This is a genomic window from Kribbella sp. NPDC020701, assembly GCF_055562215.1.
Genome location: NZ_JBVHFT010000005.1, coordinates 1 through 55,579, shown reverse-complemented (window position 1 = coordinate 55,579; position 55,579 = coordinate 1). Strand labels below are relative to the sequence as shown.

The 55,579-nt window shown below is 68.5% G+C and carries 57 protein-coding genes and 1 pseudogene (1 of these 58 cut by a window edge); 27 read left to right on the top strand and 31 right to left on the bottom strand.

Annotated elements, in window-relative coordinates; genetic code table 11:
- On the bottom strand, positions 1-229 hold the start of the coding sequence (locus ACZ3HV_RS13290) for an isoprenyl transferase (RefSeq protein WP_465683973.1). It extends 551 nt beyond the left edge of the window; the window shows 229 of its 780 coding nt (coding positions 1-229); its start codon is at positions 227-229; its stop codon lies beyond the left edge, outside the window.
- Between the two features lie 259 nt (positions 230-488).
- On the opposite strand from ACZ3HV_RS13290, the gene trhA reads away from it, so the two are divergent.
- Positions 489-1,184, top strand: coding sequence for a PAQR family membrane homeostasis protein TrhA (gene trhA / locus ACZ3HV_RS13285; RefSeq protein WP_465683971.1), 696 nt, complete (start codon positions 489-491; stop codon positions 1,182-1,184).
- Here the strand turns inward: trhA and ACZ3HV_RS13280 are convergent.
- Positions 1,181-1,630 carry a MarR family winged helix-turn-helix transcriptional regulator gene (locus ACZ3HV_RS13280; protein ID WP_465683969.1) on the bottom strand — a complete coding sequence of 150 codons (450 nt, stop codon included), beginning with the start codon at positions 1,628-1,630 and terminating at the stop codon, positions 1,181-1,183. The two genes, trhA and ACZ3HV_RS13280, sit on opposite strands and share 4 nt — an antisense overlap.
- A 117-nt stretch (positions 1,631-1,747) precedes the next feature.
- Here ACZ3HV_RS13280 and ACZ3HV_RS13275 point away from each other — a divergent pair, with 117 nt between their 5' ends.
- The gene (locus ACZ3HV_RS13275) at positions 1,748-2,920 is read left to right on the top strand and encodes a phosphotransferase (RefSeq protein ID WP_465683967.1); all 1,173 of its coding nucleotides are present in this window, start codon (positions 1,748-1,750) and stop codon (positions 2,918-2,920) included.
- 191 nt (positions 2,921-3,111) lie between these two features.
- The gene (locus tag ACZ3HV_RS13270) at positions 3,112-3,492 is read left to right on the top strand and encodes a hypothetical protein (protein WP_465683965.1); all 381 of its coding nucleotides are present in this window, start codon (positions 3,112-3,114) and stop codon (positions 3,490-3,492) included.
- Here the strand turns inward: ACZ3HV_RS13270 and ACZ3HV_RS13265 are convergent.
- From ACZ3HV_RS13265 to ACZ3HV_RS13255, 3 genes are all read right to left on the bottom strand, one after another.
- Complete coding sequence (locus ACZ3HV_RS13265) at positions 3,489-4,910, bottom strand: M28 family metallopeptidase (protein ID WP_465683963.1); 1,422 nt, start codon at positions 4,908-4,910, stop codon at positions 3,489-3,491. The two genes, ACZ3HV_RS13270 and ACZ3HV_RS13265, sit on opposite strands and share 4 nt — an antisense overlap.
- A 95-nt stretch (positions 4,911-5,005) precedes the next feature.
- Positions 5,006-7,081 carry a M4 family metallopeptidase gene (locus ACZ3HV_RS13260; protein WP_465683961.1) on the bottom strand — a complete coding sequence of 692 codons (2,076 nt, stop codon included), beginning with the start codon at positions 7,079-7,081 and terminating at the stop codon, positions 5,006-5,008.
- A gap of 225 nt (positions 7,082-7,306) precedes the next feature.
- A complete protein-coding gene (locus ACZ3HV_RS13255; protein ID WP_465683959.1) occupies positions 7,307-9,286 on the bottom strand; it encodes a thioredoxin domain-containing protein in 1,980 nt (659 codons plus the stop codon).
- 63 nt (positions 9,287-9,349) lie between these two features.
- On the opposite strand from ACZ3HV_RS13255, the gene ACZ3HV_RS13250 reads away from it, so the two are divergent.
- The gene (locus ACZ3HV_RS13250; RefSeq protein WP_465683957.1) at positions 9,350-9,886 is read left to right on the top strand and encodes a nitroreductase family protein; all 537 of its coding nucleotides are present in this window, start codon (positions 9,350-9,352) and stop codon (positions 9,884-9,886) included.
- Here the strand turns inward: ACZ3HV_RS13250 and ACZ3HV_RS13245 are convergent.
- The 3 genes from ACZ3HV_RS13245 to mca all read right to left on the bottom strand — a co-directional run bounded on the left by ACZ3HV_RS13245 (position 9,872) and on the right by mca (position 12,224).
- The gene (locus ACZ3HV_RS13245) at positions 9,872-10,897 is read right to left on the bottom strand and encodes a copper resistance D family protein (protein ID WP_465683955.1); all 1,026 of its coding nucleotides are present in this window, start codon (positions 10,895-10,897) and stop codon (positions 9,872-9,874) included. The two genes, ACZ3HV_RS13250 and ACZ3HV_RS13245, sit on opposite strands and share 15 nt — an antisense overlap.
- 126 nt (positions 10,898-11,023) lie before the next feature.
- Positions 11,024-11,329: a hypothetical protein gene (locus ACZ3HV_RS13240; RefSeq protein WP_465683953.1), complete on the bottom strand. Its 306-nt coding sequence runs from the start codon at positions 11,327-11,329 to the stop codon at positions 11,024-11,026.
- Between the two features lie 31 nt (positions 11,330-11,360).
- Positions 11,361-12,224, bottom strand: a complete 864-nt coding sequence (gene mca, locus ACZ3HV_RS13235; protein WP_465683951.1) for a mycothiol conjugate amidase Mca — start codon at positions 12,222-12,224, stop codon at positions 11,361-11,363.
- Positions 12,225-12,281: 57 nt separating this feature from the next.
- Here mca and ACZ3HV_RS13230 point away from each other — a divergent pair, with 57 nt between their 5' ends.
- The gene (locus ACZ3HV_RS13230) at positions 12,282-12,710 is read left to right on the top strand and encodes a DUF4307 domain-containing protein (RefSeq protein ID WP_465683949.1); all 429 of its coding nucleotides are present in this window, start codon (positions 12,282-12,284) and stop codon (positions 12,708-12,710) included.
- 302 nt (positions 12,711-13,012) lie between these two features.
- Complete coding sequence (gene greA, locus ACZ3HV_RS13225; protein WP_465683947.1) at positions 13,013-13,525, top strand: transcription elongation factor GreA; 513 nt, start codon at positions 13,013-13,015, stop codon at positions 13,523-13,525.
- A 56-nt stretch (positions 13,526-13,581) separates the two neighbouring features.
- Here greA and ACZ3HV_RS13220 read toward each other — a convergent pair whose 3' ends face one another.
- The 4 genes from ACZ3HV_RS13220 to ACZ3HV_RS13205 are packed head-to-tail and all read right to left on the bottom strand — an operon-like array spanning position 13,582 to position 16,474.
- Positions 13,582-14,016, bottom strand: coding sequence for a VOC family protein (locus ACZ3HV_RS13220; protein ID WP_465683945.1), 435 nt, complete (start codon positions 14,014-14,016; stop codon positions 13,582-13,584).
- Between the two features lie 17 nt (positions 14,017-14,033).
- Positions 14,034-14,630: a TetR/AcrR family transcriptional regulator gene (locus tag ACZ3HV_RS13215; protein ID WP_465683943.1), complete on the bottom strand. Its 597-nt coding sequence runs from the start codon at positions 14,628-14,630 to the stop codon at positions 14,034-14,036.
- 33 nt (positions 14,631-14,663) lie between these two features.
- The gene (locus ACZ3HV_RS13210; RefSeq protein WP_465683941.1) at positions 14,664-15,500 is read right to left on the bottom strand and encodes an ABC transporter permease; all 837 of its coding nucleotides are present in this window, start codon (positions 15,498-15,500) and stop codon (positions 14,664-14,666) included.
- Positions 15,497-16,474 carry an ATP-binding cassette domain-containing protein gene (locus ACZ3HV_RS13205; RefSeq protein ID WP_465683939.1) on the bottom strand — a complete coding sequence of 326 codons (978 nt, stop codon included), beginning with the start codon at positions 16,472-16,474 and terminating at the stop codon, positions 15,497-15,499. The genes ACZ3HV_RS13210 and ACZ3HV_RS13205 overlap by 4 nt, the downstream gene beginning before the upstream one ends.
- Positions 16,475-16,622: 148 nt before the next feature.
- Between ACZ3HV_RS13205 and ACZ3HV_RS13200 the strand changes: the two genes are divergently transcribed.
- Positions 16,623-17,861 carry an MFS transporter gene (locus ACZ3HV_RS13200; protein WP_465683937.1) on the top strand — a complete coding sequence of 413 codons (1,239 nt, stop codon included), beginning with the start codon at positions 16,623-16,625 and terminating at the stop codon, positions 17,859-17,861.
- On the opposite strand, the gene ACZ3HV_RS13195 is transcribed toward ACZ3HV_RS13200, so the two are convergent.
- Entirely contained in the window at positions 17,843-18,931 is a 1,089-nt protein-coding gene (locus ACZ3HV_RS13195) for a hypothetical protein (protein WP_465683936.1), read from the bottom strand. The two genes, ACZ3HV_RS13200 and ACZ3HV_RS13195, sit on opposite strands and share 19 nt — an antisense overlap.
- 152 nt (positions 18,932-19,083) lie before the next feature.
- A complete protein-coding gene (locus ACZ3HV_RS13190) occupies positions 19,084-20,547 on the bottom strand; it encodes an MFS transporter (protein ID WP_465683934.1) in 1,464 nt (487 codons plus the stop codon).
- Positions 20,548-20,671: 124 nt separating this feature from the next.
- Here ACZ3HV_RS13190 and ACZ3HV_RS13185 point away from each other — a divergent pair, with 124 nt between their 5' ends.
- Positions 20,672-21,115, top strand: coding sequence for a MarR family winged helix-turn-helix transcriptional regulator (locus tag ACZ3HV_RS13185; RefSeq protein WP_465683932.1), 444 nt, complete (start codon positions 20,672-20,674; stop codon positions 21,113-21,115).
- On the opposite strand, the gene ilvA is transcribed toward ACZ3HV_RS13185, so the two are convergent.
- The gene (gene ilvA / locus ACZ3HV_RS13180; RefSeq protein ID WP_465683930.1) at positions 21,116-22,324 is read right to left on the bottom strand and encodes a threonine ammonia-lyase; all 1,209 of its coding nucleotides are present in this window, start codon (positions 22,322-22,324) and stop codon (positions 21,116-21,118) included.
- Between the two features lie 48 nt (positions 22,325-22,372).
- On the opposite strand from ilvA, the gene ACZ3HV_RS13175 reads away from it, so the two are divergent.
- Positions 22,373-23,608: an aminoglycoside phosphotransferase family protein gene (locus ACZ3HV_RS13175; protein WP_465683928.1), complete on the top strand. Its 1,236-nt coding sequence runs from the start codon at positions 22,373-22,375 to the stop codon at positions 23,606-23,608.
- Between the two features lies 1 nt (position 23,609).
- On the opposite strand, the gene ACZ3HV_RS13170 is transcribed toward ACZ3HV_RS13175, so the two are convergent.
- The 5 genes from ACZ3HV_RS13170 to ACZ3HV_RS13150 all read right to left on the bottom strand — a co-directional run bounded on the left by ACZ3HV_RS13170 (position 23,610) and on the right by ACZ3HV_RS13150 (position 28,041).
- On the bottom strand, positions 23,610-24,380 hold the full coding sequence (locus tag ACZ3HV_RS13170; protein WP_465683926.1) for a hypothetical protein: 771 nt from the start codon (positions 24,378-24,380) through the stop codon (positions 23,610-23,612).
- Between the two features lie 65 nt (positions 24,381-24,445).
- Positions 24,446-25,249 carry an ABC transporter permease gene (locus tag ACZ3HV_RS13165; protein WP_360362643.1) on the bottom strand — a complete coding sequence of 268 codons (804 nt, stop codon included), beginning with the start codon at positions 25,247-25,249 and terminating at the stop codon, positions 24,446-24,448.
- A 243-nt stretch (positions 25,250-25,492) separates the two neighbouring features.
- Positions 25,493-26,275, bottom strand: a complete 783-nt coding sequence (locus tag ACZ3HV_RS13160) for an ABC transporter permease (protein WP_465683924.1) — start codon at positions 26,273-26,275, stop codon at positions 25,493-25,495.
- A complete protein-coding gene (locus tag ACZ3HV_RS13155) occupies positions 26,275-27,222 on the bottom strand; it encodes an ABC transporter ATP-binding protein (RefSeq protein ID WP_465683922.1) in 948 nt (315 codons plus the stop codon). The genes ACZ3HV_RS13160 and ACZ3HV_RS13155 overlap by 1 nt, the downstream gene beginning before the upstream one ends.
- A gap of 90 nt (positions 27,223-27,312) precedes the next feature.
- Positions 27,313-28,041, bottom strand: coding sequence for an SDR family oxidoreductase (locus tag ACZ3HV_RS13150; protein ID WP_465683920.1), 729 nt, complete (start codon positions 28,039-28,041; stop codon positions 27,313-27,315).
- A 155-nt stretch (positions 28,042-28,196) separates the two neighbouring features.
- On the opposite strand from ACZ3HV_RS13150, the gene ACZ3HV_RS13145 reads away from it, so the two are divergent.
- From ACZ3HV_RS13145 to ACZ3HV_RS13110, 8 genes and pseudogenes are all read left to right on the top strand, one after another.
- Entirely contained in the window at positions 28,197-28,802 is a 606-nt protein-coding gene (locus tag ACZ3HV_RS13145) for a MarR family winged helix-turn-helix transcriptional regulator (RefSeq protein ID WP_465683918.1), read from the top strand.
- Positions 28,799-30,409 (top strand): MDR family MFS transporter, encoded by a 1,611-nt coding sequence (locus tag ACZ3HV_RS13140; RefSeq protein WP_465683916.1) that lies wholly within the window; start codon positions 28,799-28,801, stop codon positions 30,407-30,409. Before ACZ3HV_RS13145 ends, ACZ3HV_RS13140 begins: the two co-directional genes overlap by 4 nt.
- 93 nt (positions 30,410-30,502) lie before the next feature.
- Positions 30,503-31,096 (top strand): hypothetical protein, encoded by a 594-nt coding sequence (locus tag ACZ3HV_RS13135; protein WP_465683914.1) that lies wholly within the window; start codon positions 30,503-30,505, stop codon positions 31,094-31,096.
- On the top strand, positions 31,093-31,395 hold the full coding sequence (locus tag ACZ3HV_RS13130) for a hypothetical protein (RefSeq protein ID WP_465683912.1): 303 nt from the start codon (positions 31,093-31,095) through the stop codon (positions 31,393-31,395). Before ACZ3HV_RS13135 ends, ACZ3HV_RS13130 begins: the two co-directional genes overlap by 4 nt.
- Positions 31,396-31,425: 30 nt before the next feature.
- Positions 31,426-32,103: a nucleotidyl transferase AbiEii/AbiGii toxin family protein gene (locus tag ACZ3HV_RS13125; protein ID WP_465683910.1), complete on the top strand. Its 678-nt coding sequence runs from the start codon at positions 31,426-31,428 to the stop codon at positions 32,101-32,103.
- A complete protein-coding gene (locus ACZ3HV_RS13120; protein WP_465683909.1) occupies positions 32,100-32,456 on the top strand; it encodes a hypothetical protein in 357 nt (118 codons plus the stop codon). The genes ACZ3HV_RS13125 and ACZ3HV_RS13120 overlap by 4 nt, the downstream gene beginning before the upstream one ends.
- A pseudogene (locus ACZ3HV_RS13115) lies at positions 32,456-32,677 on the top strand (nucleotidyl transferase AbiEii/AbiGii toxin family protein); the annotation flags it as partial. The gene ACZ3HV_RS13120 and the pseudogene ACZ3HV_RS13115, both read left to right, overlap by 1 nt.
- A gap of 92 nt (positions 32,678-32,769) precedes the next feature.
- Positions 32,770-33,240, top strand: a complete 471-nt coding sequence (locus tag ACZ3HV_RS13110) for a hypothetical protein (protein ID WP_465684772.1) — start codon at positions 32,770-32,772, stop codon at positions 33,238-33,240.
- Here ACZ3HV_RS13110 and ACZ3HV_RS13105 read toward each other — a convergent pair.
- From ACZ3HV_RS13105 to ACZ3HV_RS13095, 3 genes are read right to left on the bottom strand one after another with little or no spacing between them, the layout of a single operon-like run.
- Entirely contained in the window at positions 33,237-34,478 is a 1,242-nt protein-coding gene (locus ACZ3HV_RS13105) for an AI-2E family transporter (RefSeq protein WP_465683907.1), read from the bottom strand. The genes ACZ3HV_RS13110 and ACZ3HV_RS13105 overlap by 4 nt on opposite strands.
- Before the next feature lie 30 nt (positions 34,479-34,508).
- Positions 34,509-35,879, bottom strand: coding sequence for a glutamate mutase L (locus ACZ3HV_RS13100; RefSeq protein WP_465683905.1), 1,371 nt, complete (start codon positions 35,877-35,879; stop codon positions 34,509-34,511).
- A gap of 3 nt (positions 35,880-35,882) precedes the next feature.
- Positions 35,883-37,037 (bottom strand): cystathionine gamma-synthase, encoded by a 1,155-nt coding sequence (locus ACZ3HV_RS13095; RefSeq protein ID WP_465683903.1) that lies wholly within the window; start codon positions 37,035-37,037, stop codon positions 35,883-35,885.
- Positions 37,038-37,215: 178 nt separating this feature from the next.
- On the opposite strand from ACZ3HV_RS13095, the gene ACZ3HV_RS13090 reads away from it, so the two are divergent.
- The 4 genes from ACZ3HV_RS13090 (at position 37,216) to ACZ3HV_RS13075 (ending at position 41,048) form a co-directional block, all read left to right on the top strand.
- A complete protein-coding gene (locus tag ACZ3HV_RS13090) occupies positions 37,216-37,797 on the top strand; it encodes a hypothetical protein (RefSeq protein ID WP_465683901.1) in 582 nt (193 codons plus the stop codon).
- 8 nt (positions 37,798-37,805) lie between these two features.
- Positions 37,806-39,212 carry a hypothetical protein gene (locus ACZ3HV_RS13085; RefSeq protein WP_465683899.1) on the top strand — a complete coding sequence of 469 codons (1,407 nt, stop codon included), beginning with the start codon at positions 37,806-37,808 and terminating at the stop codon, positions 39,210-39,212.
- Between the two features lie 110 nt (positions 39,213-39,322).
- Entirely contained in the window at positions 39,323-39,904 is a 582-nt protein-coding gene (locus tag ACZ3HV_RS13080) for a hypothetical protein (RefSeq protein ID WP_360362598.1), read from the top strand.
- A gap of 10 nt (positions 39,905-39,914) precedes the next feature.
- Entirely contained in the window at positions 39,915-41,048 is a 1,134-nt protein-coding gene (locus ACZ3HV_RS13075) for a hypothetical protein (RefSeq protein ID WP_465683897.1), read from the top strand.
- Between the two features lie 66 nt (positions 41,049-41,114).
- Here the strand turns inward: ACZ3HV_RS13075 and ACZ3HV_RS13070 are convergent, their stop codons facing one another.
- Positions 41,115-41,411, bottom strand: a complete 297-nt coding sequence (locus ACZ3HV_RS13070; protein WP_465683895.1) for a DUF1905 domain-containing protein — start codon at positions 41,409-41,411, stop codon at positions 41,115-41,117.
- Positions 41,408-41,998, bottom strand: a complete 591-nt coding sequence (locus tag ACZ3HV_RS13065) for a TetR/AcrR family transcriptional regulator (RefSeq protein WP_465683893.1) — start codon at positions 41,996-41,998, stop codon at positions 41,408-41,410. Before ACZ3HV_RS13065 ends, ACZ3HV_RS13070 begins: the two co-directional genes overlap by 4 nt.
- A 98-nt stretch (positions 41,999-42,096) precedes the next feature.
- Between ACZ3HV_RS13065 and ACZ3HV_RS13060 the strand changes: the two genes are divergently transcribed.
- Positions 42,097-44,256 (top strand): MMPL family transporter, encoded by a 2,160-nt coding sequence (locus tag ACZ3HV_RS13060; protein WP_465683891.1) that lies wholly within the window; start codon positions 42,097-42,099, stop codon positions 44,254-44,256.
- On the opposite strand, the gene yczE is transcribed toward ACZ3HV_RS13060, so the two are convergent.
- Complete coding sequence (gene yczE, locus ACZ3HV_RS13055) at positions 44,235-44,915, bottom strand: membrane protein YczE (protein ID WP_465683889.1); 681 nt, start codon at positions 44,913-44,915, stop codon at positions 44,235-44,237. The two genes, ACZ3HV_RS13060 and yczE, sit on opposite strands and share 22 nt — an antisense overlap.
- 62 nt (positions 44,916-44,977) lie before the next feature.
- Here yczE and yczR point away from each other — a divergent pair, with 62 nt between their 5' ends.
- From yczR to ACZ3HV_RS13035, 4 genes are all read left to right on the top strand, one after another.
- A complete protein-coding gene (gene yczR / locus ACZ3HV_RS13050) occupies positions 44,978-46,420 on the top strand; it encodes a MocR-like transcription factor YczR (RefSeq protein WP_465683887.1) in 1,443 nt (480 codons plus the stop codon).
- A gap of 83 nt (positions 46,421-46,503) precedes the next feature.
- Positions 46,504-47,154, top strand: a complete 651-nt coding sequence (gene msrA / locus ACZ3HV_RS13045; RefSeq protein ID WP_465683885.1) for a peptide-methionine (S)-S-oxide reductase MsrA — start codon at positions 46,504-46,506, stop codon at positions 47,152-47,154.
- 323 nt (positions 47,155-47,477) lie between these two features.
- Positions 47,478-48,233, top strand: coding sequence for a hypothetical protein (locus ACZ3HV_RS13040; protein ID WP_465683883.1), 756 nt, complete (start codon positions 47,478-47,480; stop codon positions 48,231-48,233).
- A gap of 289 nt (positions 48,234-48,522) precedes the next feature.
- The gene (locus ACZ3HV_RS13035) at positions 48,523-48,771 is read left to right on the top strand and encodes a hypothetical protein (RefSeq protein WP_465683881.1); all 249 of its coding nucleotides are present in this window, start codon (positions 48,523-48,525) and stop codon (positions 48,769-48,771) included.
- An 89-nt stretch (positions 48,772-48,860) separates the two neighbouring features.
- Here ACZ3HV_RS13035 and ACZ3HV_RS13030 read toward each other — a convergent pair whose 3' ends face one another.
- From ACZ3HV_RS13030 to ACZ3HV_RS13020, 3 genes are all read right to left on the bottom strand, one after another.
- Positions 48,861-49,799, bottom strand: a complete 939-nt coding sequence (locus ACZ3HV_RS13030; protein WP_465683879.1) for a lysylphosphatidylglycerol synthase transmembrane domain-containing protein — start codon at positions 49,797-49,799, stop codon at positions 48,861-48,863.
- A 98-nt stretch (positions 49,800-49,897) separates the two neighbouring features.
- On the bottom strand, positions 49,898-50,929 hold the full coding sequence (locus ACZ3HV_RS13025; RefSeq protein ID WP_465683877.1) for a glycosyltransferase family 4 protein: 1,032 nt from the start codon (positions 50,927-50,929) through the stop codon (positions 49,898-49,900).
- On the bottom strand, positions 50,926-51,243 hold the full coding sequence (locus ACZ3HV_RS13020) for a 6-pyruvoyl trahydropterin synthase family protein (protein WP_465683875.1): 318 nt from the start codon (positions 51,241-51,243) through the stop codon (positions 50,926-50,928). Before ACZ3HV_RS13020 ends, ACZ3HV_RS13025 begins: the two co-directional genes overlap by 4 nt.
- A gap of 81 nt (positions 51,244-51,324) precedes the next feature.
- Here ACZ3HV_RS13020 and ACZ3HV_RS13015 point away from each other — a divergent pair, with 81 nt between their 5' ends.
- A complete protein-coding gene (locus ACZ3HV_RS13015; protein WP_465683873.1) occupies positions 51,325-53,625 on the top strand; it encodes a CDP-alcohol phosphatidyltransferase family protein in 2,301 nt (766 codons plus the stop codon).
- A gap of 279 nt (positions 53,626-53,904) precedes the next feature.
- Here ACZ3HV_RS13015 and ACZ3HV_RS13010 read toward each other — a convergent pair whose 3' ends face one another.
- Together ACZ3HV_RS13010 and ACZ3HV_RS13005 are read right to left on the bottom strand one after the other, a co-directional pair.
- The gene (locus tag ACZ3HV_RS13010; protein ID WP_465683871.1) at positions 53,905-54,534 is read right to left on the bottom strand and encodes a hypothetical protein; all 630 of its coding nucleotides are present in this window, start codon (positions 54,532-54,534) and stop codon (positions 53,905-53,907) included.
- Positions 54,535-54,933: 399 nt separating this feature from the next.
- Positions 54,934-55,251 carry a nucleoside triphosphate pyrophosphohydrolase gene (locus ACZ3HV_RS13005; RefSeq protein ID WP_396396438.1) on the bottom strand — a complete coding sequence of 106 codons (318 nt, stop codon included), beginning with the start codon at positions 55,249-55,251 and terminating at the stop codon, positions 54,934-54,936.
- Positions 55,252-55,579 lie beyond the last annotated feature (328 nt).

The window sequence follows — 55,579 nt, the reverse complement described above, 5'->3', positions numbered from 1 at the left end:
CCTTGACGCCGACGTCGTCGCACCAGTCGAGGAACTCGACGATCTTGTTCGCCCCGGCCTCGTGACCGCGCGACACCGGGTCGCCGACCGCCCGGGCCCAGCGCCGGTTGCCGTCGATGATGACGCCGATGTGCCGCGGGATCCGGTCGGGTGCCAGGGATCGCCGCAGCCGGCGCTCGTACAGGCCGTACACCGCGTCGCGCAGCTTCTGCTTGCCAGGTGTCCGCATGGGCAGGTGGTCTCCTCGAATGCTCTCGGTCACGAGGCTAGCCCAGATTCAACCCGGAATGAGAGGGCACAGAACAGGTCGGAGGAACCTGTCAGGAAGTTCGAACTTTCGCCGGAGTTCGTGCGTCGGACACGCGGGCGGCGGTGTGCCGATCGGTGATCTCGCCTACATTTCCTTCTTATGGACCATTGAACCTACGCTTGCGTAGGTTACGGTTGCGTAGGTACTGAACCGCCCGGCACTCCTCGAAAGGACGGCGATGACCGCTACCAGCGCCCAGCCCCAGGAACTCGGTCACCGGCTGTCCGGCCGGCTCGGGCCGCTCAAGCCGAAGCTCCGCGGCTGGCTGCACGCCGGCACTTTCCCGTTCGCCACCGCCGCCGGCATCGTGCTGATCTGCCTGGCGCCGCACGCGAACGCCCGCTGGGCGGCAGCGGTCTACACCGCCGGTTCGATGCTGCTGTTCGGCATCTCCGCGCTGTACCACCGGTTCTACTGGGGCCCGACCGGCGAGGCGATCCTGCGCCGGCTCGACCACAGCAACATCTTCCTGCTGATCGCGGGCACCTACACCCCGCTCGGGATGGTGCTGCTGCACGGCCAGGACCGGGTGCTGATGCTCAGCCTGGTCTGGGGCGGGGCGCTGGCCGGCATCCTGTTCCGGATCTTCTGGGTGCACGCGCCGCGCTGGCTCTACACCCCGATCTACCTGGCGCTCGGCTGGGTGGCGATCTTCTGGATGGGCGACATCTACCACCAGGGCGGCGTCGCGGTGGTCACGCTGATCGCGATCGGCGGCGGGCTGTATTCGATCGGCGCGGTCGTCTACGGCACCAAGCGGCCGAACCCGTCACCCCGCTGGTTCGGCTTCCACGAGATCTTCCACGCGTTCACGGTGGCCGCGTTCATCTGCCACTACATCGCCGTCAGCATCGCGACGTACCGGGCCGGCTAACCGCCGATCACCCGCAGGATCTCTCTGAGTGCTTCGAAGCGCTCTGGGCCCAGTTGTTCGGCCCAGAGCGCTTCGACGCGTTCGATCGCGGCCCGGCTGTACGCGACCGCGTCCTCCCCACGCTCGGTACGCCGTACCAGCCGGACCCGGCGGTCGCCGCGCAGCCGGTCGGACTCGGTGTACCCGAGCTTCTGCAGGTAGTCCACGTGCTGGCCGAGGCTCTGTTTCGTCATCGTCGCAACCTCGGCCAGATCGGTGATCCGTGCCCCTTCGGGCGGAATCAGCTCGAGCAACCGGTAGTGCGAGACCCGCAGGCCCGGGAAGTCCTCGTCCGACCCGTCCAGGATCTCCTCCCGGAGCCGCCGCAGCGCCTGCCCGAGCAACCCGGCGATGTGCTCGGGCCACGGGCCGGCCAGTGTGCCCGAAAGGTCGTTGACGGAAGTCATAAGGCAACTTTACTATCCAGATAGTAAGGCTGCTTTACTTCTTTCCGTGCCAGCTCTGAAGACTGGCAGAAGATCCGGGCGCACGATGGGCAGCCAGACGCATTTTGGGGGGAACGCATGATCACCGCACTCGAACCGCTGGGCCGAGATGCCCTGACCCACGACGATTTCACCGAACTGGTCCGGACCATCACCGGCGACCCGGCCGCCACCCCTGGCGACGTACGGGTCGAGCCGGTCGACTACCCGATCGGTACGCCGAGCACCGAGGCACTGCTCCGGCTCTTCGGTACGGTGACCACCGCGACCGGCGACACGGTCGACTGGTCGTGTTTCGTGAAGAAGCTGCAGTCGGTGCGGCACTGGCCGTTCCTCGACATGGTGCCCGAGCAGTTCCGGGCCGCATTCATCCAGAACCTGCCGTGGCAGCTCGAGATCGCGGTCCACCGCAGTGGGATCGCCGAGCTGCTCCCCGACGGCATGCGACTGGCCAAGGCGTACCGGATCGACGTGTACGAGGACGATCGAGGCACCCTGTGGATGGAGAACGTCGTCCAGGAGCCCGGTCCGTGGCCGATGGAGCGGTTCGAACGGGCGGCGTACCTGCTCGGCCGGCTCTCCGCCCGGCGTCAGCCCCATCTGGTCGAGCCCTTGCTCCCCCGCGGCGACATCACCACCCCAGGCATCGGCCTGCGGTACTACACCGGCGGCCGCGTGCAGCAGGGCGCTATCCCAGCCATAGCCGACCCGGAGACCTGGCGGCATCCGCTGCTCGCGGCGGCGGTCTGCAATGTCGGAGACCACCGGCTGCGGGACGATCTGCTCGACCTGGCCGAGCGGTTGCCCGCCGTACTGGACGCGCTGGACACGCTGCCGCAGTGCTACCAGCACGGGGATGCGAGTCCGCAGAATCTCCTGGTCCCGCGGGACAAGCCTGACGAGTTCGTGGTGATCGACTGGGGGTTCGACTGCCCGCAGGCGGTCGGGTTCGACCTGGGGCAGTTGCTTGTCGGGCTCGCGCACGCCGGTGAGCTGGCGCCCGAGGCGCTGCGGAGCGTGCACCACGTGATCGTGAAGGCGTTCGTGAAGGGTCTCGCCGAGGAGGGGATGGAGGTGACCGAGGAGCAGGTGCTCTACGGCTACCTCGGCTCACTGTGTGCCCGTGCGACCTTCACCGCGCTGCCGCTCGAGCAGATCACCAAGATGACGGATGGCGCCACGCTGGCGCTGTTCGAGGATCGCGTCCTGCTCACGCGTGCTCTGATCGATCTGGTGTCGCCGGTGGTCTGACGATCACATCTCAGTACTGTCACAACTGCAACGAATGGGGTGCTTACGGGTATCCATGATGCGTGAGGAACCTGAGCAGATACGCAGTGGTCGCAGCGGTCGCCGGACTCGTGCTGAGCGGGTGCGGTAACGAGTCCGGCGGTGGGACCGGCAACCCCCCGCCGTCCTCACCCCCGAGCACTGTGCCGACGGTGACCCAGTCGACTCCGGTCGGCGCCGGGTTGCCCCTGACGGTCAGCCGGACCGGCGGGTTCGCCGGCTTCGACGACCAGGTGCTGATCACTCCCGACGGCGTCGCCACGGTGAGCTCGCGCGGCAAGGAGACGATCCGCTGCAAGCTCGACCCGAGCCTGCTGGCGACCATTACCACGGCCGCTCAGCAGGTCGACTGGGCGAGCCTGGTCGCCACCAAGGCGACCGTCAAACACCCCGACGACATGATCCTCGCGGTCTCGGCGAACGGGAAGACGGCCCGGCTGGAGGATCCCAAGGTCAAGGTACTGGCGGCCCCGGTGAGCAAGCTGCTCACCGAAGCCGCCATCCCACCAGGCAAGCTCTGCAAGCAGATCTAGCTCGTGGTCACCGCGACATCGTCGATGACGAAGCTGGTCTGCAGGGACGAGTCCTCCTGGCCGAGGAACCGCACGGTGACGGTTTTCCCCTTGTAGGCCAGGACGTTCAGCGTCTTCTGCACGTACGACGTGGTCTTGTTCAGGTTCGAGTACGTCGCCAGCGTCGTGGTGGTCGAGCCGTCGACGACTTGCACCTTCACCGTGTCGTACACCGTCGACGAGGTGGTCTCGGCAGTGTCGATCCGGATCCACAGCGACAGCGAAGCCGCCGTTGCCGTGGCCGGGATCGCCACCGACTGCCCGAGGCTCTCGGTGCTGCTCCGGCCGTTGCCCTGCAACCACGCCTTGTACGAACCACCGTGGGCCGGCCGGGACGTGCTGTTCGTGATCACGCCGGTGGTTCCGGTCCAGTTCACCGTACCGGATTCGAAGCCCGGGTTCTGCAGGAGGTTGTCACCGGATGGCGGGGGGCCGCCGGTGTAGTCCTTCTGGGCGTAGTTCCACATCATGTGGCCGATGGCATCGATCTGGCGGTCCAGCGAGGTCAGGTCCAGGTTGCTGATGGTGTCGCAGGACCGGTGGTAACAAGGGTCGAACGCCTGACCCGCCGTACCTCCCCACTTCGTTGCCTGGGCGGAGGATTTCGTCTCCTCCGCACCGGAGAACGTCCCGGCGGTCGGGATGCCGAGCGACCGGAACGCCGCGTGGTCGGAGCGGCCCTGGACGTCGATGAACTCGGTCTGGACGCTCTTGCTCGTGAAGTAGGAGGCCAGATCGTCGCGCGCACCGTCGCCGGCCGGGTTGTCGTCGTACACGAAGTAGCCGGGGTTCGGTGACGCGATCATGTCGAAGTTCAGGTACAGCTCGATCTTGTCCCGCTCGGCCGCGGGCAGGTTGTTGACGTAGTACTTCGAGCCGAGCAGACCGAGCTCCTCGGCACCCCAGAACCCGAACCTCAATCGGTTCCTGGGGGTCTGGCCGCCGGCAGCGTAAGCGAGGGCGGTTTCTAGTACGCCGGCGCTGCCTGAGCCGTTGTCGTTGATCCCCGGACCGGCGCTGACGCTGTCCAGGTGTGAGCCGGTCATCACCACGTGGTTCGCGTCGCCGTGCGGCCACTCCGCGATCACGTTGTACGACGTACCCGCCGAGGTGCTGAACGACTGCAAGGTGGTGGTGTACCCCGCTGCGTCGAGCTTGGCCTTCACGTAGTCGGCCGACGCCTTGTAGCCGGTCCGGCCGGTGTAGCGGTTGCCACCATTGGCCGTCGCGATGGACTGCAACTGGTCGAGGTGGGCCTTGGTGTTGGTGACGGAGATGTCCGGGGACTCGACCGGGGCGGCGGTAGCACTGTTGCTGGGGGCAAGCAACACGCCGGCGACCAGAACGGCGCCGAGTCCGGAGACGAGGGAGTTGTGCATGGGCGGATCTCCTTTGGCCTCAAGCAAAGAAGAGAATCCGGGGCGTGCGGGCCTGATGGGCGGAGTGCCCCGCACGCCCCGGACGAGTTACCGCATCAGCTCGCGGTGAGCGACGTGTCGTCGATGACGAAGCTGGTCTGCAGGGAGGAGTCCTCCTGGCCGACGAACTTCACCGTGACGGTCTTGCCCTTGTACGCCGTGACGTTCAGGGTCTTCTGGACGTACGACGTGCTCTTGTTCAGGTTGGAGTACGTCGCGAGCGTGGTCGTCGTCGACCCGTCGACGATCTGGACCTTCGCCGTGTCGTAGACCGTGGAAGTCGTGGTCTCGGCAGTGTCGATCCGGATCCAGAACGAGAGCGAGGCCGAGGTCGCCGAGGCCGGGATCGCGACCGACTGGCCGACGTTCTCGGTGGTGGCGCGACCGTTGCCCTGCAGCCACAGCTTCCAGCTACCGGTCCGCGCCGGGCGGCCGGTGTTGTTGGTGATCGGGCCCGAGGTGCCGGTCCAGTTCACCGCGCCGGACTCGAAGCCCGGGTTCAGCAGCAGGTTGTCGCCGGTCGGCGGCTCCGGGTCGCCACCGCCACTGCAGGCGGCCGCACCGGCCGGGACCGAGATGCCGCTGAACGCCGCCTCGATGCCCTTGCACTGCGTGGAGTCGGCGCCGTACAGCTCCTTCGCGGAGTTGATCGCACCCTCACGGGCGTCCTTGTAGGTGCTGCCCGAGCCCAGCTTGGTGCTCAGCGTGCGGTACCAGACCTTGGCGGCCACGTCGCGGCCGACACCGGTGATGGTGGCGCCGTTGCAGGCTGTGCTGCTGTGCGTCACGCCGCCGATGACCTTGCTGCCGGTGCCCTCGGAGGCCAGGTAGAACCAGTGGTTCAGCGGGCCGGAGGAGTAGTGCGGGTCGAGCCCACCGGTGCTGGTCGACCAGCAGTCCACGCTGGCCCCGTCCTTCGACGGCTTGTCCATGTAGCGCAGCGGGGTGCCGTTGCCGTTGATGTTGATCTTCTCGCCGATCAGGTAGTCACCCGGGTCGGACGAGTTGTTGGCGGAGAACTCCACCGCGGTACCGAAGATGTCGGAGGTGGCCTCGTTCAGGCCGCCCGCGTCACCGGAGTAGTTCAGGTTGGCGGTCGCCTCGGTGACACCGTGGCTCATCTCGTGGCCGGCGACATCGATCGCGGTCAGCGGACGGGCGTTGCCCGAGCCGTCGCCGTACGTCATCTGGGTACCGTCCCAGAACGCGTTCACGTACGCGTTGCCGTAGTGCACCCGCGACCGCGCGCCCTGGCCGTTGTTGAAGATGCCGTTCCGGCCGTGGACGTTCTTGTAGTAGTCCCAGGTCAGCTGGGCGCCGTAGTGCGCGTCCACACCGGCGGTCTGGCGGTTCGACGTGGCGCCGTTGCCCCAGGTGTCGTCGGGGTCGGTGAACGTGGTGCCGTTGCCGGAGGTCGCACCGTTGAGGTCGGTGGTGAAGTTCCCACCGCGGCTCGGGTCGGTCAGGCTGTAGCTGCCCGATGTACCGATGCTGACGGTGCCGGAGTACATCGAGTTGCCGGTACCGGTCTTGACCTCGTCGTCCTGGTCCAGCAGGGCGCCGGTCTTGGCGTCGATGAACGAGTGCAGCACGGACGGGGTCTGGTCCGCCTTCACACCGGTTGTGACGACCTCGTAGGCCAGCACGGGCTTGCTCGGCGTCACGAAGACGACCAGCGTGCCCTTGTTGCCGGTGGCCTTGAACTTGGCCGACTTCGCGGCCTTGGTGAGCGCGGCCGACTGGGACAGAGTCGGCTTGGTCGCGACCCCCACGGACTTGGCGCCGCGGTTGTAGGTGACCTGCCCGACCGCCTGGCCGGTGCGCTTGACGATCAGGTCGCCACCCACGACCTTCAGGCCGTTGTAGGTGCGGTCGTAGCGGACGTACTCGGTGCCGTCCGCATCCTTGACCACGTCGCGGACCTTGAGTTCTTCACCACCGGACAATCCGAGCGCGGCGGCCGTCTGCGCGGTCAGCGCCTGTTCGGCCTGGACGGCGGCCGGCTGGTTGAAGCCGGATGCCGGAAGCGGAGCCGCTCGGTTCGCGGCACCCGCGGGTGAGCCGGTGAACGCCCCGGCAAGACCCGCTGCCGCGACGATGGCCACCGCCCCTGCTGATGTCAGTCGTTTCAAGACAACATCTCCTCACGGTGTGGTCGCTGTTTGGGCGCAGCGACCGAATTCAGTTGGGGACGCCGGATGCACTGACGCAGCAGTGCCACTGCCTCATTTGTGACACTACGTATCAGGACGTGCGAGTTCTGTTACATCCGACTGAGGGAGGACTCTGGTCGCGAACGCGGCCGGAGTCAAGGGATTTGGCCGAAACGACAGGGAAAACCCGCACCGCCGACGATGTCAGCCGGCCGGATTCAGTTCCCGTCGAAGGTCTTCCGGCAACACGATCGGCAGCCGGCAGGTGAACTTCTGACATACGTACGCCGCCGGCTGCTGCCGGACGAGGTCGCGGCCCTCCATCAGCGGTACGGCGAGACCGGGGGCTCCGGCAACGATCGCCGTACCCCAGGGTGCGGCGGTCAGCGCGGTCCTTCGCAACTGCGGGGATTCGCCGACGATGGCGATCTCGAGCGGGCCGGCGGCGATCGTCTCGGCGACGGCCAGAGCGCGGCCGGCGAACCTCGGCGCGCGGGCGGCGATGGTGGCCGAGGCCTGCAGCGCCTGCTCGGCGGCGGTCTCGTAGCGGACCGATCCGGTCAGGCTCGCCAGCGTCGTGAACGCCTCGGCGGCCAGGCTCACACCGGCCGGGCTGGCGTTGTCGGTCGGGTCCTGCGGGCGCCAGACCAGTTCCTCCGCGTCGGCGGCCGTGTCGAAGTAGGAGCCATCAGCAACAAACTGCTCCAGTGTCCGGTTGAGCAGCGCCTCAGCCGTCTCGAACCACTCGATGTTGCCGGTGGCACCCAAAAGCGTCAGACAGCCCTGGGCGTACGCCGTGTAGTCCTCGAGGACACCGTGAGCCGTGCCACGGACGCCATCGCGGGACGTGCGGTGGAGGCGACCGGTCTCGTGGTCGAGATGTACGTCCCGGACCAATCCGGCCGCGTTCGCGGCGGCTTCGACGTACTCGGGCTTGGCGAAGACGATGCCGGCCCGGGTCAGGGCGGTGATGGCGAGACCGTTCCAGGCGGCAACCACTTTGTCGTCGCGACCGGGGTAGGTGCGGTCGCTGCGGGCATCCGCGAGGATTGCCCGGATGCGCTGCCAGCGGTCGGCGTCGTCGGGATCCTTGCGGAGCTGGAGGACCGAGGATCCTTGTTCGAAGGTGCCGGTGACGTCACAGAGGTCGATGACCCAGGTCGCGTCCTCGGTGTCGAGGACTTCGTGGAGTTGCTGCGGCGTCCAGACGTAGTACTTGCCCTCCTCCCCCTCGGTGTCGGCGTCGAGGGCGGAGGCGAAACCGCCTTCCTTCGTTCGCAGTTCCGTCAGGAGGAACTCGGCGGTCTCCTGGGCGATGCGCTGGGCGAGCGGGTCGGCGCTGACCGTCCACCACTGCGTGTAGACGTCGAGCAGGAGGGCGTTGTCGTAGAGCATCTTCTCGAAGTGCGGCACGACCCATCGGTCGTCGACCGAGTACCGCGCGAAACCGCCGGCGAGCTGGTCGTACATGCCACCGCGGGCCATTCGCTCGCAGGTCTTCGCGACCATCGCGAGCGCATCGTCGGACCCGGTCCGCCGGTGGTGGCGGAGCAGGAAGTCGAGCACCATCGACGGCGGGAACTTCGGCGCCTGCCCGAAGCCGGCGTCCACCGGATCGAAGTCGGCCTTGAGGAGTTGAGCCGCTTTCGCGGTGTCGATCTCGACCTGGGCCGATGCCTGCCGGGCACCCAGCTGCTCGACCACCCGGCGCCCGATCGCGTCGATCTGGTCGCGCTTGGTCTGCCACGCGTCGACGAGTGACTCGAGCACCTGCCGGAACGATGCCATCCCGCCACGCGGGTCCTTCGGGAAGTACGTCCCGCAGAAGAACGGCTCCGCGTCCGGCGTCAGGAACACCGACATCGGCCAGCCGCCCTGCCCGACCATCGCCACCGTCGCGGACATGTAGATCGCGTCGACGTCCGGCCGCTCCTCCCGATCCACCTTGATACTCACGAAGTGCTCGTTCAGATAAGCGGCGGTCTCCGCGTCTTCGAATGACTCATGTGCCATCACGTGACACCAGTGACAGGCCGAGTACCCGACCGACAGGAACACCGGCACGTCGCGCTCGCGTGCCTCCGCGAAGGCCCGTTCGGACCACTCCCGCCAGGCCACCGGGTTCTCCGCGTGCTGCCGCAGGTACGGGCTGGTGCTTCGGCCGAGCTCGTTGACGGACGCCATTCCCCCACCGTATGCGGTCCGCCGGGAAGGAATGGACCTGGCCGGACGACGCTTGAACCAGGCATGCCCGTACATCCGCTACTCGCCACCCGCTTCAGCCCGCTGCGCTTCGATCCCCAGCGGACGCTCACGGACGACGACGTGGATCTCCTGCTGGAGGCCGCGCGCTGGGCGCCGTCGGCCGGCAACTCCCAGCCCTGGGCGTACTTCACCGCGCGCCGCGACGAGCCGGACCACAAGCGGCTCGTCCAGCACCTGGCAGCCAGCTCCGGCCGGTGGGCACCCAGCGCCGCACTCCTCGTCGTGACGATGGCGCATCGCTACATCGAGGACACCGACTGGGCCTACTCGGACTTCGCCGACTACGACCTGGGCCAGTCGGTCGCCCACCTGACCCTGCAGGCACACGCGATGGGCTTAGCCTGCCGCCAGTTCCGAGCCTTCGACCTCGACGCCCTCACCACCGACCTGGCCCCCGGCCCCGGCTGGCACATCATCTCCATGATCGCCGTGGGCCAAGCCGCCGAAGAACGCCCCGCCGACCGAGAGCGCCGTACGACGACCGACCTCCGAACGGCGCCGTGGTCAGGCGGTCTGTGACAGGGCTACCGAGAGGCCTAGGGCCAGGGCCATGATGAAGAGTTCGGTGCCGACTATCTGCCAGAAGGGGCGGCCGCCGTCGAGGAGGTCGCCGATGGCTCGGCGGCGGTGGAGCCAGGCGAGTATGAGGAGGACGAAGAAGACGGCGACCTTGGCGATCAGGAGAGCGCCGTAGGAGTCCGAAGTGAGGACGTCCGGGATCGTGCCCCAGCCGCCGCCGGCCGCGGCCAGTCGGCCGGCCGCGCTGAGCAGGCCGCTCAGGAGGACGGCGATCGACGAGATCAGCGCGACCTGGTGGTAGCGCTCGAGCACGATCGGCAACCCGGTACGACTGGCCCGGCCGTAGCGGACCAGGCCCGCGAGGCCGCCGATCCAGGTGGTCGCGGCGATGACGTGCACCACCAGGGCCGCGCCGGCGATGACGACGTACGACTCGTTGCGTGGGTACGCCGTGACCGCGGTCGGGACGAGTGCCGCGATGGCGACCAGGACGCCGAGACCGGCGGCGGACGAGGTCTGCACCCGGCGGATCCCGACGGCGAGCGCGAGTACCAGGATGCCGGTGATCAGCAAGGACTTCACCTCGGGGACGCCGAGGGCGTCGTCGAGGCGGAAGCGGAGCAACTCCACCGGGGTGTCGAGCAGGATCGCCGCGGTCACGATCGCACCGGCGAAGGCGCAGACCGCCCAGATGACGGCCGAGTTACTGGCATCCCGGACGGCCCGGCGGCCTTGGACGCCGAGCGGACCGCCTTCGATCCGGAGCAGCACGACCGCGGCGAGCAGGGCGCCCGCGCAGCCGACCGTCGCAAGTGTGGCGATCAGCCGGAAGAACGGCAGTAGCCATGAGACGAACAGGCTCGGGCCGCCGATCCCCCCGATGTCGCGCGGCTCGCTGTCGGCCGCGAACAGGGCAAAGACCAGCGCAATCGTGGCGATGAGGATCGCACCCATACCACCCGCGACCAGGCGTCCGGGCATGCGATGCCGGGCGGAGCGGGTTGCGGTCACAGAGCGGACCCGCTCTCGGCACCATTCAGCACCCGGCTCACTATAGGGTCAGCCGGAGGTGGGCAGCCCAGCCCGACACCATCTCGTGATCAGCGTGTCGCCAAGCTGCCAGGAATCAGGCCTGCATTACTGCTGAGAGTGTTCCTTGGAATCACTCTGCGTCGGCGTCGGGGTCGCCTTCGTATCCGTCGGCCCGGCATCGCCAGCCGGGGCCGCTGAGCTGTCCGTGCTCGCTGGGCCGCCGGACGGTGCTGGGCCGTCCGCACTGTCGTTCTCGCCGTCGAAGTCGATCTTCTTCAACTGCTTGCCCATGTTGCGCCACAGCAGCACCGTGGCGGCACCGAGAGCGAGCACGATCAGCAGCGCGACCCAGCCGGGGCGCACCGAGTTCGGGTCGATCTCGGCCGTCAGAAGGGAGGTCGTCGCTGTCACGCCACCAGTCTCTCACTGTCTTCGCCCGCCGTCAGCGGAGCCCCGCGAACAGATCATTCTCAGGCAGCTCCGACTCGATCAGACTCCGAGCGAGCTCGTAGTCCTCGGTCGGCCAGGCCGCCTGGTGCACTTCCAGCGGTACGGCGAACCACGCGCCGTCGGGGTCGATCTGGGTCGCGTGGGCGAGCAGCGCCTTGTCCCGGACCGCGAAGTACTCGGCGCACTCGACCCGGGTGGTGATCCGGCGCTCGTTCTCCGGGTCCGGCTTCCAGTCCTGCAGGCGTTCGGCGTACGGCGACTCCAGGCCGCGGGCGATCATCCCGTCGTGCAGCGCCTTCATCCGCTCGTAGTGGAAGGTGTGGTGGTAGTAGAGCTTGAGCGGCTGCCACGGCTCGCCGAGCTCGGGGTAGGCGTCCTTGTCGCCGGCCGCCTCGAACGCGGCCACGGTGATCGTGTGGCACATGACGTGGTCCGGGTGCGGGTAGCCGCCGTTCTCGTCGTACGTCGTGACGACCTGCGGACGGAACTCGCGGATGAGCTTCACCAGCGGGGCGGCGGCGTCCTCGGCCTTGAGCGCACCGAAGCAGCCCTCCGGCAGCGGTGGCAGCGGGTCACCCTCGGGGAACCCCGAGTCGACCCAGCCGAGCCACTCCTGCCGGATCCCGAGGATCTCCCGGGCCGAGTCCATCTCCCGCCGGCGGATCTCGGTGATGTTCGCCAGCACTTCCGGGCGATCCATCTTCGGATTCAGGATCGACCCGCGCTCCCCACCGGTACACGTGGCGACCATGACCTCGACACCTTCGGCCACGTACCGAGCCGTCGAAGCGGCTCCCTTACTCGACTCGTCATCCGGATGGGCGTGCACATGCAACAACCGAAGATCTCCGCTCACAAGACACAATGGTCCTCCAACCCCACCCCAATCCCACACCGACCCCCTGGACCCACCTTGACCGAGCCATCTCCCACCACCCCGACGACAGACCTCGACGCCCGGTACGGGCGGGACAGGAGGTCTCGGCGGCCGTTGATCATCGGCGTCGTGGGTGTGGTGGCGCTGGCCGGGCTGGCGTGGCTGGCCTGGGCGGCGATCATCGGGTCGAATCCGCAGGTGACGTCGCGCCTGCTGGGGTTCGAGGTGACGTCGGCGACGAGCGCGAAGGCGACCATCCAGGTCGATCGCACCAAGTCCGTCGAGGCGAGCTGCCGCCTGCAGGCCAAGGCCGCCGACTTCTCCATCGTCGGCGAGCTCACCCTCACCGTCCCGGCCGACTCCCCCCGCCACCAGACCCTCCCCACCACTCTCACAACGCAACGCTCCGCGACGTCCGTCGTGCTCATCGGCTGCACCACCGCCGACTCGCATCACCCGCACTGAATTACTGCCCCGATCGGTACGAAAATCCGGCTGACAACGGAATCCCGGGGTCGCTCGCGGGCAAGTACCGTACCCGGAAACCTGCTGGTCGGAGGCATATTGGACGGTGCGATGGCAACTGATTGCCGATGAAGGGTGCGAGATGTGGGAAAAAGCACCGGATAAGCGGTATCCCAGCGTTTGAGCGTTCAAAGAACTGTGGGGTTCTCCGCCGTAACTTGCTACGCTCAGTGGATTGGTCGCCGTCGACGACGGCGGCCAAGAGCTTTTCTGCCCCATCCCACCGACACAAGGAGCAGCCCGTGACGCAGCGGATCGAAGAGGACAGCGTTGTCTGGCTGACGCAGGACGGTTACGACCAGCTGAAGTCCGAGCTCGAGCACCTCAAGGGCCCCGCCCGTGCCGAGATCACCCAGCGGATCAGCGAGGCCAGGGACGAGGGCGACCTCAAGGAGAACGGTGGCTACCACGCCGCCAAGGACGAGCAGGGCAAGATCGAGGCGCGGATCCGGCAGCTGGAGGACATGCTGCGGCGCGCGCGGGTCGGCGAGACCCCGAAGAAGGGCGGCAAGGTCGAGCCCGGGATGAAGGTGTCGATCAAGTTCGCCGGTGACGACGACGTCGAGACGTTCCTGCTCGGCTCCCGCGAACTGCTCGCCCTCGACGCGTCGGTCGACATCGACGTGTACTCGCCGCAGTCCCCGCTCGGCTCGGCGATCCTCGGCAAGAAGAAGGGCGACAAGGCCACCTACGAGGCCCCCAACGGCAAGGACGTGACCGTCGAGATCGTCGGCGCGGAACCCTTCACCGGCTGACCCACCACCCAGCTTCGGCGCCCCGGTGGACAACCACCGGGGCGCTTGCTTTTCGCCTACTGCGTAACCGGCGCGAAGAGCTCCAGCTGGATGTTGTCCTGGTCGCGGAAGACGAGGACCGAGGCATAGGGCTCGTCGGCGATCGGGGACTGCGTGAGCGGCTTGTCGGCGGTGTCGGCACGAACAACGCCGTGCGCCTCCAGGTGGTCCTGCCACTGCTCGAGATCGGCGCGGCTGCCGACCGTGAAGCCGGCGTGGTCGAGGCCGGTGGTGGTCTCCTTGCAGAGGCCGCCGTCGTTGGCGTCGTGGCGGTGCAGGGCGATCATCAGCTGATGGTCGGCGTCGGCGAGGATACGGCCGACACCACCTTGATGCGGCACGTCCATGACGGGGTGGAGGCCGAACACTTCGCCGTACCACTGGACGCTCGACTCGAGGTCGGTCACGGTCAGGGCCAGGTGATGGAGTTGTGGCTGAGCGACAGTGGTCATGAGTGGTTCCCCCTTGGTTACGTGGCTCCCCCGCTACCGAACTGAGCGAGGAACATCCGGGTGACGTCCTCGACGAGCCCGCTCCACCGGTCGCCGCCCGGGTCGTTGGAGATCTGCTGGCCGACCAGGCCGACGGTGATGGCGGTCCAGATGTCGAGGTGCCGCGGATCGTGCACGCCGTTGCGTGCGAGGAGCTCGCGGGTGACCTCCAGGGCACCGATCGCGAGCTCATAGGACTCGGCCGACGGCGTGAAGCCGGGCACCGAGTGCTGGAAGAGCAGCTGATACCGGGGTACGTCGGACACGCAGAACGCGACGAACGCCTGCGCCTCGGTCAGCAGATCCTCTTGTGGGTCGTCGGTCGCCGGCAGCGAGGCCTTCAGGTCGACGAATGCCTGAGACGCCTGGGCGAACATCGCGTCCAGGATCGCGTTCTTGGACTCGAAGTACGCGTACAGGGTCGGCGTCGTGATGCCCGCCCGGCGCGCGAGCTCGCGCAAGGACAGGGCCCCCAGCCCGTCCTCGCCCACCAGCTCCCACGCGGCCGCCAGCACGTTGGCCCGGGCGCTCTCCCGCCGCGCCTCACGCCAGTTCGCCGCCGGTTTCTTTAACACAGTTCGGATTATTTGCACGCCGTATAAGTATTGTCAATGCCCAGTGGCGCTCCGGTACTTGCGGACGGCCAGCGGCGCGAAGACGGCGATGATCACGGAGCACCAGATCAGGGAGAGCCAGACCGGGTGCCGGGCGGGGAAGCTGTCGGGGTTGGGGAAGGGGGACGGGTTGCCGAAGAGGTGACGGCAAGCGGCGACGATGGAGGAGATCGGGTTCCACACGGCGATCGGTTGCAAACCGCTGGGCAACTGCGGCACCGGAACGAAGGCGTTCGAGAGGAAGGTCAGCGGGAACAGCCAGATGAGACCGGCCGACGCCGCCACCTCGGGACCTCCGACGGAGAGGCCGATCAGTGCGCCGACCCACAGCATCGCGAACGCGAACAACAGCAGGATCCCGAACGCCGCCAGCGCCTGGCCGAAGCCGTGGTGCCAGCGCCACCCGACGATCAACCCGCAGATCACCATGACCACCATCACGAAAGCGTTGAACACCAGGTCACCGACGACCCGGCCGGCGATCACCCCGGACCTTGCCATCGGCAACGACCGGAACCGGTCGATGAGTCCCTTCGACATGTCGTCGGCCAGCCCGACGCTCGACGACGCGACCGCGAACGCCATCGTCTGGGCGAAGATCCCGGCCATCAGGAACTCCCGGTACGCCCGCGGCCCCGGAAAGCCCGGGATCGGGATCGCGTTGCCGAAGACGTAGGCGAACAGCAGCACGAACATGATCGGCTGGATGGTCGCGTAGATCACCATGTCCGGCGTCCGCGGGATCCGCTTCAGACTCCGCCAAGCCAGCACTCCCGCATCGGTCAGTGCCCGGCCCAACGGGTTCACCCGAGCCGGCAGCTCGATACTCACAACGACTCCTTCTGCTCGGCCTCATGCCCGGTCAGGGTGAGGAACACGTCATCCAGCGTCGGTCGCCGCAGTCCGACATCGGCGATCTTGATCCCGGCGGTGTCCAAGGTCCGGATCACGTCGACCAGCGCACCCGAGCCGCCCGGCGCCGGCACGGTGATCCGGCGACTGTGCTCCTCGAGGGTGGTGGTGTCCGGGTCGGCGATGCCGAGCGCGTCCGTGAGCAGCTCCAGCGCCCGGTGCGTCTCGTCCGAGTCGTGGACGATGACCTCGATCCGCTCGCCACCGACCTTCGCCTTGAGCTCGTCCGCCGTACCGCGGGCGATCACCGTGCCGTGGTCGACCACGACGATGCTGTCGGCGAGCTCGTCGGCCTCCTCCAGGTACTGCGTCGTCAGCAGGATGGTCACGCCTTCACTGACCCGGTCGCGGATGATCTTCCACAGGTCGAGGCGCGAGCGCGGATCGAGACCCGTCGTCGGCTCGTCGAGGAACAGCACCCGCGGGTGGGCGATCAGCGAACCGGCCAGGTCGAGACGCCGGCGCATGCCGCCCGAGTAGGTCTTCAGGATCCGGTCGGCGGCGTCGGTCAGATCGAACGTCGCCAGCAGCTCTTCGGCCCGTTGTTTCGCCTGCTGACTGCTCAGCCGGTACAGCCGGCCGAACATCCACAGGTTCTCCCGGCCGGTGAGCAGCTCGTCGACCGCGGCGTACTGACCGGACAGGCCGACCAGCGAGCGGACCGCGTCGGCATCCTTCACCACGTCGTGGCCGAGCACCCGGGCCGAGCCCGCGTCCGGTTTCATCAGAGTGGTCAGCACCCGGACTGCCGTGGTCTTCCCGGCGCCGTTCGGCCCGAGCAGGCCGAGCACACTCCCCTCCGGGATCTCCAGATCGATCCCATCGAGTGCTTTGACCGTGTTCTTCCTGGTCTTGAACGTCTTCACGAGGCCGGTCGCCTCGACAGCAGCCATTCCGCACGTCCCCTTCTGGTTGTGACGCAGGCCACTATCCTGCCCGAGGGGTCCGACAATTTCATCCGGGAATTAAATTGAGTCGAGTCGACTCAACTTTGTTGACAGTTGAGTCGACATGACTCAATCCAGCGCCTACGGTCCCGGCATGAGCATCCTCCGCCACCCGGATTTCCGCCGTCTGTGGATCGCAGACCTGCTCAGCCAGCTCGGCTCGCGCTTGAGCATGATCGCGATCCCCCTGCTCGCCGTACTCACGCTGGACGCGTCGACCCTGCAGGTGTCGCTACTCCGGACATGCGAGACGGCGGCCTGGCTGCTGCTCGGTCTGTTCGCCGGCGCGTGGGTCGACCGGGTCCGATGTCTCCCAGTGCTCGTGTACGCCGACGTGGGCCGGGCAGTCCTCTTCGCATCCATCCCAGTGGCCGCGTGGTTCGGCGTACTGAGTCTCACGCAGCTGTACGTCGTACTGGCGCTGACCGGGATCGTCACCGTGCTGTTCGACGTGGCGCACAGCTCGTATCCGCCCCGGCTGCTCGAGCCGGACCAGCTGTTGCCTGGTAACGCGAAGCTGGCCGCCAACCACTCCATCGGCGCGGTGATCGGCGCCGGTGCGGGCGGCGTACTCGTCCAGTTCCTGGGTGCGGCTGTGACCATCGGACTGGACGCTCTGAGCTTCCTATGGTCCGCAGTGTGGCTTCGCTCGATCCGTACGCCGGAAGCCCAGCCAGTGAAGCCAGAGCGGCCAAACCTGCGCCGGGAGATCGCGGACGGCATGCGCTACGTGTTCATGCATCCGCTGCTGCGGCCGATCGCACTGAACACTGCGACGACCATGCTGTTCCAGGCGGCCGCCGGCGCGATCATGATCGTCTACCTGGTCCGCGAGGTGCACCTGCAGCCGGGCACCATCGGCGTACTGAGCATGATCGGTCTTGGCGGAGCCATAGTCGCGTCAGTGGTCACAGAGAAGATCAGCAACAGGTACGGCGACGCCCGCACGCTACTGCTGTCAGCTACGGGTATCGGCGTCGCCTTCACCCTGCAGGCGCTGACCGCACCGGGCTGGCTGGTGAGCTGGTACGTCGTCTCGATGTTGCTCGCCGGATTCTGCATCATCGTCAGCTACATCGTGCAGGTGAGCCTGAGGCAGTGTGTCTGCCCACCGGAGCTGCAGGGACGCGTCAGCGCCACCATGAGCTTCGTGAGCTGGGGAGCCGCTCCCCTCGGCAGCCTGCTCGGCGGTGCGCTCGGTACGGCGTTCGGACTGCACGCGACCTTGTGGGTCGCCGGTCTGGCGACCCTCGCAGGCACAGCCTTCCTCTATTTCTCACCGTTCCGCACCCTGCGCAGCGTCCAGGCCCTACGTCAGTCGGAGGCGATCTGAGCCGTGCCGACCAGGACCTCGACGTCGAGGGCGGCGCGACCGCGGCCGATCTCCACGTCCTTGGACTGGCCGGAAACCGCGCCGGTCCAGGTGACCCGGCCGAGCTGGGCCTCGGTGTGCACGCGAACGTCGGAGCCGCGGCGCAGAGTCACGTTGGCCGTGCCGGACTCGACCCGCACGCGGGAGCGACCCTTGGTGATCTGGGCGTCCAGGTTGGCCGACCCCGCCTGGACGAGCAGGTCGATCGGACCGTCCACGTCCGTGACCTTCGCCGTACCGGCGGTGACGCGGACCCGGCTCAGCCCGGGCAGCCGCTCGGCCAAGACACTGCCGCCGGTCACCTCGACCTCGACCTGGAGGCTCGGGTTGACCCGGATGGACAGCTCCTTGGCGAGGCCGTTCACGTGCGACTTCAGGTTGGTCGGGTTGCGCAGCATGCTGAACCCGTCGATCGAGACACCCATATCGCCTTCACTGCTGATCGCGAGGGTGTCGCCGTCGCGCTTGATCACATGCGGACCGTCCACGGCGACCCCGTTGACCGCCGGCTCGCCGATCAGGCGCACCCGCCGTCCGATCGCCCGCACCGTCACCCGCTGCACTCCCGCCGGCATCGGCACGTTGCTGTGCTCCTCCTCGACCTCTTCGACTTCCTCCGGGGCCTCCTCCAAGGTCTGCTCCGAGGTCTGCTCGGCCTCAGCGGGCGCCTCGTCGACCACACTGTCCTGAACGCCGTTCGCGGCGGGTTCGGCAGCGTGCCGGGCCTCGGGCTGATCAGTTGCGTCCGGGGAGTCGACCGCGTCGGCCCACACGGAGGTGGACGGGACTTCGTCGCCCGTCGGCCACGGCCACGGCGGCTTGCCCTCGGACGGCTTGCCGTCGGCAACAGGCTCTTGAGCGACCGGTCCGTCGGCGGCATCCGTCGTACCGGGGGTCGTCTCCTGCGCCGTGCCGGAGGCGGCCGGCCGGATGGCTGCGATCAGGGTCGTGGCTTCTTCCGGGGAAAGGTGGCCCTTGGCGACCCGGTCGAGGATGTCTTTGACCCGCTGGTCGTAGCTCTGGTTGCTCATGCCCCCAGTCCAGCACCCGGCCGGGTCGAAACCAATCCGGGATCGCCCCGAAACCTCACCGAACGCAGCAGCGCGGGCCCCGGGGAGTAGCCCGGGACCCGCAACTGCGTCTCTATCAACCGCACAGCTCCGGGAAGAGCTGGTTGTTGTTGTCAGGCGGCCGGGGTCATCTCCTCCTCGGCCAGTTCGTTCTGTACGGCGGCCAGCTCAGCGGTCTCCGCGTCCTCGGCGGCCCGGCGAGCCTTCAGACCACGCAGACCGGTGAGTGCGATCACCAGGCCGAGCGCCGCGATCCCGGTCACCACACCCAGCCCCGGCTTGTACGCCGACAGCATCCCGGCCGGCGTGGTCACACCAGCCGACTGGCTGCTGATCACCGCGGTCACGATCGCGAGGACCACCGCGCCACCGACCTGGTTGGAGGTGTTGAACAGTCCGGACGCGAGCCCCTGCTCGTGGTCCGGGACCCCCGACACCGCCTGGATGTTCAGCGCCGGGAACCCGATCGCGAAGCCGAGCCCGAGCAGCATGATCGTCGGGAAGACGGTCGAGAAGTACGCCGCCTCCGGGCCGATCCGCAGCGACAGGGCGTATCCGGCGACGAACAGCGCCATCGAGGTGATGATCATCGTCTCGGTCCCGAACCGGTCGGCCAGCTTGCCCGCGTTCGGCGACAGGGTGGCGACCAGCAGGCCGGCCGGCAGGAACGCCAGCGCGGTCTCGAACGACGACCAGCCGAGCAGGTTCTGCATGTACAGGGTGCCGATCAGCTGGAAGGCGACGTACGCACCGAACACGGTCAGGATGGCCAGGTTCGCCCGCCGCAGCGAGGCGTTGCGCAGGATGCCGAGCCGGACCAGCGGGTGCTTGGACCGCAACTCGATCGCGACGAAGGCGCCCAGCAGGACGATCGCGAGGGCGAACATCCCGAAGGTCTGCACCGACACCCAGCCGGCGTGCTCGGCGCCGACGACGGCGTAGACCAGGGACAGCATGCCGCCGGTGACGGTGATCGCACCGGGTACGTCGTACCCGCCGGCGACCTCGTCCCGCGGGCTGTTCGGGATCAGCTTGATCGCGAACAGGAGCACGATCAGAGCGACCGGGCCGGGCATTAGGAAGGTCCAGCGCCAGCCGACCTCGGTCAGCGCGCCGCCCAGGATCAGGCCCATCGAGAAGCCGCTGGCGGCGCAGGTGGTGAAGATGCTGAGGGCGCGGTTGCGATCCGGGCCCTCGTGGAAGGTCGTGGTGATGATGGAGAGCGCGGCGGGCGCGGTGAACGCGGCGGCGACGCCCTTGACGAACCGCGCGGCGATGAGCAGTTCGGGATTGGTGGCCAGCGAGCTCAGCATCGAGACCGCGGCGAACACGGCCAGCGCGATCAGGAAGACGCGGCGGCGGCCGAGCAGGTCGGCGGTCCGGCCGCCGAGCAGCAGCAGGCCGCCGTACCCGAGCACGTAGCCGGTCACGACCCACTGGAGGGACGAGAGCGAGACGTTCAGGTCGGAGCCGATGGACGGCAGGGACATGCCGACCATGGAGACGTCCAGGCCGTCGAGGAAGATCACGCCGCAGACCACCAGGAGAGCGCCCCAGAGGCGCGCGTCCCAGGTCATGCGAGCCGGTGATGTGGTTTGCGTTGTCTGTGTCACAAGGGGAGACTATTCCATGCACATGCATCTAATGTCTAGGCATTAAATGTGCTTGCATTGATTGCGCATGCATGATAACGTCGCACCCATGGCCGCTACGAAGGTCAGCGTTGGGACTGGTGAGACCAGCGCCGATGTCAGTGCTGATGTCAGGGAATGGCGCGAGCTACTCGCCCGCCATGCCGACCTGACCTGCGCCCTCGACCGGGCCCTGCAGACCGGTCACTCGCTCGGCATGAGTGAGTACGAAGTGCTCGAGCGTCTCGCCGAGCTCCCCGAGCAGTCCGCGAAGGTCGCGACGATCGCCAAGTCCGTGCACCTGAGCCAGAGCGCCCTGTCCCGCGTGATCGGCCGCCTCGAGGTGGCCGGCCTGGTCGAGCGCCACATGTGCCCGGAAGACCGTCGCGCTGTCAACGTCCGGCTGACCGAGGACGGCCTGCAGCGCCAGACCGAGGCCAAGCCCACCCAGCGCCAGGTCCTTGCCGAGCGGCTGCACGCCCCGCTGGTGAAGAGCTGCGCACCGCTCGACTGATCAGTTGAGCGTGTAGGTGTAGTCGTTGCTCGTCAGCGTGCTCAGCACCCGCCCACGGTGATCCTCGCCGCGCAGTTCGAGCTGCAAGGCGACCTCGACCTCGTCCAGGTGCAGCGTCTCCGAGATGCGTTCGTGCAGCACCTCGATGATGTTGACGTCCAGGTCCGCGAGCTGGGTGAGCAGCCTGGCCAACCCGCCCGGCGTGTCCGGGATCCGCACCCGCAAGGACAGGTAGCGGCCGGCTGCCGCCATGCCGTGCCGGATGACCCGCATCAGTAGCAGCGGGTCGATGTTGCCACCGGACAGCACCGCCACGACCGGCGGCTTGAACCGCGTCGGCTCGTCGAGTACGGCGGCCACCGCAGCCGCACCGGCTGGCTCGACCACGAGCTTCGCGCGCTCGAGTACCAGCAAGAGGGCCTTGGACAACGAATCCTCGCCGACCGTGCGCATCTCCCCGACGTACCGCTGGACCGTCTCGAACGGCACCTTGCCCGGCAGCCCGACCGCGATCCCGTCCGCCATCGTCGCCATGTGGTCGAGCTGCACCGGCTCGCCGGCTTCCAGCGAGGCCGGGTACGCCGCCGCACCCGCGGCCTGTACGCCGATAACCTCGATCGGCACCCCGTCACGCTGCATCGCGGACGCGATCCCCGCGACGAGTCCACCTCCACCGGTCGGTACGACGACCGTCCGCACCTGCGGGCACTGCTCGACGATCTCGAGCCCGGTGGTCGCCTGACCGGCCACGATGTCGGGATGGTCGAACGGGTGGATCAGCACCGCACCGGTCTCGGCCTCGAACTCCCGGGCCGCCCGTAGACACTCGTCGATCGAGGTTCCGACGAAACGGATCTCGGCGCCGTACGCGCGGGTCGCCTTCTCCTTCGGGATCGGGGCGCCGTGCGGCATGAACACGGTCGACTTGATCCCGAGCAGCTGCGCCGCCAGCGCGACGCCTTGGGCGTGGTTGCCGGCACTGGCCGCGACCACGCCGCGCCTGCGTTCGGCCTTGGTCAGCCGGGCCATCCGCACGTACGCACCACGCAGCTTGAACGACCCGGTCCGCTGCAGGTTCTCGCATTTCAGGAACACGTCTCCGCCGACGAGTTCACTCAGCCACCGCGAGTACTCCAGCGGCGTCGGCGCGACCACGTCATGCAACAGGTCCGCCGCCCGCGCGATGTCCTTGGCATCGATCACGCTCATCACCCTACGCAGGAAAAGCCGTTGCACCGGCCACATACGCTGCAGCTCATGGAGATCACAGCCGTCGTGGTGCGGGCCTCCGACCAGGCTGTCCTGATGCTGCCGTCGGGTCTGCCGCAGGTGGAGTTCACCGAGAAGGTCTGGTTCCCGGACGTCGAGCCGGTGCTGAACGCCCTGGCCGGTATCGAGGCCGCTGTGCTGACCTGCCTCAGCGAAGAGCCGATGATCTACCTGATGGTCTCGACCGGCGCAGTACCGGAAGACGCTCGCTGGGTGCACGACGTCGACGACCCGGCGGTCGTCGCCGCACGGCAACACCTCGCCCTGCCGGCGGACTCCCCCGTCACCCCGGCGTGGACGATGCCGGACTGGTACGACGAAGCCCTGCCTTGGATCGCCGAGCACGTTGCGGGCTCGTGGACACAGGTGCGCTCGTGGGGGTTGTCGAACGTACTGCGCATCAACGGGGACGTCTACTTCAAGGCGCTTGCACACTCCAGCACGATCCGGCCGGCTGGACCGGACGCACTGCCACTGTTGTTCGCCCATGAGCCTTTGCTGCTGCAGAAGCTGTCGGAGGATCGACCCGGGTCGGTGCCGGGGCCCCTGGCGATCGACGAGAAGCGGGCCTGGATGCTTCTCCCCGACCTGGGACCGCCGTTGGCCGGCGAGGCCGACATCGCGGTGTGGATCGACGCACTGCGGGGGCACGCCAGATTGCAGCGCAGCTATGTGTATCAGTCGGATCGACTGTTCGAGTTCAGCTGTGTCGACCGTCGGCTCGCGGTTCTGGAGGCCGAGCTCGACCGCCTCCTCGGGCCGAACCCGGCGACCGACCGGCTCGAACCCGCCGAGCGGGCGCTGCTGCCGCGCCGGGCCGAACAGTTGCGCGAGGCAATCACCGAGCTGGCGGCGATCGGCGTACCGGAGACGCTGCTGCACGGTGACCTGCACCCGCGGAACGTCGCGGTCCGGGACGGCCGGGCGCTGTCGTTCGACTGGACCGACGGGTCGGTGTCCCACCCGTTCCTGGATCTGGTGACCTTCACCGAGGAGCGCTCACCGATCTCGCAGGACAAGCGGTTGACCGACGCCTACCTGGCCGAGTGGGAGGAGTACGCGTCGCCGGCCGACCTGCGCCGGGCTCTCGAGTTGGCCAACGAACTAGGTGCACTCCATCAGACGATGACCTCGCTGCACCTGCCGGACCACCTGTCCGGGCCGAGCCGCGAGTCCATGTTCCGCGGCGCCGTGTGGTGGCTGCGGCAGCTGCTGAAGCAGTAGTTCACCGGTGCAGGATGGCCGACTGGTTCCGCATCCCGCGGCGGACCGGCGGGTCGAGAAAGCGATCCCAGTCCGGGCGGCGTTCGCCACGCAGGAGGGCGTAGTGGGCGAGCGCATCGGCCAGGGCCGCCTCGCGCAGGTACCCGCGCGCCAGCGGCTGCTTGCCACGGCCGTTCGGTCGAGGGCGACGCTCGTACGCCGCGTTGGCGGTGAAGATCCCGAGTCCGTAGAAGACGGTCAGCAGGTCGGTCAACGGCTCGTGGTCGGGGCGGCGCGCCAACGAGATGCGGCCGCTGCCGAGCAGCAGTTCGTGCCCGACCTCGTGGGCGTAGATCGCGATCAAGGCCACCGGGTCGGCGGCGAGCGTGGGCGCGAGGTGGATCTGGTTGCCGTCAGCACCACGGATCCACCGGCCCGATGGCTCCTTCACGACCGACGCCGTCAGGGCCGACTTGCGATACGCCGGCCTGCGGATACCTTCGCCCGCCAACTCGAAGCTGAGTCCGCACTGCCCCGGCTCGAGACCCATCCGCTCGGCGACGCGCTCGCACAACTGCTCCGCCGCCGCGATGCTGCCGTCGTACCCGGCCGGGATCAGGTCGGCCGGCAGCACGATCGGCCGGAGCAGGACGTCCCGCCCGAACTCGGCGATCAGCCAGTCCATCGACGACCGGATCCAGCGCCGCCGCCCACCTGGCAGCCGCTCCCGGGGTGCTTTCAACTCGGCCCGCACCTGCTGACTGCGCCGCAACGCCCCGATCGGATTCCTCACCCGCCGGATCATGCCTTTCCGACGCCCCCGTAAACCCTCCGGTTCCACCAGATCGCACTCAGTGACTACTTCAACAGCAACTTGCCGAGGCGGCGGGAGGCGACGTACATGCCGATGGTGCCCATGGCGGCGAGGTAGATGGCGTTGATCAGGAGTGACCAGCTGACGGTGCCGGTGGTGAAGGCACGCTCGAGGACGACGCCTTGGTAGAGCGGGGTGATCTCCACCAGCCAGCGGATCGCGGCCGGGTAGGTCTCGACCGGGTAGAAGGTGGCCGAGAACAGGAACATCGGGATGATCGCCAGCTGCACGAACTCGAAGTCCTGCCAGCTGCGCATGAACGTGGTCAGCGCCATCCCCGCACCCGCGAACGCGAACCCGATCAGCACCGCGGCCGGCAGCGCGAGCAGAGCCCACCAGGACGACACCAGACCCATGATCAGCATCACCACGACGAACATCGCCGCGTAGCAGGCACCTCGCAGCAGCGCCCAGGTCACCTCGCCGGTGGCGATGTCCCACGGTCGCAGTGGCGTGGCCAGCATCGAGTCGTAGAGCTTGGCGTACTTCATCCGGAAGAAGATGTTGTACGTCGAGTCGAAGATCGCACCGTTCATCGCCGAACTCGCCAGCATCGCCGGCGCGACGAACGCGGCGTACGCGATCGTGGTGCCGTCGGACAGCGTGAAGTCGCCGACCAGATGTGCGACCCCGATGCCGATCGAGAGCAGGTAGAAGACCGGCTCCACAAAGCCGGACAGGAACACGACCCACGACCGCCGGTACAGCAGGAAGTTCCGCTCGACGATATGCCGCCCGCCGCCAAGACGAACCGGAACCGGAACAACCCGGGCTGCGATCGTGGTCATGGGGCCTCCCGGCCTGGACTGAGGAGCGGAGGGAGCGGAGCGACTGGAGCGACGAGGGAAGGCCGGGAGTCAAAGCCCCAGGACCCTGCCGGCGCCGAAGGCCCGGCCAAAAGCACGGTCATGGGGCCTCCCGGCCTGGACTGAGGAGCGGAGGGAGCGAAGCGACTGGAGCGACGAGGGAAGGCCGGGAGTAAAAGCCCCATGACCCCGCCGGCGCCGAAGGCCCGGCCATCAATACAGCCATTAGCGGATCAACCTCTTAGAGAAGCCGCGGACGGCTAGCCAGGTGCCGCCCACGAACCAGGCCAGCAGGTAGACGATGTTGACGAGAGCCAGCCATGGGTTGACCGTGCCCAGGCTCAGCGCGCGGGCCAGCTCCACCCCGTGCCACAGCGGGCTGACGTAGGCCAGCCACTCGATCCAGTTGGGCAACTGCGAGACCGGGAAGAACGCGCCGGAGAACAGGAACGCCGGGACCACGCCGAACCGGAAGATCATCGCGAAGCCCGCGTCGTTCTCCAGCGTGCTCGCGTACGCCGCGACCGGACCGGCAACCGCCATCCCGACGAGCAGCGCGACCGGCAGTCCGAGCACCCCGAGCGGCGACTTCAGCCCGCCGAACAGCGTGATCACCACCATGAACACCGCACACGAGCTGAACACCCGGAAGGCGATGAACCCCAACTGCCCGTAGACGACATCGGCCGCCCGCAGCGGCGTCGCGATCATCGAGTGGTAGAACTTCTGCCACTTCAGCCCGCTCATCACCGGGTACGTCGCCTCGCCGACAGCGATCTGCAACGCGGTGGAAGCCAGCAGGCCCGGCGCGATGTACTGCAGGTAGCTCACGCCACCGAGTGCACCGGTCCCGTTGCTGTCCACGAACGAGCCGAGCCCGATGCCCATCGAGGCCAGGTAGAGCAGGGGCAACACGAAGCTGGTGACCAGTGTGCCCTTCCAGGTCCGTTTGTAGACGGTCAGCCAGTAGTCGAACTGGCGACGCCCGTTCTCCAGTGCGAGCGCCATCAGTCCACCAGCGTCCGCCCGGTCAGCCGGAGGAACACGTCCTCCAGTGTCGAGCGCCGGACCAGCACCGCGGCCGGCTCCAGACCGCGCTCGTGGACGGCGGCGACCGCGCGCTCGCCGTCGTCGGTGTAGAGCAGCAGGCGATCCGGCAGCACCTCGATGCGCTGGGCCAGGTCGGCCACCTTGTCCTCCAGCGCATCGTGGTCGGACAGCATCACGTCCGGACCGAACCGCAGCTCGGTCACCTCGCGTGTCGAGTAGTCCCGGATCAGGTCGGCCGGTGAACCCTCGGCCGCGATCAGGCCGCCGTCCATCACGACGAGCCGATCGCACAACTGCTCGGCCTCGTCCATGTAGTGCGTGGTGATGATGAGTGTCACGCCGGCCTGTTTGAGCCGGAACAGCTTGTCCCACAACAGGTGCCGGGCCTGCGGGTCGAGGCCGGTCGTCGGCTCGTCGAGCAGCAGCAGGTCCGGCTTGCTGACCAGCGACCGGGCGATCGTCAGCCGCCGCTTCATCCCGCCGGAGAGCTCGTCGACCTTGACGTTCGCCTTCTCGGTGAGCGCGACGAACTCGAGCAGCTCGTCCGAGCGGCTCCGGGCCTCGGCCCGGCTGAGACCGAAGTACCGCCCGTAGATCGTCAGGTTCTCCCGGACGGTCAGCTCGGTGTCGAGGGTGTCGTCCTGGGGGCAGACGCCGAGCCGGGCGCGGATCGACGGGCCGTCGGTGGCCGGGTCCAGGCCGAGGATCCGCAGGGTCCCGCCGCTGGTCGGTGAGACCGCGCCGATCATCCGCATCGTCGACGACTTGCCCGCGCCGTTCGGCCCGAGGAAGCCGAACGCCTCGCCCTTCCACACGTCCAGGTCGATCCCGCGCACCGCCTCGAAGTCGCCGTACGACTTCCGCAGCCCGCGGACGTGCACCAAGGACTCCCGCTGCTCATCCACGGGCCCGACCCTAGACGGACCTCCCGACACTTTTCTTGTCGTTTTGGGCGGTTCCATCCCGTGACGGTAGAACCTCAACAGCGCTGGAGGTCAACCCCGGCCGACGTACGGCATTCCGGCCGCCATCACGGTCAGCGTCGGCACCGCGACCGAGGTCGGCAACTGCGCGATCCGGACCACGAAGTCCGCGACGATCCGCGGATCGAACGTCGGCTCGACGGCGATCGACCCGTCGGGTTGCAGCACCCCTTGCCCCATCCGCTCGGTCATCGGGGTGGCGGCGTTGCCGATGTCGATCTGGCACGCGGTGATCCCGTGCTCCCGGCCCTCCAGTTCGAGACCCTTGGTGAGACCGCTGATCGCGTGCTTGCTCGCGGTGTAGGCGATCCCCTGCGGCCGCGGTACGTGCGCCGAGATCGACCCGTTGTTGATGATCCGGCCACCCTTCGGATCCTGCCGCAGCATCAGCGCGAACGCGGCCTGCGCGCACAGGAACGAGCCGGTCAGGTTGGTGTCGACGACCCGCCGCCAGTCCTCCTCGGAGACCTTCTCCACCGGTGCGGCCGGCGCCCCGGTCCCCGCGTTGTTCACCAGTACGTCGATCCGCTCGAGCCCATCGAAGAACGCCCGTACGGCGTCCCCGTCGGCCACGTCCAGCACCGCGAGCCGCACCCGCTCGCCACCGTCGGCCACGGTCTCGCGCAACTTCTCCTCCGTCCGGCCGGTCACGGTCACCTCGAACCCGGCCGCCGCCAGGGCCAGCGCCATCTCCCGCCCCAGCCCGGATCCGCCACCGGTCACTACCGCTGTCCGCGTCACAAAACGCAACCCTTCGCCGTCTGATGTTCGTGCACCGATTCTCCCCCACTGCGGTCAGTGATCGGCCGGCGACCGAGAGTAAATGGGTGGCGACTCACTCAGGAACCTTGGAAACTCATTTGCGTGTATCACGCAAGCATGTATATGCTTGCAGCATGCAAGTAAACGACCCGTACACCCCGCAGACGCCCATCGAGGGCGTCATGCACGCGTTTACCCGGGTCGGCCGCCGGCTGAAGGCCAAGCAGCCCGGCGACACGATCGATCACAGCGCGCACGTGGCGCTGTTCGTGCTGCGGTGCAGTGGCGCACTGCGGTTGTCCGACCTGGCCGCGCGGATGGAGCTGGACGCCTCGACCGCGAGCCGGCACATCCGGGCGCTGGAGCAGCTGGGCCTGGTCCGCCGCTCCCCCGATCCCGACGACGGCCGCGCCTTCCGGGTCGAGCTGACCGAGCAGGGCATCGAGCAGTGGGAGGAAAGCGCCCGCCGCCGGATGGAGCTGCTCAGCGCGGCGATGGAGGGCTGGTCCGAGGACGACGTACAGACCTTCGAGCGACTGATGACCCGGTTCGCCGACGGCGTCACCGCCCTCACCGACACCCCCTCCGGTAGCGCCTGGGCCGACAAGGGCTGGGCAGCGGTCGCTCCGCGACTGCGTCCCGCCTCGCCGGCAGAGCGCCGTACCGACGAAGACTTTGCGGCCGGCAGCGATCCCGCCCCCCGCGAGAACACCGACAACAACCTGGAGAGCACCAGATGAGCACCACTGAGCCCGCCACCGCCGGCGGCGCTGCGCCTGATAGCGGTCCGAGCTACCTGTCCCACAAGCAGATCCTGGTCATCCTCGGCGGCCTGATGGCCGGCATGTTCCTGGCCGCGCTGGACCAGAGCATCGTCGGTACGGCGCTGCCGCGGATCGTCAGCGAGTTCAACAGCCTGGACAAGCTGTCCTGGGTGGTCACGGCGTACCTGCTGACCTCGACCGCCTCCACCCCGCTGTGGGGCAAGATCTCCGACCTGTACGGCCGCCGCCCGCTGTTCATCGCGGCGATCGTCACCTTCCTCGCCGGTTCCGTGCTGTCCGCGATGTCGCAGAACATCGAGCAGCTGATCGGCTTCCGCGCCGTCCAGGGTCTGGGCGCCGGCGGTCTGATGTCGCTGGCGTTCGCCACCATCGGCGACGTGATCCCGCCGCGCGAGCGCGGTAAGTACATGGGGTACTTCGGTGCCGTCTTCGGCCTGTCCTCGGTGGCCGGCCCGCTGCTCGGCGGTCTGCTCACCGACGGTCCCGGCTGGCGCTGGATCTTCTGGATCAACCTGCCGATCGGACTCGTTGCCCTGGGCATCGTCGCCGCCGTGCTCAAGCTCCCGCACGTGAGGCGTTCGCACAAGATCGACTACCTGGGCGCCTCGACGGTCGCCGCCGCGGTCACCACGCTGCTGCTCGCGATCTCCTGGAGCGGCCCGAGCAACGGCTGGGGCAACGGCACCACGGTCGCCCTGCTGGCCGCTTCCGTCGTACTGGCCGTCGCCTTCGTCCTGATCGAGCTGCGGGTGGCCGAACCGATCATCCCGATGGACCTGTTCAAGGGCCGGATCTTCTCCGGGTACGCCGGGTACGCGTTCCTGCTCGGGTTCGCGATGTTCGGCGCATTGATCTTCCTGCCGCTGTACCTGCAGGCCGTCAAGGACCTGTCGCCGACCCGCTCCGGTCTGGCGTTGCTGCCGATGATCGTCGGTATCTTCGCCGCGTCGATCCCGAGTGGCCAGATGATGAGCAAGAGCGGCCGGTACAAGCACTTCCCGATCATCTCCGCGGTCCTGGTCAGCGGCGCGATGGTGCTGCTGTCCACGCTGAGCCTGACCACGCCGTACTGGCAGCTGGCGATCTACATGTTCGTGATGGGCGCCGGTCTGGGTCTGTCGATGCAGATCACCGTCACCGCCGCGCAGAACAGCGTGCCCCGGCAGCACATGGGTACGGCGACCTCGACGATGACCTTCTTCCGCTCGATGGGTGGCGCGATCGGCACTGCGGTCTACGGCGCCGTTCTGACCACTCGGCTGAAGACCCACCTGACCGACATCGTTCCGAACGCCACGCAGTCGATGGTCGACGGACTGGCCAAGGCGGCCAACAGCGTCCAGGCACTGCATGCGCTGAAGGAGCCGATGAAGGGCTTCGCCCTGCACGGGCTGGTCGACGCGATGGATGACGTGTTCCTGGTCTCGCTCCCGTTCCTGGCGATCGCGCTGATCCTGGCGATCATCACCCCGGAGCAGCGCCTGGCCGGTCGCTCCGACGGCCCCAAGCCGGAGGGCGGCGAGGAGTCCGTCGAGGCTTCCGCGGCCGCTGCGATGCACTGACCGCGATCCGACTGCACAGCTGCCCCGGGGAGTTTCCCCGGGGCGGCTGTTTTGCTGTTGGTCTGACCCCGTGGGCCACTAACTTTCGCAGGGATGAAGACACTGGATCGGCCGTTGGACGACGACGACCGTGCGATGGCGGACCTTGCCGAGGTCCGCGACTGGCGCCGGCTCGGTGGTCCGCACGCCGGTGAGACAGGTCCGGTTCCCGTCCGCGCGCTGATCCGGAGGGTCAAGTCCGCGACCAAGTGGCGGCCGTGGCCGGTCGGCCGGAAGACGGTGATCGACGACCAGCTCGACGGCTGGGGCTTCCTCACCCGGCGCAACACCGAGCTGGCCGTGTACGACGACCAGATCCTCCCGCACAGCCCCTTCAGCGGCTGGGTCGCGTTCGCGATCGGGCCTTCGGACATCGACGCGGCGGCGGCCGGCCTGGACGAGCACTGGCCGGCGAAGTTCGACCTCGCCCGCCGGCACTGGGGACAACCGGCGTACGTCGGAAGCGAGAGCGGTCCCGGCTTCGTCGATGAGTGGTCACCCGGCGCGGGCACCGACCGCCGTCACCTGGCGGTGTGGACCCCACCGGGTGCGGAGATCCACCTGTACAGCAACAAGCCGGCCAGGAAACCTCTGTCGGTCTCCGTCGGAATCAACTACGTGGTCTACCTCGACGAGGAGGGAACATGACGACAGCAGCGGACAAGCGAGCGTTCCGAACCAGCCAACGCGATGCGATGGCACACGGCGACGTCCGGCCCGGCACCGGCCCCAACAGCACTGTCTCCCCCGACGCCCTCACCACAATCGCCCGGGCGGCCGCCGCCCAAAGCGCCCGCCCAGCCTTGTCCGGCGACCTCGCAAACTCCGTCAGAGCCGCAGCCCTGCCCCCGGTCACCCCGGCCCAGACCCGCGGCGGCGCCACCGCCGGCGAACGCACCCAACCCACCACCCAACGCACCCCCGGCAAAGACGGCCACACCCGCTAGCCAACCTCGTCGACCCGGCAGACTGTGCTCATGGATCCGTTGCAGACTCGGATGGCGACCGTTGGGCTCCGTGCAATCGCTGACGACGGCTTCGTGCTGGCCGGTGGGTATGCCCTCCGCGCACACGGCTTCGGCATCCGCGAGTCCGACGACATCGACCTCTTCACCAACATCCTGGACCCGGACCACTTCGCAGCAGCGGTCGACCGCCTGCTCGCCGCCTACCGCGAAGACGGGCTGCAGGCCGAGGTCGTCAGGCAAGCACCAGCCTTCGCCCGAATCGTCGTCACCGACAACCACGGAGCACAAGCCAAAGCAGACCTCGGCGTCGACCACCGCCAGTTCCCGCCCGTGTCACTGGACGTCGGCCCGGTGCTCTCCGAGCTGGACTCGATCGGCAGCAAGGTCGGCGCGCTGTACTCACGCCTCGAGCCCCGCGACCTGATCGACGTACAGGCGGTCCTGGACAGCGGCAGGTACGACCCCGACACGCTCCTGACACTCGCTGACCAGCGAGAGGCGACTCCACTGGATCGGCCGATGTTCGCCGGTCAACTGCGCGCCGCCGGCCGGCTGCCAGACCCAGGCTTCCATCGGTACGGCGCTCCGCCCGAAGTGATCGCGCGGATCCGCGAGACGGCCCGAACCTGGGCCGAACACCTGATGAACGGCGAGATGGGCCGGTCTTCAGGGAGAATAGGCCCATGAGTGACGAGGAACTGGCCAAGCCCGGAGACACGTACGCGTCGATGATTCCGTACGTCGTGCCGGAGTCCCTGGACATCCTCACCGGTCCGGCGACGGGGACGATCGAGTTGCCGACCCATCTCGACTGGGGACCGACCAGCCGGTATGACCTGGCGAACGTCGAAGACGCGACCACCTTTTACACCAAGGTGATCAGCGAAGCGTCGAACCTCGACGAGCTGACCCAGTTCCTCAACCGAGACGTCCTGCTCAGGCTCTGGTCGCGTCTCCGCCTCCCGCGGCGGTGCGCCGAGCTGTGGAACAGTGCCTTCCCGCAACTCGCCGACGCGGCGCCGGGCACCAGCCCCAGGTGATGAAGCCCGAACACGAACGCGCCACCAAGATCGCGTTGTCCGCCCTCGGAGACCGAGGGTTCGCACTGGCCGGAGGTAACGCCCTTTCCGCACATGGCATCGGCGCCCGCGAGTCCGACGACATCGATCTCTTCACGAACCGGATGAACGACAACGTCGGCGAGACGGTCGAGCAGCTCCAGTCTGCCTTCGAAGAGCAGGGCTACAGCGCAACGATCAAGCGGCAGTACCCCGCCACGCCCGGATCCACGTCGAGCGCGGAGACGACAAGGTCGATATCGACCTCGGCAAGGACTATCGCAGCAAGCCGCCGGTGGAGACCGAGCTCGGCCCGGTGCTACACGTCGACGACGCCGTCGGTTCGAAGGTTGGTTCGATCTACACGCGTGGCGAGGCCAAGGACTTCGTGGATGCCAACGCGGCCCTGCAGGCGGGATACTCCACCGATCAACTGATGCAACTGGCTGACGCGCGCGAGGCAAGTCCGATGGACCGCCCGATGTTCGCGCAACTGCTGGACTCCGCGAAGCACATTCCGGACGAGGAGTACGCCAAGTGCGGGCTCAACCCCGAGGAGACTGCTGGACTGAAGTCGCGGATGACCGCCTGGGCCAACGAGATCCGAACCCGCGAGGCGAACCCCGACATCGACCAGTCCATGAGGCTGTTGCAGACCGGCCACGCCATGCCTGGGCAGGGCCAGGCAGTGAGCTCGAACGGCGAGGCTGCTCAGCGGCGTTCGCCGTATGAGCAGGGGCGTGGGATGGGTGAGCGGGGGAGTTAGTCGGGGGTTGGATGGGGGCGGCGTCTGGGGAGGGATCTGGGGGGTTCCGGGTCTACGTCGTTGCCGGCCAGGTGGTTGACGATGGTGTTGAGGACGGCTGCGGTGGGTACGGCGACCAGGGCGCCGACGATGCCGGCGATGACTACGCCGGTGGCGATCGCGAGGATGACGGCGAGGGGGTGCACGCTGACCGCGCGGCCGAGCAGGAACGGCTGCAGGACGTGGGCTTCCAGCTGCTGTACGCCGATCACCACGCCCAGCATGATGATCGCGACGATCGGGCCCTTGGCAACCAAGGCGACGAGTACGGCGACGATGCCGCTGACCAGCGCACCGACGACGGGTACGAACGCGCCGACGAACACCAGGATGCCGATCGCACTCACCAGCGGCAGGCCGAGAATCGCCGCCCCCAAGGAGATCCCGATCGAGTCGACCGCGGCGACGATGATGGTGGCCCGCACGAACGCGGTCAGCGAGACCCACGCCTTGCGGCCGGACGAGTCCGCCTTGTCCCGCGCCCGCCGCGGGAACAGCCGGACCACCCAGGCCCAGATCCGGTCACCCTGGTAGAGGAAGAAGAACAGGCAGAACAACGAGATGAAAAGCCCGGCGACGACGTGGGTGGCCGTCGTACCGACCGCCGCCGCCTGCTGACCGAGCGCGCCGCCGGACGTGATCTGCTCGCGCAGGCTCTTGATGGCGTTGGTGACATCCTCATCGGTGAGCCCGAAGTTGATCCGGCCCAGCTCGCGGAGCTTCTGCACGCCCTCGCCGACCTGCGTAGACAGGCTGTCGAACTGACCCGCGATCTGTGTACCGACCAAGGTGAGCAGACCGGCGACCAGGACGAGAGTGGCGATCACCGTGATACCGGCGGCGGCGCCGCGCGGCAGACGCAGTCGTTGGAGACCGTTCGTCACCGGAACGAGCAGTGCGGTGAGCAGTACGCCGACAGTGACCGGAACGACCACCTCGGACAGGTACCGCATCCCGTAGCCGATCACGAAGACGGCGCCGACGATCACCAGGAACCGCCAGGCCCAGGCACTGGCGATGTACATCCCGCGCGTCACCCCGGCGTCGTACGGCCCCCGGTCGGCCGCATCCACCTTGTGTTCAGCTGTAGCGGCAACGTCACGCTCGGCATCCTCGGCCGGCGCGCTCTCCCTGGACTCCTCCAGCACCTGGTCGTCCACGACCGGACTTTCGTCCTCTTCCCGCCCCGCCTCGCTCATCACACCTCCGCGTGTCGCCTGGTGCTGAGACTAGTGCCCGGAGCCGCCGGTTCCATGAATGTGCGCAGCCAGCCCCTCGGCGGCCTTCGGGTTCTCGTCGGCCAGCAGGCCGACACCGGCGAGCACGTAGTCCTTGTCCACACAGACCTCGGCTCGTTCCGGGACGAGCCAGCCTTCCTCTTGTGCGTTCGCGCCGACCGCACCCAGGATCCGCGCCGCCACGTCCGGCCCGTTGTGCCGCAGCACTCCCCCGGATCCGACCAGCAGATCCACCTCACGCAGATCCTTCCCGGACCGCTCGATCACCCGTCCCCCGGGCCCGAACACGATCCGCTGCCGCCCGGCGTGCCGTCTGAGCGCTACCGTCGCGGCCACGGTCGCCAGCGTCTCGTCGTACGACGCCTCGATCGCACTGTCCGGGAGGTACGACGGATCGCGGTGCCGGCGGGCGGCCGCCGTACGGATCGTGTCGTCGTCCGCCACGAGACCGGCCTCGACACCGGCGGCGACCACCGGTACGGCGCTCCATCGCATGCCGAGGTCGCCTTCGACGGTCCGCGTCACGGGGTGCGTGGCGACCACCTCACGGCCGAGGTTCGCGTCCTCGGGGTCGAGCTCGATCACCGAGTGCACGTCGGTCGTCGCGCCACCGATGTCGACCACAGCCACGTCACCATGCAACCCGGCCAGCACCTCGACACCGCGCAGTACGACGTCGGGTGTCGCGGCCCGAACCATCTGCGTGAAGCCGGGATCGCGAGACAGGTGCTTCCCGCCGATCACGTGCTTCAGGAACATCTCCCGGATCGCGGCCCGCGCACTGTCCGGCGCGAACACCCCGATCTCCGGTACGACGTTGTCCGCAAGCACATGCGGTACGCCGCCCGCCGCCAGGATCTCACCGACCTCGACCTGGACGTCGACGTTGCCCGCGACAACGACCGGACGCCGCCACCTGTACTTCGCCAGCGTCTCGGTTGCCTTGAGCAACACCGCCGAGTTGCCACCGTCAGTGCCACCCAGCAGGAGCACGACGTCAGGGCGGTCCTTGCGAAGCTCTTTCTGACTGGTTGCCGTGAGCCCACCGTTGACCACGGCAACGACCCGGCCACCACTGGACAGGGCGACCCGCCGGCCGGCCTCGGCGGTGACGAGCTCCTCGTTGCCCACGACACCTATCCGCAGACCGCCGCCCGCACTCGAGCAGGCGAGGACCTCGGCGTTCTCGACGCCGCGATCAGCTTCGGCCAGCACTGCCCGGCAGGCGTGCCAGCCGTCCATCACGTCAGTGTCGATCGTGGTGCGGTGCTCGGCTCGGGCGACCAGGTCGCCCGAGCCGGAGTCCACCGCGATCGCCTTGGTAAAGGTCGACCCGAAGTCGACCGCGACCACCAGGCCCACGGATCAGGACATCGCGCGGTCGAGGTCCTGCAGCAGGTCGTCGACGGTCTCGATGCCGACACTGAGCCGGATCAGGTCGGCCGGGACCTCCAGCGGCGTACCCGCGACCGAGGCGTGGGTCATCTTGCCCGGGTGCTCGATCAGCGACTCCACGCCGCCGAGCGACTCGCCCAGCGTGAAGACCTCGGCCTTGTTGCAGATGTCCAGCGCGTGCGGCTCGCCGCCGGTGACCCGGAACGACACGATCCCGCCGTACCGCTTCATCTGCTTGGCGGCGGTCTCGTGGCCGGGGTGGCCGTCGACGCCCGGGTACAGCACCTTGCTGACGGACTTGTGTCGCTGCAGGAACTCGACGACCTTCTCCGCGTTGTCGCTGTGCCGGTCCATCCGGACGCCGAGGGTCTTGATACCGCGCAGCACCAGCCACGAGTCGAACGGGCCGGCGACCGCGCCGATCGCGTTCTGGTGGAAGGCGATCTTGTCGGCCAGCTCGGCGTCGCGAACGATCAGTGCGCCGCCGACGACGTCGGAGTGACCGCCCATGTACTTCGTCGTCGAGTGGACGACCACATCCGCACCGAGCTCCAGCGGCTGCTGCAGGTACGGCGAGGCGAAGGTGTTGTCGACCACCAGCAGGGCACCGGCGTCGTGGGCGATCTGCGCGACGATCGCGATGTCCGCGACGTTCAGCAGCGGGTTGGTCGGCGTCTCCAGCCAGACCACCTTGGTCTTGCCGGGGCGGATCGCGTCCCGGATCGCCGCCGGGTGGGTCACCGCGGCGGGCGTCATCTCGACACCCCAGGTGCCCAGCACGCGGGCGAACAGGCGGAACGTGCCGCCGTACGCGTCGTCGGGGAAGACCACGTGGTCACCGGGCACGCACAGTGAGCGGATCAGGGTGTCCTCGGCGGCCAGGCCGCTGGCGAACGCGAACCCGCGGCTGCCCGCCTCGATCGCGGCCAGACACTCCTCCAGCGCCGTCCGGGTCGGGTTCGCCGACCGGGAGTACTCGTAGCCGTTGCGCAGCCCCCCGACGCCGTCCTGCTTGTAGGTACTGGTCGCGTAGATCGGCGGCACTACCGAGCCGGTCGTGGGGTCGGGCTCGTTCCCGGCGTGGATGGCGAGCGTCTCGAAGCCGTAGTGGTGTTCCGTGTTCACCGGACCAGCGTACGGCCTGGTCTGATCGGCGTACGCACGCCGTCCACAGCTGGGACGATTCGGCGGATCCGAGTTGTCCACAGACGCGTCGAAGCCCCTGGCAACTGACCCGTACGGCAGCCTACGGTTGCGCTCAGTGGTTGCCACCGGACCGCAGAACGGAAGGACACGTCGCCGGATGAAGACGCAGGACAGGCCGCTCGACCAGGACGACCTGGCGATGGCGGACCTCGCCGAGATTCCGGACTGGACCGTCATCGCCGGCCCGGACGGCGACGAGTCCGGTCCCGAGGTCGTTCGCGCGCTCGTCCACCGGGTGATGTCGCAGACCCGCTGGCAGCCCTGGCCGCTGGAGCAAGGCGAGGTCATCGGCGCCGAGATGGTCTCGTGGGGATTCACCACTCGCCGCGGTACGACGATGATCGTGTTCGACGGACTGGCGTTCCCCGACTGCCCGGACAGCGGCTGGTCGGCGTACGAGATCGGTCCGGACGACATCGCGGCCGCCGAGAGCGGGCTGGACGCTCATTGGCCCGACCACCTGACGCTCGCCACCAAGCACTGGGGACAGCCGGACTACGTCGGTGACGACCGCAGCCCGACGTTCGCCGACGAGTGGGAGCCCGGCGCGGGGACCGGCCGGCGGCACCTCGCCGTCTGGCTGCGGCCGGGCGCGCAGATCCACCTGTACAGCACCAAGCCTGGCAAGGACCCCCTGACGACCGCCGTCGGCGTCAACTACGCCGTGTACATCGACTAGGAGACCCGATGAGCGAGCCCTCCCAGGAACCCTCCCGGATGAGCCGCATGCGCGCCGGGGTCTCGCGGTGGCGCACCACGCGGCGAGGCACGAAGACGCTGAAGGCCGCGTACGCCCAGGCCGCCCGCGACGTGAAGCAGATCGACCCGGTCGTGCGCGAGCGGATCGGGCGCGCCAAGATGACCGCGGCCGACCTGCAGATGCTCGCTGAAATGAACATCGGCCGCCGGTGGCGTCCGGAGCTGTACGGCCAGGCCGCGCAGGGCCTCGAGAGCTCCGCGGCCGCCCGGGTGCAGCAAGCCGGGACGTCCGCGGCACCGACCAGCAATCCGTTCCGGCGGCTGGCCAACAGCGTCTCCCGATGGCGAAATACCCGGCAGGGCACCAAGGCGCTCAAGGCGGCGTTCACCCAAGCCGCGCGGGACGTGCAACGGATGGATCCGGCCGTTCGCGAAGCGATCGGGCGGTCGACGCTCACCGGGGCGGATCTGCAGGCGTTCTCGCAAGAGCATATGAAGCAGACCTTCCTGCCTGAGGGCCGCAACGATGCGATGCCGCAGCAATCGCAGCAGGTGGCGGCGCCGGATCAGCAGCAGGTAGTTCAGCCGCAGCAGATGCAGCAGCAGGTGCCTCAGCAGGTGATGCAGCCGCAGCAGGACCGCATGACGCAGTTGCTTGCTGAGTACAACCAACTCCAGGCGCAAGCGGCCCAGCTGCTCCAGACCCGGATCGCGCAACTCCAGGCCGAGACCGCGCAGCTGGCGGCGATGTACCAAGCCCAGATGGCGCAGCAGGCCCAGGTCGCCCAGATGCTGCAGCCGGAAGCGGGCCAGCAGCAACAACCCGGTCCCGAGCAACAGCCCGAAGCAGCCCAGCGGCTGCCCGCCGAAGGTAAGCCGGAGCAGGTTGCCGAGGGCGCGCCGGAGCAGGTTGCCGAAGGCACGCCGGAGCAGGTTGCCGAGGGCGCGCCGGAGCGGGTTGCCGAAGGTGGGCAGCCGGAGCCTGAGGTCGTTCAGCAGGACCCCGAGAACCTGCACCACGTCGGCTTCCACCCGATCATCCAGACCGAAGAGACGTTCCAGCAGGGCCCCGACCCCAGCGACGCGTCGAACTGGGTCGACGTCGCCGCCGGCGAGGCACCCGTCCAACCGCTGCCGGCTGCTGCAACCCAGGAAGCCGAGGGGCAACGACCTGGTCAGCTGGACACCGCACAGGGCGAGGCAGCGAAGAGCCCGGGAGAGCTGACTCCGGCGGACATTCAGAACCACCACGCCGCACTCGGCGGCATGACGCCGCCTCGAGTCTCCAACGGCGAGCAAGCCCGGCTGACTGCTGCCGAGTCGGACGGGAGCGGACAGCACCGGACGACAGGGCAAGGCGCCGAGCGGAAGAGCGACACAGGGGTCAACCGCTGACCTCCCGAACACCACGACCTGACCGCATCGCCGGTCGGCCGGGCGTGACCCCGGCCCAGGCCTACGGTTGCGGTCGAAAGGCTTGACACAGACGGAAGGAACAAGCCCGGATGAAGACGCAGGACAGGCCGCTCGATGAGGACGACCTGGCGATGGCCGACCTCGCCGATGTAGCGGACTGGACCAGGGTGGCCGGACCGGACAGCGACGCGTCCGGGCCGGCGGTGGTGCGCGCGCTGGTGCAGCGCGTGACCAGCGCCACCGACTGGCAGCCGTGGCCCCTCGAGGCCGGCGAACAGATCGACCCCGCGGTGGCGTCGTGGGGATTCACCACCCGACGCGGTACGACGATGATCGTGTTCGACGGACTCGCCTTCTCCGACTGCCGGAACTCGGGCTGGTCGGCGTACGAGATCGGCCCGGGCGACATCCCGGCCGCCGAGGCCGGTCTGGACGAGCACTGGCCGGCTCAGCTCGAGTTGGCGCGCAAGCACTTCGGCGACCCCGACTACGTCGGTGACGAAAGCAGCCCGACCTTCCTCGACGAGTGGGGCCCGGGCGCGGGCGCGGACCGGCGGCATCTGGCCGTCTGGGTACGCCCGGGCGCCGAGATCCACCTCTTCAGCGACAAACCGACCAGCGACCCGCTGACCAGGGCCGTGGGCGTCAACTACGCGGTCTTCATCGACTAGGAGTTCGGATATGACCACCCCACACGAAGGCCCTGGGATGTGGCGACAGGGCGACGCTTTCGGGGCGCTCGAGTGGCTCGCGAGCCTCGACGCCACCCAGCAGGAGAATCTGCGCCGCGCGGTGAACCACAAGCCGGTGCTCACCCGGCTCATGGAAACGGCCCAGCGGGTCCAGCAGAGCGCCATCGCGACCGGTCAGCGCATCAGCGAGGGCGCGCAGGCACTGGCCAGCCAGACCCGCCAGTACGGTCGTGACGCCATCGCGCGGGCCGGTGAGATCCGCGACAACACCGTCAACCGCGTGACCGAGTTCGGGCAGGCCACGGCCGCCCGCGCCGGCGAGATCCGGGACGGCGCTGTCAACCGCGCGACCGAGTTCGGGCAGGCCACCGCGGCCAGGGCAGGCGAGATCCGTGATGGGGCCGTGCAGTTCGGCCGCGACACCGCGGCTCAGGCTCGCCAGCTCGGCAGCGATGCCGCGGCGCGGGTCGGTGAGATGCGGGACGGCGCCGTTCAGTTCGGCCAGAACACCGCCGCACGGGCCGACCTGGCCGCGCAGCGAGCCGGTGAGGCGGTCCGCGGAGCCGGCCGGGCAGTCGGCGGAGCGGCCACCGCGGGCGCTCAGGCCGTCGCCGGCGCCGGACGCCAGGTGGCCGACGCCACTCGGCAGACCGCGGGCAAGGTGTCCCGCTGGTACCAGGGCACGCGGTCGTACGCGACCGAACGTGGCCAGTCCGCGATGCGCGCGTACCAGCAGTTCAGGAACGACCGGAACCTCGTCGCGCTGGACCCGGGGCAGAAGGATCTGCAGACCCTGACCGCTCACGCCCACCAGCTGGTCGCAGCGGCGGAGCAAGGCCCCGCGGCTCAGGCGGCTGCCGCCCAGCGCCTGGCCGCTGCCGCCACGGCCATGCAGGCCTCGAGCTACCAGTACGCCCAGCAGGACCCGGGCCAGCACCGCGCCGGCCCCGAGGGCAACCTCGCTCAGTTCGTCAACGCCGGCCAGGCGCCCGCCAGCCAGATCCCGGCCCAGCACGGCCAGCAGGGAGCTGCCGGGCAGGGGCAGGAGCAGGCCGGCCAAGGCGAAGCCCAGCGGACCGGTGGCCAGCCTCAGGGCCAGAAAGGCCCCGACCTCACCAAGTAACCGCACCACCAAGCAACCCCGAACGCCGCCGGCCACCCCGGCGGCGTTCGCCTTTCCCCGGCTGACCTACAGATCCGCTAGTTGTAGCTGGGTCTCGACGGGAACGCCTTCGGTGAGGTGTTCGGCGGTGCGGACCGGCTTCTTGACCGGGAGCAGGTAGGTACCGGACTTGCTGGGAAAGACCGAGGTCTGCCAGGTGGTGCTGCCGATCGTGGCGGTGACGCGAACCGAGCCGAAGCCTTTCCGCGAGCCCGCGGTCAGGTCGGCGATGTCGTCACTGATCTCCTCCGGCACGGTGACGAAGTACCAGCTGCCCTCGCCCGGGTACTGCCACAGCGGCGCCGAGAACTGGAACCTGCTCACGGCGATACGTCCGCGACCGCACGGCTGCGGCGGGCGAGGATCGCGGTGGCGGCGTCGAGCAGCGTGGCGCGGATCTCCGCATCGCTGACCTCGACGTCGAGCTCGATCGCCATCGCGGCCCCGATCGACTCGACCGCGGCGGCAGCCCGCAGCCGGTCGGCGGGCGTCGGATCGGGCCCGGCGAGCCAGAGCTGGAACCGGCGGCTCCGCGCGATCAACTGATCCAGGTCGTCACCGAAAGCCGCGAGTACGGCGGCGATGTCGCGGAGCAGCGTAGGCCCGGTCGACCGGTGGTGGATGACGACGTCGACGTACGCGCCGAGCAGCTCGCGCTCGGCCTCCGGGGACCAGGCCAGCTCGTCGCTCAGCGCCAGCACCCGCTGCATGTCGTCCAGGAAGGTCCCGACGATCGCGCGGAGCAGCTCCTGCTTGGACGAGTAGTGGTAGTACAGCGACGCCTTGGTGATGCCGACCTGCTCGGCGATCTCCCGCAGGCTCGTCTTCTCGTACCCCTGGGTCGAGAACAGCTCGAGCGCCGCCCGGTGGATGGCCGCCTTGGTATCGCGGGAACTGGTCGCGTGCTGCACGTCACCACCTTCTCACTTCACCTGCCTACCGGGCGGCAGGTAGTCTACCTACCGACCGGCAGGTAGACAGCAGAAACAACCCGTAGGAGGGGTTCGGGGTGTTCAGCAGACTCGGACGATTCGTCGTCCACAACCCGTGGAAGGTGATCGCCGCGTGGGTGGTCGCGGCGGTGGCCGTGCTCGCGTTCGCGCCGACGCTCGCGGACGTCACCAACAAGGACCAGGCCGCGTTCCTCCCGGACAAGTACGAGTCCGTGCAGGCGCAGAAGCTGGCCGCGGACGCGTTCGGGCAGACGAACGACGCGACCGCCAGCATCGTGGTCAAGCGCGCGGCCGGCGGCGAACTGACCGCCGGCGACCAGGCCAAGGTGACCGAACTGGCGACAACGATCACCGCGGCGAAGATCGATCGCGTCACCGGCGCGATCACCGGGCCGCAGGCGGTCTCGCCGAACAAGCAGGTCCAGATCATCAGCGTCGGCCTGAAGGGCCTGCCGGACGACCAGGCCGTGCTCGACGCGGTCCAGAAGGTCCGCGACGTGACCGGCCCGGCCCTGACCGGCGCCGACCTCGAGTACGGCGTGACCGGCGACGCCGCGCTCTACCTCGACAACCAGGACGCGTTCGAGAACGCGTTCGTGGTGGTCGGGATCGCGACCGTCGTACTGATCATCGGCCTGCTGCTGGTCATCTACCGCAGTCCGGTGGCCGCGTTCCTGCCGATCCTGACCGTCGGTCTGGTCGCCGCGATCGCGCCCGGCCTGATCGCGCTGGCCGCGAAGGCGTTCGACCTACAGGTGACGCAGGACCTGCAGACCATCCTGACCGTCGTGCTGTACGGCGTCGGGACGGACTACATCCTGTTCCTGCTGTTCCGCTACCGGGAACGCCTGCGCGCCGGCGAGCAGCCGAAGGAGGCCCTGGTCAACGCGACCACCCGCGTCTCCGAGGTGATCGTGTCGGCGGCGGGCGCGATCATCGTCGCCTTCAGCGCTCTGCTGCTGGCCGTGTTCGGTGGGTTCAAGAGCCTCGGCCCGGGGCTCGCGATCGCGGTGGCGGTGATGGCCTTCGCCGCGATCACGCTGATCCCGGCGGTCGTGTCGCTGCTCGGCCCGAAGGTGTTCTGGCCGTCGAAGTCGTGGCAGAAGACGCCCAAGGGCGCGATGTTCAAGCGCTTCGGCCGGTTCACCGCGCGGCGTCCGGCCGTGGTCGCCCTGGCCTCGGGCGGTGTGATGGTCGCGCTTGCCCTCGGCGCGCTCGGGATGAAGGTCGACTACGACGCGTTCAGCCAGCTCCCCGACGGCACCGAGTCCGCCCGCGCGATCAAGGATCTGCAGGCCGGCTTCCCTGCCGGTGCACTCAACCCGACCACGGTCTACGTGCGCAGCTCCGACGGTACGACGCTCAGTCCGGCAGAGCTCACGACGTACGCCGGGAAGCTCGCGAAGGTCGACGGGGTCGGTGCCGTCCTCCCGGCTGCCGCGGACGGCAGTCTGGCGCTGCTCAGCGCGGACAAGACGGTTGCCCAGCTCAACGTCGTACTCAACGACCCGCCGTACGCGACCTCGTCGCTGGATCTGGTCGACGGGAAGCTCCGTGACGTGGCGCATGCCGAGGCGCCGGCCGGAACGACCGCGCTGCTCGGCGGGGTGACCGCGAGCTACACCGACATCCGGGACGCGAACAGCCGGGATCTCTCGGTGATCTTCCCGGTCGCGGGCGGGCTGATCGCGATCATCCTCGCGCTGCTGCTGCGGTCGCTGCTGGCTCCGCTGGTGCTGATGCTCGCCGTCGTACTGAGCTTCTTCAGCTCGATCGGCGCGACGGTGTTCGTGTTCCAGGGCGCCGCGGGCCGCGCGGGTGTGACGTTCTCGCTGCCGATCATGCTCTACCTGTTTGTCGTTGCCATCGGCACCGATTACAACATCCTGATGATCGCGCGGTTGCGGGAGGAGGCCGAGCGCGGGACCGAACCGCGGGCGGCCGCCGACCTCGCGATCGAGCACGGCGGCCCGTCGGTCGCGGCCGCCGGGCTGATCTTGGCCGGCACGTTCTCGTCGCTGATGCTGGCCGGGATGGCACTGCTGACCGAGATGGGCTTCTCGGTCGCCGCCGGCATCGTGATCTCGGCGTTCGTGATGTCGATCTTCCTGGTCCCGAGCGTCATCGCCCTGCTCGGCCGCCGTGCCTGGTGGCCGCGCCGGATCACGCCAGGGTCGACCGCACCGGAGGAACGTCAGCTGGAAACCGTCGGCTGACGCAAGGTCTTCAGCCGGACGGTGAAGATCGGGAGGAGGAAGTGGACGAGTGGGCCGATCGACAGTGCGTAGACGATCGTGCCCACTCCCACCGCGCCGCCGAGCAGGAACCCGGTCGCGAGGACGGTGAGCTCGAGCGTGGTCCGGACCAGGCGGACGCTCAGGCCGGTACGGCGTACCAGGCCGGTCATCAGACCGTCCCGGGGACCGGGGCCGAACTGGGCACCGATGTAGAGCGCACCGGCCAGCGCGTTGAGCACGACGCCAGCGAGCATGAAGACGATCCGCAGCCAGAGCGCGTCCGGCCGGTCGACCGTCGCCAGCGTCAGGTCCGTCACCAGACCGATCACGATCGCGTTGCTGATCGTGCCGAGACCGGGCCACTGCCGCAGCGGGATCCACGCCAGCAGTACGACGAAGCTCACCGCGATCACCACGGTGCCGAAGCTCAGCGACAGGTGCTTGGTGATGCCGGAGTGGAACACGTCCCACGGGTCCAGGCCGAGGTTGCCCTGGATCATCAGTCCCATCGAGGCGCCGTACAGGGTGAGGCCGACGTACAGCTGGACCAGGCGGCGCGGGAGGTGGCCTGCTTTCAGCTGCTGGATCGGGTTCAGGGGCGCTAGTTGACGAGGAGGGGCCTCGGAAGTGGCGGTCACTTCTCCAGTTTGCGGAGTAAGTGGCCTGGTAATCGATAGCCAATTGCGCGATAGTGGACTGCATGAAGGGTCAGTATCTTCCCGCCAGCACGCTGTCCGGCCTGCTCGGCGCCTGGGCTGACGGGACCGGCCCGGCGTACCGGGTCCTCGCGGAGCGGCTCCGGTTGCTGATCGCGGACGGCCGGATCATGCCCGGCTCGCGGCTGCCGAGTGAGCGCGAGCTGACCGACGCACTCGGAGTCAGCCGCACGACGGTCGCCTCGGCGTACCGGGAGTTGCGCGACGGCGGGTACCTGATGAGCCGTCGCGGCTCCGGCAGTGTCACCGCCCTGCCAGGCCGGCTCGAGCCGGAGCTCGGCCGGCACCACGCCCCCACGTTCGACACCGACGCGCACTACGACTTCACCGCCGCGGCGCCGGCCGCGATCCCGGGGATCAGTGCCGCGGTCGCCGCGGCGACCCCCGATCTCCCGGCCCACCTCGCCACCCCCGGGTACCACCCGCAGGGCCTGCCGGAACTGCGTGCCGAGGTCGCGGCCGTCTACACCGAACGCGGGCTGCCGACCTCGCCGGAGCAGATCATCATCACCGCCGGCGCGCTGGCCGCGACGTCGATCGCGATCCGGGCGATGACCCAGATCGGCGACCGGGTGCTGACCGAGAGCCCGACCCACCCGAACTCGGTCGACGCGATCCGGCGCAGCGGCTGCCGGCTGGTGGCGGTGCCGATGGGCCCGAGCGGCTGGGACCTTCCCTTGCTGGAGGCAACAATCCGGCAGACCGCGCCGCGGGCCGCCTGGCTGGTGGTGGACTTCCAGAACCCGACCGGCTGGCTGATGTCGGCGGCGGACCGGCAGCAGCTGGCGACCGCGTTCGCGCGGAGCCGGACGACGGCGATCATCGACGAGACGTTGTTCGGGCTGTCGCTGGACGGTCAGGAGATGCCGCCGCCGTTCGCGTCGTACCACCCCGAAGGGGTGATCACGGTCGGCTCGGCGAGCAAGCTGTTCTGGGGCGGGCTGCGGATCGGGTGGATGCGGGTGCCGGAGTCCCTGGTCGCCCAGGTCCTCGACGCGCGGGCGTCGCTCGATCTGGGGGCTCCGGTGCTGGAGCAGTTGGTCGTCGTGCGTCTGTTGCGCCAGCGGGCGGCACTGCTCCCGGAGCGGCGGTTGAGCCTCGCTCGCCAGCGGGACGCGCTGGCGGAGATTGTCTCGGCCGAGTTGCCGTCCTGGCGGTTCCGGCTGCCAGGTGGCGGTCTGTCGCTGTGGTGCGAGCTCCCGGAGCCGGTGGGGTCGAGTCTGGTCGGCGTCGCGCAGCGCAACGGCGTACTGCTGGTGGCGGGGGCGCGGTTCTCGCCGGATGGCGGGCTGGAGTCGTTCATCCGGTTGCCGTACACACTGCCCGTCGATGCGTTGCGTGACGGGGTTCGCCGGCTGGCGTCGTCGTACGCCGCTTTGACCAGCGGGCCGGCGCCGACCCGGCGTACGGCGGCCATGATCGCGTGAGCGTGCCGTAATCGGCCGGCGGAAGGTTCGTCTCACCCGTCGCGTTGAGACACTATGAAAGTCACACTGCGAGAGGCGTGAGAATGTCGTTCTTCAAGCGCAACACAGCCCTGGTCGAGCCCGAGGCCGCGCTGCCCGGCCGGCCGGAGCCCGGCTTCGCCGTACCGGCGGACAACATCGTGCTCGGTACGCCGCAGACCGCGGCGGCTCCCGAGGGGTTCGAAGAGGTCTGGTTCGGCACCGGGTGCTTCTGGGGTACCGAGGAGATCTTCTGGCAGCAGCCCGGGGTCTACACCACGGCCGTCGGCTACGCGGGCGGGTACACGCCCAACCCGACGTACGACGAGGTCTGCAGCGGCCGCACCGGTCAGACCGAGGCGGTCCGGGTCGTCTACGACCCGACCAAGACCACCTTCACCAACCTGCTGAAGGTCTTCTGGGAGACGCACGACCCGACGCAGGGCATGCGCCAGGGCAACGACCTGGGCTCCCAGTACCGCTCGGCCATCTACTACACCACCGACGCCCAGCGCGCCGAGGCCGAGCGCACCCGCGACCTCTACGCCCCGGTCATCAAGCCCCTCGGCTACGGCGACATCACCACCGAAATCGCCCCCGCCACCACCTTCTATTACGCCGAGCCCTACCACCAGCAGTACCTGTCCCCCTCGAAGAACCCGAACGGCTACAGGTGCCACAGCAATACAGGAGTCCCGTTCCCTGCCGACAGCTGAAGTCGTCGTCGCCCAAGGCGCCGTCTGAGTGACGGCGCTTTGTCGCACGGCTACGAAGCTCTTGAAGGCGGCCCCCACCGGTTGGTTGGGGCCGCTTTCGTTTGCAGGAAGTGGCAAGGGATGGTGGTTTGGTCCGGAGGGGGCGCTATCGTCTGCGGTCCGGGGTTGACGATTGTGGAGGGATGGGGCGGATGGGCGTGCGGCGACTCGGGTTGGTTCTGGGTGGGGTTGGAGTGTTGGTGGCTAGCGGGTTGCCAGGGCCGGCGCAGTCTGCTGTTGCCGATTCGGTGCCGTGCATCAATCGGATCGTTTGGACTGACAGTGTGAACGCCGTGCAGGAGGCTGACGTCGTCGCTGCAAAGCCGCCGCGAGTCTGGGATCGCTATCAGGTTGCGCAGTTCGTGCCGGTCCGGGCGATGTCCACCTGGTACATGTCGACGACGCGTCAGGGTGAGCAGTACTCCTATGGGCTGCTGCTGCAGGGCGGGAACCTGTACCGGCACTCGACCATCACCCCGCCGGGTAGCCGGGCACGGGTGACCGCGACCAAGCTCGGCGGCGGGTGGACGAGCTTCAAGGCGATCGCCACGTCGAACTACGCCGACCCGCTGGGTCGCAAGCACTCGTTCCTGTACGGCCTGAACACCAACGGGAACCTCTACCGGTACGCGGCGAACGGTACCGGCTACAAGGCGTACGGCTCGTTCGGTGGGTTCAAGAGCTTCAAGACGATGGCGATGATCAGCCAGCAGCCGACGTACGACACGCTCCTGATGACGACCACCGCCGGGGCGCTCTACACAATCCACATCCCGACCACCGCGACGGCGAAGCCGGTCGTCAAGCTGATCCGCAAGTCCGGCTGGTCCTCCTTCGAGTCGCTCCTGGTCGAGCACTGCGGCAACAACCACGGGTCCGTCGTCGTGGGCATCGACCACAACACCGACTCCGGCTACCAGTACGCCTTCAGCAAGGCCAACGGCACGGCGACCGCGATCACGTCGTACGGCAGGATCCCGGTCGCCTTCAACGGCGCAGTCCACGCCTCCCGCACCAACGCCTGGCTGGACGGCGAATAGCCGGGCCAAGCATCCGCACCTTGCCACACGCGCCTTCTATCGCCCAGTCGATATCGCTACCACCAGCAGTATTTGCACAAGGTACCGAACGGCTACCGGTGCCACTCCAACACCGGTGTTCCGTTCCCGGCTGACGCCTGACAGATCCACCGCGATGCCCCTGGACTCTCTGAGTTCAGGGGCATCAGGCGTATTTGCGCGCCTCTTGGACCGGAGCGGAAGGCCTTAGCCGGCAAGGGCGCGATCGCGTTCTCGGTCCTCGGCGAGATCAACTTCCCGAGCGCGGGCTATGTCCGCATCGACGAAAGCGGGTCGGTGGGGGCCGATCCACATCGCGGTCGCGGGCCTCGGCCCGGCTGACGGGTTCTCGTCGTACAAGGCGTTCGTCGGGAATCCGCCACGGACCCGATGGGGTGACTACGGCGCCGCCGTGACCGACGGCGGCAGCATCTGGTTGGCGTCGGAGTACATCGGCCAGACCTGGTTCTCTTCTCCAGCCTGCGTCAGTCAGTGGCAGAAACGCTCCGAGAGCGCTTAGCGCAGGAGTACGACGTCGCCGATCGGGCGCACCTCCGCCAGCTGCGCGTGGTGGTCGGGATTCCACGGGGAAGGGTCCGTCGCTGGCGATCAGGCATCTACGGCACTCCCGACTCGCTCCGGCTGCGCCTCGGTCGGGCCGCGCGCGCTGTCCCGGGCGCGCCGACGCGCAACCACCAGGACGACGGCTCCAGGCAGCGTTGCGACCAGCGCGAGCACGCCGTACACCACCGCGACCGTGACGCCCAGCGCCGCGCCCAGCCCGACCGAGCCGAACGCCCATGCGGCCGCGCCCTCGCGCGGGCCCCAGCCTGCGATGTTCGTCGGCACCGCCGAGGCCGTCAGCACGACCAGTGCCAGAGGCAGCAGCCGAGCCAGCGACACGTCCGCCCCGGTCGCTCGCACTGCGATCAGGAACACGGCGGCGTGGCCGAGCACGGCGACGGTGGAGGCGAGCAGGATGCCCGGCCAGGCCCGCGGCGCGAGGACCGCGTCGCGGAGGTCGCTGGTGAAGGCGCGTCCGATCCGCGAGGAGAGGCGACCTCGGTTCAGGCAGAGGGCTACGGCGATCAGCGCCACACCGGCGACGACCACGACCGTCACGGCGACCGAGGGAACAAGCGAGCCAGCGGGCCAGGACAGCAGGAACAGCACGCCCACCGTCAGCACGATCTGTACCGCAAATCCCGACGCCCGCTCCCACGCGACGGCCCGCAGGCTCCGGCCCAGGTCGCCGACCTCGCGCCCGTGGCGCACGGCGCGGTGTACGTCGCCCACCACCCCGCCGGGCAGCGTGGCGTTGAGGAACTGGGACCGGTAGTACGCAGCCACCGCGGTCCTCAGCGGCATCTCGACGCCGAGCCCGCCCGCGACCAGCCTCCACCGCCATGCACAGCACAACGTGGTCAGCGACGTGATCGCCATCGCCGCGGCGAGCGGCCATCCGGTCGTCAGTCGAAGCCCGGCCACCAACGGACCCGTGCCCACCCGCCAAACGAGAACGGCGAGGATCGCGGCGCCGCTCGCCACGCGCGCCCAGGTCCAGATGCTTCGGCTGATGGCGGCTCCGATCTCGTAGTTGGGCCCTTGACACTGACACGGCTGTCACCTGCCACTGGTTCATCCGGTCACCCGGCGACTTCCGTCAGCACGGCCGACAGTTCGCGCGAGGTCTGCGACCAGTCGGAGAGCGTCAGTCGCCGCGACCTGGCCGCCGCACGGAGCCGCGTGCGCTCGCAGGGGTCACCTAGCCACCGACACAGCGCCTGCCCGAGAGCCCGTGGGTCGCCTGGCGCGACCAGGAGTCCTGGCCGGCTGCCGTCGGCGGCGTAGCCGAGAGCCTCCGGCACGCCACCGACCTTCGTGGCCAGGACCGGCAGCCCGCGCGCGAGCGCCTCGGTGACGACCATGCCGTAGGTCTCGGCCTGGGAGGCCAGCACCAGCACGTCCGCGTCTGCGTAGGCGCGCCCGAGTTCGGCGCCCGTGAGCGGGCCGGTGAAGCACACCCGGTCGCCAAGTCCCCGATCCTCGGCCTGCCGGCGCAGTACGTCGACGAACTCCACGTCGAGGTTCAGTGAGCCAACGCAGACGCATCGCCAGGCCGGATGGTCCACCGTGGCCAGTGCATCGAGCAGGAGGCCGTGACCCTTGAAGGGGGTGATAGCTCCGACACACAGCCGCCCGCCGGACGGCGAAACCGGTGCCAGGTCGGCCACGTCGACGCCCGGCGGCACGACGTATACGCGATCCTCGGGCAGCGCATAGTGGTCGAGCAGCCATCGCCGGGTCCAGTCGCTTGTGGCCACGATCCCGGATGCCGCCGACAGCGCGGCGACCTCGCGTGGCTCGTCCCGCGGCATGTGCAGGAGTACGACGAGCCGCAGGCGGTCGGCCTCCGGCTCCAGCACCTCCGGGACCACGGACGCCATCAGACCGTCGACCAACACCGCTCCGCCGTCCGGGACCCGGGCCAGCGCCGCAGCCACGGCCAAGCGGGCCGCCGCGTCAGGCAGGGGCCACTGGCCGGCCACGGCGTGCTCGTGGACTGACCAGCCGAGTGCCACGAGCCCGCCACAGACCCGGCGGTCGTAGACGTTGCCACCGCTCGGCCGCCGCGGGTCGTCGATCCCATCCGGGACCAGGACATGCACCTCTGTCACAACGACCGCTCGCAGCCGGCCGAGGCGATGTGCGACTCGCGCCGCGTCACTCCGATCCGGGCCGGCCCGCTCGCGGAGTCCCGTAGCCCGCCGGCCGCGACACGGTCGGCCAGCCGGTCCGCGATCAGCCTGGCGAGGACCCCCGTCGAGGTGTTGCGATCGGCCGGCTCGTGCACCTCGTCGAGGTTGCGGTAGCTGAGGTCCGCAAGCGCGCCGTGCAGCTCCTCGGTGGCCCGGCCGATGTCCACCACGATGTCGTCGAAGTCGCCCCGACCGGGTTCGCGGATCCAGAACGCGCGTGCTGCTGTCGGCACCGCAGCCTCCTTCCCCCGCCCGGATGAACCGGTGCGACGCTGTTCTCGTATGACTGTCGTACGCGTAGATACGGAGGCACTGTGCGTCTGGTTCAGGGTCGAGTGCGCAGAGGCATCCTGACCGGCCCGCTCGCCAGCTTTGCTTGCCTGCTCGTGCTCCTCGGTGTACTCGCGGCGACCACCGGCCTCGACGTCGCCGGCTGGGCGACCGGCGTCGCCTGCGGAGCCGGCCTTGCCGCGCTGCTCGCCCGCGCGCTGGCGCGTCACCGTCGTGACGGGCTGGGGCCGGCCGACCGAGTGACGCTGACCCGCGCGGTCCTCGCCTGCGGGGTCGCGGCGCTCACGGTGGACTCGTTCGGCGGCCAGGCGTCGGTGGCGATCCTCGTGGCTATCTCGACGGTGGCGCTGGTCCTCGACGGGGTGGACGGTCAGGTCGCTCGGCGTACCGGCACCGCTTCGGCGTTCGGGGCGCGCTTCGACATGGAAGTCGACGCGTTCCTGGTCCTGGTCCTGAGCGTGTACGTCGCACCTACGACGGGCTGGTGGGTGCTTGCGATCGGTGCGGCCCGCTATTTGTTCGTGGCCGCCGGCTGGGCGTTGCCGTGGCTGCGCGGTTCGCTCCCGCCCCGCTACTGGGCCAAGGTTGTCGCCGCGATCCAGGGCATCGCCCTGACCGTCGCGGCGGCCGGCATCCTGCCCGATGCCGTGACCACGGTGGTGCTGCTGATCGCGCTGGGACTGCTGGCCGAGTCGTTCGGCCGTCAGATCTGGGGGCTGTGGCGCCAGGCCGGAAGGCCGCCCGGCACTCGTGCCACTGTGACGTCGGCACTGGCGGTGCTCCTGGTCTGGGCTGCGCTCCTCTTGCCGGACCATACTGGCGACCTGTCGCCGGCCGCCTTCCTCCGGATCCCGCTCGAGGGCCTCGTGTTCGTCGTCCTCGTCCTGGTGCTGCCGCCGAGACTCGCGCGGATCCTCGCACTGATCGGCGGTCTCCTCGTCGGGGTGCTGGCGATCCTGCGACTGCTCGACAGAGGCTTCTACTTCGCCTTCGACCGCCCATTCCACCCCGTCTACGACACGGCGTACTCCGGCTCCGCGCTGGGCCTGCTCGGCGACTCGATCGGCCGCGTCGGCGCCCTCGCAGTCTTCATCGGATCCGGAGTGCTCTGCGTGGCCCTGCTCGCCCTGCTGCCGCTGTCGGCAGTGCGGGTGACCCGGCTCGTGGCGAGACACCGGCGGCCGACGATCCGGATCGTAGCCGTCCTGGCCGCGATCTCGATCGTGCCCGCGCTGACCGGCGCCGGGCCGGAGCCCGTACGACAGCTCGCCTCGACCTCCGCGGCTCGGCTCGCCACGCAGGTCCGTGACGACCTCCGCGACCAGCGGGAGTTCGCGCGGGCGCTCGAGCAGGATCCCTTCCGCGACACCCCGGGCAACGACTTGCTGACCGGCCTGAAGGGCAAGGACGTGCTGCTGGTCTTCGTCGAGAGCTACGGACGCACGGCGCTCGACTCTCCTGTAGTCGGGTCGGCGCTCAAGGCCGGGGACCAACGGCTGCAGCAGGCCGGCTTCTCCTCGCGCAGCGGCTTCCTCACCTCGCCGACCTTCGGCGGCATCAGCTGGCTGGCACACTCCACCCTGCAGTCCGGGCTGTGGGTGAACAACCAGCGGCGGTACGACCACCTCGTCACCCTCGACCGGCTCACTCTCACCGACGCGTTCGGTCGCGCTGGCTGGCGGACAGTCGCCGACGTACCGTCCAACGACGAGGACTGGTCGGTGGCGAAGACGTACTACCACTACGACAAGGTTTACGACCGCCGGAACGTGGGCTACGCCGGGCCGCCGTTCAGCTATGCCTCGATGCCTGACCAGTACACCCTGGCCGCGCTCCAGCGGCTGGAGCTGGAGAAGCCGAACCGCGCTCCTGTCATGGCCGAGGTCGACCTGGTTTCCAGCCACACGCCCTGGGCACCGCTCCCCCGGCTCGTCGACTGGAGCCGGGTGGGCGACGGCTCGGTCTTCGACCCGATGCCGGCCGAGGGCGACTCGCCGGAGGACGTGTGGCGGCAGCCGGACCGTGTGAAGGCCGCCTACGCACAGTCCATCGCCTACTCGCTCGATGCCCTGACCTCGTTCGTACAGCAGCTCCATGACCGCAACCTGGTGCTCGTCGTGCTCGGCGACCATCAGCCGGCGAGCATCGTCTCGGGCAATGGGGCGAGCCACGACGTGCCGGTGAGTATCATCGCCGCCGACCCAGCCGTGACGGATCGGATAGCGGACTGGGGATGGCGGGACGGGCTGCGGCCGGACGCCGGCGCACCGGTCTGGGCGATGGATACCTTCCGGGACCGGTTCCTCACCGCCTACGGTCGCTAGCCCCGCCCACCTCCTCGGCACATCTGTGCGCGGAAGTGCGCAACGCTGCTATCGCCCTGGCGTATTGCTACCACCAGCAGTATTTGCACAAGGTACCGAACGGCTACCGGTGCCACTCCAACACGGGCGCAAGGTTCCCGGCTGACGTCTGATCCTTGACCAGACCGAGGGCTCCAGCATCGTTGGAGCCCTCGGCTTGGGTCAGGCTTCTCCCGAACATCAGGTCAAGGTCGGTAGGACATTCCTGATGGCGCCGGCGTTGACTCCCGCGCTGGCTCTTCACCAGCAGGCTGGGTAGGCAGGTTCGACGAACCGCTGGGATGGCAGGTCACGCGCACTCCAGGGAACGAAGTCGTTGGCGAATCCATGATGATCGTCCGTATCGAGCACGCCGCAGATCCCCAGTATGTCCAGCAGGACCTCGCGCTCGGCCTTGTTTCCTTTCACGAAACGGAGCTGAGCAGCGGCTTGGGATGCCATGCTGTCAGGCGGAAGATCGTTCAGCGTCTCGAGGACTGTGCGTCCGAGCCGTCTGTCATCGGCGGTCGGTTCGAGCCTGGGCGCCAGGCGAAACTGCCGCAGGTCGAAGGCGGCATAGATGATGCTGTCACGTCGCACCCCTCCCCATTTGAAGCGTTCGAAGCTCAGTACGTTGAGATCCTCGGCGGCCGGGTCCGAGTACAGCCCACACACTGCACACTGGCGACCGTGAGGGCTTGCCGTGAAGCTATGGTCTGGTAAGCCGCGCGCGATAAGGAACGATGCCAGGACCGAGCGCAGGTCGAGTCTGCGACTCGTCAAGCTCGCGACAAAGGCCTCCTCGGCTTCCACGAGTGATACGTGCCCGACCGCAGCTTGTGCCGCCGCGACCCAACCGTCGTGACCGGGAACGACCGGCTCGGCAAACATCACACCTCGCTGAACGGCCGCACAGAGGTCCTGATCACGGGCCAATCCGGCGACTCTCGCCGACCTGCAGCGGACCAGAACGTGTCTATCAAGGCCTGCACGCTGCGCGGAGACGCGTCGTCCTTCGTCTGCGGTGTATCCACGCCGTTGATGATGCCGCACGACGTCCGACCTCGTGCCTGCGCCGATCACGGTTCGCGCCGGTCGAACCGACGCGGCTTTCTATCGCCTCTGCGGTATCGCTACCACCAGCAGTACTTGCACAAGAACCCCAACGGCTACCGCTGCCACTCCAACACCGGTGTTCCGTTCCCGGCTGACGACTGAGAACCGACGAAAGCGCCAGGACTCGATCGAGTCCTGGCGCTTTCGTCGATCGGAACGGAACCGGCGCGCCGGTCAGCGAACGCCGGTCCAGATGACTCGGTCGGTGAAAGTCCCTCGCTCTGTGGCCTTCGCGGCGCGGGTTGTTTCGAGGTGGTCCTTGGTAGTTCCCAGGTCGGCCGCCAAGGCATAGACGACCTCGAGGATGTCCGCGAGTTCCTCGACGGCGGTCGCCCCGTCCGCAGTGAGGAATTCGTCGACCTCCTCCAGGAGCTTGTCGCGCAGCCGGCGACCGTACTCGGCAGACTCGGCCCGATAGGTGATCGGCTCAGCACCACTCGCGCGGATGATCTCCGGGATGCGGTCTCTCACAAGCTTGCCGCCAGCACTCATCTGCTCCTCCATCAACCCGTGAGACCGACCGCCCAATCCTAGTTCAGCCGCGCGACCGCACAGCTTCTATCGCCCTGGCGGTATTGCTCCCACCAGCAGTACCTCTACAAAAACCCCAACGGCTACCGCTGCCACAGCAACACCGGCGCACCGTTCCCGGCTGATGCATAACAGCAAACTGAAGTCAGAGGGCACCACCTTCGTGAACTGGGGTCCCCGAAGGTTGGACTGGCTAGCCTCGAAGTTTCACGGGGTTCCGGCGTGTCGCTGATGGCTGGTTTTTGGGTGTTCTGGGGGTTGTTGGGCGGGTTGGTGGCGTGGGCCGGAC

What these genes read in the sequence shown, in the direction of transcription:
- ACZ3HV_RS13135 (WP_465683914.1), top strand. Translation starts at nt 30,503, where the DNA reads ATGAAGACACTGGATCGGCCGTTGGACGACGACGACCGTGCGATGGCG.
- ACZ3HV_RS13200 (WP_465683937.1), top strand. Translation starts at nt 16,623, where the DNA reads ATGAGCATCCTCCGCCACCCGGATTTCCGCCGTCTGTGGATCGCAGAC.
- ACZ3HV_RS13190 (WP_465683934.1), bottom strand. Translation starts at nt 20,547, where the DNA reads ATGACCTGGGACGCGCGCCTCTGGGGCGCTCTCCTGGTGGTCTGCGGC.
- ACZ3HV_RS13220 (WP_465683945.1), bottom strand. Translation starts at nt 14,016, where the DNA reads ATGACCACTGTCGCTCAGCCACAACTCCATCACCTGGCCCTGACCGTG.
- ACZ3HV_RS13085 (WP_465683899.1), top strand. Translation starts at nt 37,806, where the DNA reads ATGAGCGAGCCCTCCCAGGAACCCTCCCGGATGAGCCGCATGCGCGCC.
- ACZ3HV_RS13080 (WP_360362598.1), top strand. Translation starts at nt 39,323, where the DNA reads ATGAAGACGCAGGACAGGCCGCTCGATGAGGACGACCTGGCGATGGCC.
- ACZ3HV_RS13255 (WP_465683959.1), bottom strand. Translation starts at nt 9,286, where the DNA reads ATGGCGTCCGTCAACGAGCTCGGCCGAAGCACCAGCCCGTACCTGCGG.
- ACZ3HV_RS13205 (WP_465683939.1), bottom strand. Translation starts at nt 16,474, where the DNA reads ATGGCTGCTGTCGAGGCGACCGGCCTCGTGAAGACGTTCAAGACCAGG.
- trhA (WP_465683971.1), top strand. Translation starts at nt 489, where the DNA reads ATGACCGCTACCAGCGCCCAGCCCCAGGAACTCGGTCACCGGCTGTCC.
- ACZ3HV_RS13075 (WP_465683897.1), top strand. Translation starts at nt 39,915, where the DNA reads ATGACCACCCCACACGAAGGCCCTGGGATGTGGCGACAGGGCGACGCT.
- ACZ3HV_RS13035 (WP_465683881.1), top strand. Translation starts at nt 48,523, where the DNA reads ATGTCCGCATCGACGAAAGCGGGTCGGTGGGGGCCGATCCACATCGCG.
- ACZ3HV_RS13265 (WP_465683963.1), bottom strand. Translation starts at nt 4,910, where the DNA reads ATGCACAACTCCCTCGTCTCCGGACTCGGCGCCGTTCTGGTCGCCGGC.
- ACZ3HV_RS13165 (WP_360362643.1), bottom strand. Translation starts at nt 25,249, where the DNA reads ATGACCACGATCGCAGCCCGGGTTGTTCCGGTTCCGGTTCGTCTTGGC.
- ACZ3HV_RS13250 (WP_465683957.1), top strand. Translation starts at nt 9,350, where the DNA reads ATGCCCGTACATCCGCTACTCGCCACCCGCTTCAGCCCGCTGCGCTTC.
- ACZ3HV_RS13105 (WP_465683907.1), bottom strand. Translation starts at nt 34,478, where the DNA reads ATGAGCGAGGCGGGGCGGGAAGAGGACGAAAGTCCGGTCGTGGACGAC.
- ACZ3HV_RS13010 (WP_465683871.1), bottom strand. Translation starts at nt 54,534, where the DNA reads ATGTTTGCCGAGCCGGTCGTTCCCGGTCACGACGGTTGGGTCGCGGCG.
- ACZ3HV_RS13160 (WP_465683924.1), bottom strand. Translation starts at nt 26,275, where the DNA reads ATGGCGCTCGCACTGGAGAACGGGCGTCGCCAGTTCGACTACTGGCTG.
- ACZ3HV_RS13140 (WP_465683916.1), top strand. Translation starts at nt 28,799, where the DNA reads ATGAGCACCACTGAGCCCGCCACCGCCGGCGGCGCTGCGCCTGATAGC.
- ACZ3HV_RS13130 (WP_465683912.1), top strand. Translation starts at nt 31,093, where the DNA reads ATGACGACAGCAGCGGACAAGCGAGCGTTCCGAACCAGCCAACGCGAT.
- ACZ3HV_RS13005 (WP_396396438.1), bottom strand. Translation starts at nt 55,251, where the DNA reads ATGAGTGCTGGCGGCAAGCTTGTGAGAGACCGCATCCCGGAGATCATC.
- ACZ3HV_RS13275 (WP_465683967.1), top strand. Translation starts at nt 1,748, where the DNA reads ATGATCACCGCACTCGAACCGCTGGGCCGAGATGCCCTGACCCACGAC.
- ACZ3HV_RS13120 (WP_465683909.1), top strand. Translation starts at nt 32,100, where the DNA reads ATGAGTGACGAGGAACTGGCCAAGCCCGGAGACACGTACGCGTCGATG.
- ACZ3HV_RS13185 (WP_465683932.1), top strand. Translation starts at nt 20,672, where the DNA reads ATGGCCGCTACGAAGGTCAGCGTTGGGACTGGTGAGACCAGCGCCGAT.
- ilvA (WP_465683930.1), bottom strand. Translation starts at nt 22,324, where the DNA reads ATGAGCGTGATCGATGCCAAGGACATCGCGCGGGCGGCGGACCTGTTG.
- ACZ3HV_RS13090 (WP_465683901.1), top strand. Translation starts at nt 37,216, where the DNA reads ATGAAGACGCAGGACAGGCCGCTCGACCAGGACGACCTGGCGATGGCG.
- ACZ3HV_RS13195 (WP_465683936.1), bottom strand. Translation starts at nt 18,931, where the DNA reads ATGAGCAACCAGAGCTACGACCAGCGGGTCAAAGACATCCTCGACCGG.
- msrA (WP_465683885.1), top strand. Translation starts at nt 46,504, where the DNA reads ATGTCGTTCTTCAAGCGCAACACAGCCCTGGTCGAGCCCGAGGCCGCG.
- ACZ3HV_RS13175 (WP_465683928.1), top strand. Translation starts at nt 22,373, where the DNA reads ATGGAGATCACAGCCGTCGTGGTGCGGGCCTCCGACCAGGCTGTCCTG.
- ACZ3HV_RS13280 (WP_465683969.1), bottom strand. Translation starts at nt 1,630, where the DNA reads ATGACTTCCGTCAACGACCTTTCGGGCACACTGGCCGGCCCGTGGCCC.
- ACZ3HV_RS13125 (WP_465683910.1), top strand. Translation starts at nt 31,426, where the DNA reads ATGGATCCGTTGCAGACTCGGATGGCGACCGTTGGGCTCCGTGCAATC.
- yczR (WP_465683887.1), top strand. Translation starts at nt 44,978, where the DNA reads ATGAAGGGTCAGTATCTTCCCGCCAGCACGCTGTCCGGCCTGCTCGGC.
- ACZ3HV_RS13145 (WP_465683918.1), top strand. Translation starts at nt 28,197, where the DNA reads ATGCAAGTAAACGACCCGTACACCCCGCAGACGCCCATCGAGGGCGTC.